Source organism: Prevotella sp. P3-92, from assembly GCF_002251205.1.
GTDB lineage: Bacteria > Bacteroidota > Bacteroidia > Bacteroidales > Bacteroidaceae > Prevotella.
Window position 1 is genome coordinate 1 of the sequence record NZ_NPJE01000065.1, and the last position, 57,671, is coordinate 57,671.

The window sequence follows — 57,671 nt, forward strand, 5'->3', positions numbered from 1 at the left end:
TAACTTTGTCCTCGGTGATCATAGCGATTATTGTTTGTAAACTTTTGATTTTTTAGCACCTTAAAGTTACAACAATTTTCGCTAATCACCAAATTTTTAGACACTTATATTTCGTCGAACTCACGTTATTATAGAAAATGTGATGCACAGACATTGCAGCAAGAATCGATAGTGGCTATAATCAATACAGAAGCAGTACACCCAGAATTGCTACATTATCTGCTTGATAACGACATGTTGCAAGATGCTGATTTAAGTAAAAATTTTCCAAGTGAGTTGGGCAAGAAGATCTTTAAACGCAATATCGATTTCATTGCACGCCAATATCGCAGACACCTTTATCATGATCATGACTTTTGATTAGTAATAACAAGCCTTAATAATTACTTGACTAATTCAAAATTTCATGTACCTTTGCAAGAAAGGACATTATCGGAATAAACGAGCCCGTCTTTAGACGTCCCAACGTTGGTATCCGACAATGTCTTTTCTTCGTTCACGGCTTGATTATAGTAAAACATTTCGTCATTATAATGTTGGATAAGCACATTTGATGATTACTGAGTCGAGCCATTATCTTTGGCACAACTTTATTCGTAGATATAATCTTTATCTGGATAAAGTGACTACGGTTTCTGTTGACTTTGAGAAAATCTCCATATGGTTTGATAGCAGAAACTCGTAAAAACATGGTTTTAGAGAAAAACCTAAGATATTTGGCAGGAAATGAAAATTTCTCATTATCTTTGTAGCATTAAACACAATTGTATGGAAGATGTAAACAGAATTAAATTGGTTCTCGTAGAGAAAAAACGTACCAGCAAATGGCTGGCAGAGCAGCTCGGTGTTAACCCCTCGCCTGTCAGCAAGTGGTGTACGAACTCTTCCCAACCAGACCTTGCGTGTATATTAAAGATTGCAGATCTACTGGAAGTTGACTTAAAAGAACTCTTTGTGAGAGAGTACAAACAATATCTCCTTTCTCAGAAGTAAAATATACTTCGGTAGAACTATCGTAGCAAAGGACAAATAAGGGCGTACACGTAGATGTAGGACAGGCCTTCGACATCCTTTTAGGAGAGGCTAAACCAAAGGCAAAAAGAGACCAATAACACCCAAGAAGAGAGTAAGATAAAAGTAAAACAATAAAAAAGTGAAGATATGATAGCATTCATTGATACGGAGGTGAATCCGCAGACGAAGAAGGTGGCGGATTACGGGGCAGTGAGGGAGGATGGTGCGGTGTTGCACTCTCACTCCAAGGCTGACTTCGATGCCTTTGTGTCAAGATGCGATACAATATGTGGACACAATATCATCAATCATGACCTGAAATATACCGCGTTAAGGGGAAATCCGACGATTGTGGATACGCTATTCCTGTCGCCGTTGCTGTTCCCTAAGCGACCTTATCACCACTTGGTAAAGGACGATAAGTTGCAGGTGGATGAACTGAACAATCCCGTGAATGATGCGAAAAAGGCTCGTAACTTGCTGAATGACGAAGTGGCGGCTTGGAATCAGTTATCACCCTATAGACAGAAAATCTACTATTACCTGTTGAATGAAACTAAAGAGTTCGGAGGTTTCTTTAAGCATATCGGATATTCGCCAAATGTAAGTTGGATATCATCAATATTTGCATCTAAACCGGATTGGATACAATTAATTCTGAAGGAATACGATGGGAAGATATGCAACCATGCAGACTTCTACACCTTGGTCAAGCAGTATCCCATAGAGTTGGCCTATTGTTTGGCTGTGATTGGCGCTGACGACATCTTTTCGATAACTCCAGCATGGGTGATACGCAACTATCCACAGGTGGTGAATGTGATGAACATACTGTGCAATACGTCTTGCGGAGATTGTGAGTATTGTCATCAACGGTTGAATGCGCACTACGGACTGAAAGAGTTCTTTGGTTATGGTGAGTTTCGTATTTTTGATGGCGTTCCTATGCAGCAACAAGCTGTGGAGGCGGCCATCCGTGGCGAGTCGTTACTGACGATTTTCCCAACGGGAGGCGGCAAGTCGCTGACTTTCCAGTTACCCGCTTTGATGGCTGGAAGGAATACACATGGGTTGACCGTAGTTATTTCACCATTACAGTCGCTGATGAAAGACCAAGTGGACAACCTCGCGGAACGTGGTATTAGCGACGCGGTGACCATCAACGGATTGTTAGACCCTATCGAACGGGCAACTGCTATCGAACAGGTGGCTGACGGAACAGCCAATCTGCTCTATATTGCTCCAGAAATGTTGCGTAGCAAGACCATTGAGCGTCTGTTGATGGGACGCCATGTTGTTCGCTTTGTGATAGATGAGGCCCACTGCTTCTCTGCATGGGGGCACGATTTCCGTGTGGACTACTTGTATATCGGTGATTTCATTCGCCAGTTGCAAGAAAAAAAACAATTGAAACGGCCTATTGCGGTATCGTGTTTTACAGCAACAGCCAAACAAAAGGTTATTAGCGACATTTGTGACTACTTCAGGGCAAAGTTGGGCTTGGAACTGAAAGTGTTTGCCGCTAATGCTGAGCGTAAAAACCTGCGCTATTCTGTGCTTCACGCTGATACGGCTGATGAGAAATATAACCTATTGCGCTCATTGATTCTTGATCATAACTGCCCCTCGATAGTGTATGTTTCTCGTACTCGACGAACCCGTGAATTGGCACAGCATTTGGTCAACGACGGCATACGTGCCTTGCCTTTCAACGGAAAGATGGAGGCTGCGGAGAAGATTAAGAACCAGAATGCTTTTATGAGTGGCGATGCACAGGTGATTATAGCCACGTCTGCCTTTGGAATGGGGGTTGACAAGAAAGACGTAGGGTTGGTGGTTCACTATAACATCAGCGACTCTTTGGAAAATTATGTGCAGGAAGCTGGACGTGCTGGACGAGACCCGCAGATGCAGGCTGAATGCTTTGTATTGTATGCAGACAGCGACCTCGACAAGCACTTTATTCTCCTTAACCAAACCAAACTTAGTATCAGCGAGATTCAGCAGGTTTGGAAAGCCATCAAGGATCTTACAGCAAAGCGAGATAAGGTAAGTTGTTCGCCATTGGACATTGCACGCCAGGCTGGATGGGGAGACGAAATAGATGACATAGAAACCCGAGTGAAAGCTGCCATTGCGGCCCTTGAAGATGCTGGATTCATACAACGTGGCAGTAATTCACCGCATGTGTTTGCTACGGGCATTGCTGTGAAGAATATGGATGAAGCCCGCCGCAAGCTAACCATCTCACCTCTCTTTGATGAGCAGTCACGCGAGGAAGCAGCTCGTATTATCAAGTCGTTAATAAGTGCTCGTGCAACAGCTGAAGGAAGAGGTGCTGAGGCTGAAAGTCGGGTTGACTATCTGGCAGACATCCTTGGTATGAACAAGGCGACTGTCATTCGCAATATCAATCTGATGCGGCAGAATGGTATTCTAGCTGACAGCCGCGATATGCAGGCATGGATTACCAAGAGTACGACGGTGAGGAACCTTGATACCATACTACGATTGGAGCAGTTTATGTTACAACAATTTTCAGAAGAATCACGTCGGTTTAGCTACAAGGAATTAAATGAGGAGGCTCAGAAGGCCGGAATGACTTACTCCAATGTCAAACGACTGAGGATGTTACTGCACTTCATGACGCTGAAAGGGTACATTTACAAACAGGAGCACAGCATTACTGGTTATGTCAACATAAGACTTCAGTCATCAATGGAGGTAAAAAAAGCTCGATTTGAACGACGGATGGATATTTGCAGGTTTGTCGTGGATCGTTTGAGTACACAAAAAGACAGCAACAAGGATATGATACTTATCAACTTTTCTGTTATAGAACTACTCCAGCAGTTCATTGCCAGTCGCCGGGAAACGATGTTTTCGGACAATGATAAGCCCACAATTGCAGATATCGAAGAAGCACTGCTATATCTTACCAAAACGGAACTGATGAAGATTGAAGGCGGATTTATCGTTCTCTATAATACCATGCAAATTGGACGTCTCGTAGCAACACGTACCAGATATGGCAAAGAGCAGTATCGTTTGTTGGATGAATTCTATAAACAACGCATTCGCCAGATTCATATCGTAGGCGAATATGCCAATCTGATGGTTCGTGACTACAATGCAGCGTTGCGTTTCGTCAACGACTACTTTACAATGGACTTCCGCAAGTTCATCAAACAGTATTTCAAAGAAGAACGCAGGGCGCAGATTGACCAGAACATCACTCCAGCCAAATACAACAAACTCTTTGGCGAACTCTCTAACCGCCAATGCGAGATTATCGACGACAAGGAGTCGAAATATATCGTTGTCGCAGCAGGTCCGGGAAGCGGAAAGACGAGGGTACTGGTGCACAAGTTGGCCTCGCTGTTGCTGCTGGAGGATGTGAAGCACGAGCAACTGTTGATGCTCACTTTCTCAAGAGCTGCGGCAACTGAATTCAAGAAACGACTCATAGAATTGGTGGGTAATGCCGCACATTATGTGGACATCAAGACCTTCCATTCCTATAGTTTCGACCTTGTTGGCAAGCAGGGCAGTCTGGATGAGGCGAAAGATGTGGTACGCCTTGCGGCAGAGATGATTGAAAATGGTGAGGTAGAAGCATCGAAGATTGCCAAGAGCGTGCTTGTCATTGACGAGGCGCAGGATATGGGACAGGATGACTTCCGATTGGTGCAGGCTCTGATGCGCCAGAACGAGGAGATGCGAGTCGTTGCTGTGGGTGATGACGACCAGAACATCTATGGTTTCCGCGGTTCCGACTCACGATACATGTTGTCGCTCGTCGAGCAAGAAGGTACTAAGACTACGATTGGGCGAACACAGAGTGAGCAGGCTCGGCCGAAGGTCAAGTTGTATGAGATGACAGACAATTATCGTTCTGCAAAAGCGGTAGTTGATTGTGCCAACCGCTATGTACTACGGATACCTGGCCGTTTGAAGCATACTTCCATACAATCAGCGACAGGGGAAGATGGCAAGGTGATGACTTTGAAGTCACTTTTAGATGCAGAAATAAAGGTAGAGGGAAGTACCGCGATACTAACCCGTACCAACGAGGAAACAATGCAGGTTGCCTACGAGTTGGGGCAGCGAGGATTGCATGCCACAATTGCGCAGTCGATGGGAGGTTTCCGTTTTGGAAATCTTGCAGAAGTGCGTTACTTCCTTAAACAGTTTGGCGGGAAAGGTGATGTGACTCTTTCAAAGGAGAGGTGGCAAGAAGCCAAACAGCGTACACTGGAAACCTATGCGGCAAGTTCTTGTCTCAGTATTATGCGGCATTTCTTTTCAGACTTCGAGATAACGCACAAATTCTATTATCGTAGTGATTTGCGTGAATACATCTTTGAGTCGAATATTGAAGATTTCATTGCAGCTGATGATAAGTCTGTATTTGTGAGCACTATCCACAAAGCAAAGGGTCGTGAGTTTGATACTGTGTATCTCTTGTCTCCAATACCTGATGGGAGGGATATCAATGATATGCGGACTTATTACGTGGGGCTCACTCGTGCAAAACGAAACCTGTATCTTGTTACGAATCCTCCCAAGGAGTATTCATCAATATCCATTGCATTGAATATGCATGATGTCTGGCTTGACTTCTTCAAGGAGCGCAAGAATGTTGTGCTTCGTCTCAGAAGCGGTGACAGTTTGCAATACAAGGATGGCTATTTATTAAATGAAGATGGCATCAATGTCGCGGCGCTCTCTGTCTCTGGCAAGGATAAATTGAAAGCCTGGACGGATAAAGGCTATGAGGTGACAAGTGCGAATGTGATTTATACGTTGGCTTGGAAGCCCCAAAACTATAATACGGAATATGCAGTTTGTTTGGCAAATGTGGTCTTATCTAAAAAATAAAAATTCCACTGAAGAAACACGCCTCATCTACTCTTCTTGGGATGGTTATTACAAGGATCCAGAGCAGGTGAAAGCCAACCCAAAGTACAAGGAGTTCCGTGGTATGTTCCACAATATAGTGGATATACACACCTCAGGTCATGCTGACCGCCAGACAATCGAGAAAGTAATCAAAACAGTTAATCCAAAAGAAGTTATCTGCATACACAAGGAAGCAAATGCAAAAATATAAGTAAGTGTACAGAATTAAATTGATATGGAAAGACAGTTGTTAAAAGACACGTGTGTTCGAGAAAATGGAGGAAGTCGCTATGCCGCATTATTTTGCAGCCTCTCTAAACTACACGAGGATGAACTTGATGATGGGAGTGGTAATGCATTAGAAGAATTCAAGTACATTGATTCCTCTACTGCATTGGGAGTCAACTTCTTTCTTCTGTATGAACAAATTCATCCTAAAGCCAATATAATTTTCGAGTGGGATAAAAGTTCTCCGTTGAAGGTCGGTGGCAAATCAAATATAGACATTAGAGTACAAGAAGACAAGATAATCACTTTTTACGAGTCAAAATTTCTTGAACCATATTATATGTGCAATTCACGGTTCACAGAATCTTACTCCCTAAAAGAGAACTACTATGACCACTGGAAGTTTACTGACGAAGAACTGGTAAGTATATTAAGGGATTTTCAGTCTTTCACTTATTATAATGCATCACAGTTATTCCGTCATCTGCTTGCAATAGTAAATCATATTGTACATAATAAGGATCTTTATAAGGACATTACATCAGTTGTCCTAAATAGCATCTCATGGAAAATGGAAGATGAATACCTTAACCTGCTTAATCTGTCACGCAGGTCAAGAAGTTATGCAATCAAACGGATGAACATCCTTAAACAAGAAGAAACGGATGTTAAAGATATGATTCAAAGATTTATAGATCATTATGTCACAGATATTATTCCAAAGGATATAACATTGTCATTTGAGACAAGCACGTACAATAACAATGTTAGTTTGATTAATAACCATAAAGAGTTCAAAAACCGTTATTTCATACGATGAAAATTCTTCAAATCTCAGACACCCACAACAGACATAATGAACTGACCAATCTTCCAGAAGCTGATGTTATCATCCATTGTGGCGACTTCACAGAACAAGGCACAGAGGAAGAGGTTCTTGACTTCTTGAACTGGTTTATAGAATTGCCTTACAAGCACAAGATATTCATCACCGGAAATCATGATTTGTGTCTATGGGACGCAGAAGGTATCGAAGACCTTCCTGAAAACGTTCACTTCCTCCAGGATCGAGGATGTGAAATAGAGGGGATTCAATTCTTCGGACTTGCATACAATCACCCAGAAAGGCACATTCCCAATGAAGAAATAGATGTCCTTGTGACCCATGAACCGCCCGTAATGATCCTTGATGAATCATCGGGAACCCATTGGGGCAATGCACCTCTAAGGAACAGAGTGTTTGAGATTAAGCCCAAGTATCACTTGTTTGGTCATGCACACGATGCTTTTGGCACAGAAAAGCAAGAAGGAATTGTCTTTTCTAATGCTGCCATGCTCGATGACAATTATAAATCTCGACGAAAAGGCAAACTTTTTATTTTATAACGAAGAAGCAGACATCTGGTAATACAATCAGCCAAATGTCTGCTTCCTTGCTTTAGTATAACAATCCAAAGCTCCACAAAGGTAGGAACTGTCCGCTTGCATATTCCGTATCATCACGGACGATGTAAGCGTTCTCCACGTCCTTTACCTGCTTCAGTCCTTTCTTCTTGCCACCCACCTCAAAGGTGTATTCACCAATCTGGAAGTCTGACACTTTGGAAGAGATCACTTCCTGGTTCAGTCTTGTCTGATTGAAGAAGAAGGTCTCGCGGACATTACCGATGCTGGCGTTCTCACCGGTCATGGTATATATCATATTGGTATTGTCAAGATATACCTTCTCGATCTTGCCCAATCCACGCATACCACCTGTGCAATCACGGAGCTGTCCGATCATTCCTGCTTTCTCCATATACAGCAGGTAATTCGGAATATCGTTGCGACTAACCTTTATCTCATTGGCAAGGGATGATGCCTCTGGCTTGTAAGGAACATTGCTTGCGATGATGCCAAGCATACGGCGAAGTTTTCTGCCTGTTGCAGGTGTCATGTTGGCATACTGCGGTATGTCAACCTCCATGGTCAGACGGATTACCTGCTGAAGGCGCTGCTGGAAGTAGCCTTCGAGTGAGAAAGGATAATATCCCTCGCGAAGATACTGCTCGAACAAAGGAAGAGGATGCTCTACTCCTTCTATCTGTACCTTGCCCTCCAGGACTTCCTTTAAGGAACGTACTGGAGTCTTTATGCCATGGAACAGTTCAAGGAACTCACGGAACGAAAGACCCTGCATGTCGTTGAGAAGAACACGACGGCTAAGGTCGGCTTCACCTTCCAGAATATCCAGAACGGAGGAACCTGTGAAGAACACATGAAGTTTTGGATGGGAGTCGTAGATCTGCTTCAGTTCTGTCGACCATCCCTCGTACTTGTGAACCTCGTCGATGTAAAGCCATTCTCCACCCTCACGGACAAACTGGGCTGCAGTGTCTATGAGCGTGTGGGTTGAGAAATAACTGTGGTCAGCCGAAACATACAGGCTTTTATCCTGGATGTCCTCGGCTTGCTCCTTAATGTGCTGGAGAACCATCGTGGACTTTCCTACACCACGAGGTCCCATCAGACCGACAAGTCTTGCCTCCCATGGCAGCTTGTCATACATATAACGCTTGAAGTCAGTTGAAACGAGGTTCAGCTGTTCCTTCATAAATTCAGTCAATGTCAAATCCATAGTAGAATGTATTTAGATGCACCTTGAAAAGTGCAAGTTTAACCTCAATATGCACGATGGGAAGTGCAGATTAAAACACAATATGCACTCTCCAAGGTGCAAATTTAGCACTTTTGAGTTAAATAACCAAGAAAAATCATGTCAAAACACTTTGTTTTATAGAAAATTAGCATAGAAACTGTCAATACAGATTGACAACAGGTACTACCCCCTATAAATGATACTTTATAAGGCTTGATGATACCCTAATTTTTGGATGTAAAATTGGGTGTAAAAAAGAAAACTCGCTGAAAATCAGCGAGTTTTGCGGAGAGAGAGGGATTCGAACCCCCGGTACCTCTCAGTACGCCGGTTTTCAAGACCGGTGCATTCGACCACTCTGCCATCTCTCCTTGGTCGAAAAGCGAGTGCAAAGGTACGGGTTATTTTTGAATTATGCAAATTTTTCAAGAACTTTTTTGCAAAATAGGGCAAAAATGAGTAATTTTGTGGCATGATTTACCCGAAGAACTTTGAAACCAAGATAGGTTTCGACGAAATACGCACACTGTTGAAAGGCCATTGTCTGAGTACTCTGGGCAAGGAGAAAGCCGATGAAATCGACTTCACTGATGATGCTGACACCATTAATGAATGGATGGAACAGGTGAGAGAATTCCGCCGATTGCAGCAGGAAACGGATTCGTTTCCCCTGAACTATTTCTTTGATGTCAGACAGTCGATAACCCGCATCCGATTGGAAAATACCCATCTGGAGGAGAACGAACTGTTTGATCTGCGCCGGTCATTGGAAACCATCTCGCTGATTGTGACATTCCTCAACAAGAATGAAGGAGATGAAGATAATCCGGAATATCCCTACCCTGCCCTTCATCGATTGGCGGAAGGCGTGCTGACTTTCCCCGCTATGATTCGTCGCATAGACTCTATCCTCGACAAATTCGGAAAAATCAAAGATTCTGCTTCTATGACATTGGCAGGAATACGCCATGAGTTGGCTCAGACCGAAGGTGGAATATCGCGTACCTTATATACTATATTACATGCGGCACAACGCGATGGCCTGGTAGATAAGGACGTGGCTCCTACCATGCGCGACGGACGATTGGTGATTCCCGTAGCACCGGGACTGAAGCGTCGCATCAAAGGCATCGTGCACGATGAGAGTGCTACTGGTAAGACGGTGTTTATAGAACCGACAGAGGTGGTGGAAGCCAATAACAAGGTGCGCGAACTGGAAGCAGCCGAACGACGTGAGATTATCCGCATCCTTACGGTATTTACTGCTGAGGTAAGACCTCACGTGCAGGAGATTCTCGACTCATACCAATTCCTGGCGCAGATAGACCTGATACGTGCGAAAGCCGAACTCGCCCAAGAGATGAATGCCTTTGAACCTCAGGTACAGTCGGAGCCTCATCTCGACTGGATCCGTGCCGTTCATCCGTTGTTACAACGCTCTTTAGCCCGACAAGACAAGAAGGTTATTCCGCTCGACATCATTCTGACACGCGACAAGCGACTGTTGATCATCTCCGGTCCTAATGCCGGTGGTAAGTCTGTATGTCTGAAAACTGTAGGACTGTTGCAGTATATGCTGCAATGCGGTCTGTCAGTTCCGTTGAGTGAACGTTCCACGGTGGGTGTATTCCAAGACATCATGATTGATATTGGTGACGAACAAAGCATTGCCGACGACCTCTCAACCTACTCCAGCCATTTGCTCAATATGAAGAATATGATGCGTCAATCAAACGAACGCACCCTACTGCTCATTGACGAGTTTGGCGGTGGAACCGAACCAGCCATCGGTGGAGCCATTGCCGAAGCCGTACTGAAACAGTTCTGGAAGAAGCAGGCATTCGGTGTAATTACCACTCACTATCAGAACTTGAAGCATTTTGATGAAGACCATGAAGGAGTAATCAATGGCGCCATGCTCTACGATCGCCATCAGATGCAGGCGCTGTTTCAGTTGTCAATCGGTCAGCCCGGTTCTTCGTTTGCCATCGAGATTGCTCGCAAAACGGGTATTCCTGAAGAAGTTATCAGCGATGCCAGCGATATCGTTGGTTCGGAATACATTCAGAGCGATAAATACCTACAGGATATTGTGCGCGACAAACGCTATTGGGAGGGCAAGCGCCAGACCATCCACCAGCATGAGAAATCGTTGGAAGGTCGCATTGCCAAATACGAAAGCCACATTGAAGAGATTGAACAAGAGCGCAAAGCCATTCTGCGTCGCGCCAAGGAGCAAGCCGAAGAACTATTGCGCGAAAGCAATAAGAAAATAGAGAATGCTATCCGAGAAATCAAGGAGGCACAAGCTGAAAAGGAGCGCACCAGACTGGTTCGTGAGGAGTTGAACGACTTCAAGCAACAGGTATTGGAGATTGACACTCGCGAGAAGGATGAGTTGATAGAGCGCAAAATGCGACAGATTCTGGAACGTCGCGAACGCAAGGCTAAGCGCAAACAGGAAAAGAAAGAACAGGCCGCCAATCCCACAGCAACGCCATCGCCTGTATTTACATCAGCAGGAAAACCGAAACAGGAAGCTCCCATCACCGTGGGAAGCAATGTCCGCATCAAAGGACTGAATACGGTAGGTAAGGTGGAGAGCCTGTCAGGCAAGAATGCCGTTGTCATCTTTGGCGACATGAAGACCAAGATGAAGCTGGAACAATTGGAACTTACTGGCAAACAGAAAGAAGCGCCCAAGGCCGAAACTCCCCACGCTGCCTTAGTTGTGCAAACCTCGAAGATGACTCGTAGCACCATAGAAGACCGCAAACACAATTTCCATCAAGATATTGACGTAAGAGGTATGCGTGGTGACGAAGCCGTTGATGCCGTAATGCACTTCATCGACGATGCCATACTGGTGGGAATGTCGCGTGTGAGAATCCTACATGGTACAGGAACGGGAGTTCTTCGCCAACTGATTCGTCAGTATCTAAATACCGTGCCCAACGTGAAGAGTGCGAAAGACGAGCATGTGCAGTTTGGCGGTTCAGGCATTACTGTTGTGGATATAGATTAGACAAGCTATTTTTCCGCTTTTCTCTTTAACGGTAATGACAATCGCGACAACTTAAACGGCAAAAATGTAGTTTTCAAAAAAAATCGACCACTCGACCACCACTATAGCATAATACACTATCATTCAATGTTTTAAGTGGTGGTCGATGACTTTTTCTTTACGTGTTTCGACCACACTTCGACCACCATCGACCACCAGAGAATATCTTGCCCATGTTTATCAGGACTATTGCCGATGCCTGATAAAATTTTTATCCAACGTTTGATAAAGGTATTATCCAACGTTTGATAAAGGTATTATCCAACGTTTGATAAAAGTATTATCCAACGTTGACAAGGGCGTTTTCAAACGTTTAGAAAGGGTGTTTTCAAACGTTTAGAAAGGATGTTTTCAAACGTTTGGCAATAAATCTTTGGAACATTGCAGAGAATTGCCGCAAAACGCCACGTACATTCTTAGCCAAATACACACGACAAAAGTCTCGTTGTTACTTGGATTTCCCACAGAGATTGCACCATGTGCAACGAGTATTTAACAGATGTTCGATGCACGTAAAGATATAGTCATCTAACACCACTTAAGGTCGTGACTGTATGTTTGTTACGACATCATGGCGTTCGATGTTAGCATTTGCAGACTCTCGCGTGTGCGCGTAAAAATATGGTAATCATAAAACGAGAACCCGTTGTGGCTTGAACACTTCAATATAAGAAAAGCAAAACGGACCTCCTTGCATGGAAGTCCGTTCATCATTTGAGCCTCTTGTCGGATTCGAACCAACGACCCCGAGATTACAAATCACGTGCTCTGGCCAACTGAGCTAAAGAGGCGGGTGGGCAAGCTGTCTGTATCGCGCCGCTACAACCAAGTACCTTTGCTACGTTCCCGTCCTGGAGGATTCCGAGGGAGCTGGCCGTACAGGACTTGCCCATTTTTATTGTTTGATTTTTACCCTAATGGGCGAAATCGGGTGTAAAGGTACTAAAAAGTTTCCAAATAACAGGCATTAGTCGTGATGTTTTTTCGTTTTTAACACTTTTCTAAGCGTTTTTCTAAGTTTCTCCCCCATTTATCTTCAACTTTCGACTCTATAGTTGCCCGTATAGCAGAAATAAACAGAGACCGGTTGCCCCTCCTGTATTTCGCATGATTCACCACGACCACAAACCTACAGTCTTAGACTAACGGCACCTAACCTAAAGGTTTTCTTCCTCCTTGAAAGGCAGAGTTCAAGAGAACTTGACTCTGCTATTTCTTCGTTCATCAGTTCGGAAATAAAAGAAAAACGAGGTTTTTCTTTGTATTTCGCTCGGTTTGCACTACTCTGGGCTTGACAGCCCCAAGGTAGGCGGCACCTCGGAAATAAAAGAAAAACGAGCTTTTTCTTTGTATTTCGCTCGGTTTGCACTACCTTTGCAAACGATATTCGAATATTGATGACACCACAGGAATACGTACAACTGAAAGCGTTTGCTCGCCAAGATGGCGCATTGCTTTCGCTCGTTATGATTGGGGCGTTCGCTTGCTATATAATAGGAATGACGCAACCGCTCCTCACGTTTGTCGCTTTGATGACCATTGCGGCTACACCTTTTTTCGTAGCCAGCCGTCTGCGCCACTATCGCGACTACGGCCGTCAAGGAAGGCTATCGTTTGGACTGGGCTACGCCTATAGCATCCTCACCTTTTTCTATGGCGGTTTGCTACTGACGGCTGCTACTTTCATATACTTTGCCTATCTTGACAATGGCTATCTGATAAGCCAGTTTACAGACATCCTGCAATCTCCTGAAAGCCAACAAGCCATGAAGCTCTACGGCGTTGACCAAGAAATGAACGACAGTTTGCGCATATTGAGCGAACTGCGACCTATCGACTATGCCCTCAACGTGCTGTCGTCGGTCATTCTCTCAGGTTTCTTCTGGGGACTGCCCATTGCTCTGTTTATGCGCAAAAAACAATAGAACACTATATACATACCAACATAAAAGAATAGAAAAAATGGATATTTCCGTAGTTATACCCTTATATAATGAAGACGAGTCGCTACCTGAACTCCACGCATGGATAGACCGCGTGATGGTGGCCAACAATTTCAGTTACGAGATTATCTTCGTCAACGACGGTTCTACAGACCGCAGTTGGGACGTAATCCGCGAACTGGCTTCTAAATCACAACACGTGAAAGGCATCAAATTCCGCCGCAACTACGGTAAGAGTCCCGCACTCTATTGCGGTTTCAAGGCTGCCCAAGGCGATGTTGTCATTACGATGGATGCTGACTTGCAAGACTCGCCCGACGAGATTCCAGGACTCTACCATATGATAATGGACGAGCACTATGACCTGGTGAGCGGTTACAAACAGAAGCGCCACGACCCACTTTCAAAAACTATCCCCACCAAACTCTTCAATGCCACGGCACGCAAGGTGAGCGGCATTAAGAACCTTCACGATTTCAACTGCGGGCTGAAAGCCTACCGCCGTGATGTGGTAAAGAACATAGAGGTGTTCGGCGAGATGCACCGTTTCATTCCCTATCTGGCAAAAAATGCCGGTTTCGACAAGATAGGTGAGAAAGTAGTACACCACCAGAAACGCCAGTACGGCAAATCGAAGTTTATGGGATGGAATCGTTTCGTCAACGGTTACCTTGACTTGATGACCCTTTGGTTTCTTGGAACATTCGGCAAAAAGCCGATGCACGTATTCGGTTTCTTGGGCACACTCGTCTTCATGATAGGATTCATATCAGCCTTCATTATCGGAGCCGAGAAACTCTGGGCACTCTATTGCCACATTCCCATGCGATTGGTTACCGACTCACCATTCTTCTACATCGCTCTGACGATGATGATGATTGGTACACAACTGTTCTTGGCTGGATTCCTGGGCGACCTCATCAGCCGTAACAGTGCTGGAAGAAACGACTATCAGATAGAAGAAGAAATAAAAATTGAGCAAGCGTAAAACCATGCAACAGAAGCAACACAATATTCTGAAATACTGTAAGCAAGGCAGCCTCTACTGGCTACCCTGTCTGTTGGTCGCTACTCTACTGGCTATCGCAGGTTGCTCGTCTATCGACTGTCCGGTACAGAACCGTGTATATACGGTCTATAGTCTGAAGAAAGCCAACGGAACAGCCGACACTCTGAAGGTAGATACCCTATCCATCTGCAGCCGACGCGCCGACGGACGCGACACAATACTACAGAACCGCATCACCGGAGTAACTACGTTCGACCTCGACATCAGTTACATCAACCCCGTCGATACACTCCACATGACACTCCTCGACACGATGGGCAATACCTATCGCGACACGATCTGGGTGGAAAAGAGCAACCAACCACATTTCGAATCGGTAGATTGCCAGATTTCCTACTTTCATACTATCCTGTCGGTGAAGTCAACACACCACATCATCGACTCGTTATCCATCAACAATTCCCAAGTCAACTATGACGCATCGAAAGAACATTTCCACTTATATCTCAAGGATCGCTATTAGTCTTCTGCTGATTGTGGCAGCCACCGGCAACGGTAGGGCTCAACAGAAAAACATCATCATACCGGAAGACTCGATACCGATGTTCAGGGGATTTGCCGTTTCCTTCGACCTCGTTGGCCCTGCCATGTTGACACTCAGTGACCATGGCGAATACGAAGGAGCATTCCGACTGAATCTCCACGACCAATGGTTTCCCATCGTAGAGGTGGGTTACGGTAAAGCCAACCACGAGAACGATGAGGTGACGGGCATTACCTACAAGACCGGAGCACCCTACTTCCGCATCGGTATGGACTGGAATCTGCTGAAGAAGAAACATGGCCCCAATCGTCTGTATGGCGGTTTCCGCTATGCTTTCACCTCTTATAAAGTAGATATTATGCGTGGCGAAATGGACGACCCCGTATGGCAAGGAAGTAATATCGTTGACATCCAAGACATGCAATGTTCGCAACATTGGCTGGAAGCAGTATTCGGCATTGATGCTAAAATCAGCGGTCCCATCCATCTGGGATGGAATGTGCGCTACAAACGACGCATAGCCCACAACGACGGAACAGCAGGACAAACCTGGTATATTCCTGGTTTCGGTACCTATGGCGACACTCGTATTGCCGCTAATTTCAACGTGATTATCGACATTTAAAACAACACAAGCTATCCCTAAAACCATGTCTGCAAAAAACAAGAAACGCCTGATTTGGCAAATACCATTCCTCGCCGTACTCATCATCGGCACCGTGCTGATTATTCGGCAACAGCAAAACATGTCCTACCTCACCAACAAAGGTTTTATATTCGGCACTACTTACAGCATCACCTACCAGTCGGATCAAGACTACGAAAAGGAAATACTTGCAGAACTCAACAAGGTTGACGCAGCCCTGTCGATGTTCAACAAGAGCTCCATCATTTCCAATGTCAACAACAACAAGGACATGAAGGTCAACAACATGTTTCTTGAAGTATTCAATCTGGCACAAACCATATCAGAAAACACCGAAGGAGCATTCGACATCACCGTAGCACCACTGGTCAACGCATGGGGGTTCGGCTTCAAAAATGGAAACATGCCCACCCGCCATCAAGTAGATTCCATCCTGCAGTTCATAGGCTACAGAAAGGTTTCTATCGACCACATGAAAGTGAAAAAAGCCGACCCTCGACTGATGCTCGACTGCTCTGCCATTGCCAAAGGCTACGGAGTGGATGCCGTGGCAAGACTGTTGAAGAAAAAAGGCGTGAACAACTTCACGGTAGAGATAGGTGGCGAGATTGCCACACGTGGTGTCAGCGCACGAAGAGCACCATGGCGCATCGGTGTGGTAAAACCAACGGAAGACTCTTTGCTCTACAACAACGAATACCAAACAATCCTCAACTTGAGCGATATTGCCATGGCCACCAGCGGCAACTACCGCAACTTCTATTACAAAGGCGGCAGAAAATATGCACACACCATCGACCCAAAGACGGGATATCCCGTACAGCATAGTCTGTTGTCGGCTACCGTCCTTGCCAACACCTGTGCTGAAGCGGATGCCTATGCCACAGCATTTATGGTGATGGGGATGGAAGGGGCTAAGCAGATACTGGAAAAGGAAAAACAGCTGAAGGCCTACTTCATCTATACAGACGAAAAGGGAAAAATTGCTGTATGGTACTCACCTGAGATGAAAAACAAAATAGAGCAACTACCCTAAGCAACATGCCCGCCATACACCTCTACGATAAACTGTTACAATTTTCCCTGTTCCAAGGCATGAGCCATTCGGAACTCATGGAGGTTGTGGCACACACACGTATCGGATTCCATAAATATCCCGCAGAGAAAACACTATGGACTGCTGGAAGCCGATGCGAACAATTGGTGTTTCTCATCAACGGGCAATTGCAGTCAGAACACTTTTCCGGTCCACGACCCTGTCGGGTTGTCGAACAATTATCTGCACCCTATGTGCTTGAACCCGAACGACTCTATGGTGTGGAACAACACTACCAACACACCTACTCCACGCTGACCGACACCAATATCCTTACCATCGACAAAGCAGAAGTGCGTCTGCTGATGGAAACACAACTGGTGTTCCGCCTCAACTATGTCAATCTGCTTGCCACCACCTGCCAGCGGTACGACAACCGAACACGTCAATCGGCGCCAAAAAATCTTCGCGAACGACTCATTCGCTATTTCTTCTCACAATGTCAATACCCCGCAGGCCCCAAAACGTTCCATATCCTCATGCGACAGTTGGCAGAAATGATTGACGCCAGAGTGCGCGACATCTCACAAACGCTCAACCAAATGCAAACGGAAAACCTACTCTCCCTTCATCGAGGCCGCATCGTCATTCCCTTGATAGAAAGACTTCTGATGTGGAACACGACCGCTACAGAAGGGAATGACCTTTGAAACAAAAATACATCATCACAACGACAGTTTACAACTGAAGGTTGGTAAGAAGCCTAACGGCATCATGATAACATAAAAACGTTATATCAAGGAAATGTCTCCCAACAATCTCCCATAATCAAGCAAAATATTGGGACTTACATGGGACTCACATGGGACTCACATGGGAAATACTATATAGGCAGAAAGCTGATTATAAACAGAAAGCATCCCGAACACATCCCGAACACATCCCGAAGGAAAAATACTGTATTTGATATTGGAAAAACGCCAATAGATTTCTACATGGATAAGTCTTGTGAAGGGCATTTTGAAGCGTATGATACTCCCGCTTATCAACCACAAAAAATTGTCAAGACAGCCAGACACGATAATTTGTAGTATATTTTAATTTCAATTAACGCGTTTTCTTTCGTTGTATGCTACATATTTCGTATCTTTGCACCTTGATAAATTAACGTTAGTATGAGTGAACATCAGAATCCATTTTTAGTACCCTACAATACTCCACACGATACTGTGCCCTTCGATAAAATCAGACTTGAAGACTACGAAGAGGCATTCATGGAAGGAATACGCCGTGACAACGAGCAGATTGACAAAATCATCAATAATCCAGAGAAGCCCACTTTCGACAACACCATCGTCACCAGCGATGAAGACAAAGAGGGCTACTACGACCTGTTGGGACGTGTCTCTGCTGTATTTTTCAATCTGATGTCGGCTGAAACCAACGACGAGATGGATGCGTTGGCACAAAAGTTGCAACCTATTCTGACACAACACTCCAACGACGTGCGACTCAACCCACGCCTCTTTGAGCGCATCCGTCAAGTGCATCTGCACCACAGACGTCTCACCGATGAGGAGCAGCGTTTGCTTGACGACTGTTATGACGGGTTTGTACGGAGTGGTGCACTACTCGACGAACAAGGCAAGGAACGTCTGCGCAAACTCACAGAAGAGGCTTCTATGCTCTCTTTGCAGTTTTCACAAAACCTGCTGAAAGAGAATAAAGCCTTCACACTCCATATCACCGATGAGCAACAGCTCGACGGACTACCCGATACCGCACGGGAGGCTGCCGCACAAACGGCCAAGGAAATGGGAAAAGAGGGATGGGTATTTACCCTCGACTTTCCATCCTACTCACCGTTCATGACCTATTCCACACAACGCGACCTGCGCAAACAGATGTATATGGAGCGTAACACCGTGTGCACCCACAACAACAGCGAAAACAATATAGACATTTGCAAACGCCTTGTTAACCTGCGTCGCGAAATAGCCCAACTGCTGGGATTCAAAACCTATGCAGACTATGTATTGAAACATCGCATGGCATCCAACGTGAGAAACGTATATCGACTGCTTGACGACTTGATTGACGCTTACCGCCCAACAGCCATCAAAGAGCGCGACGAACTCATCAAAATGGCACATAAGGATGTAGAAAAAATGATGCCATGGGATTCCGGATTCTATTCACATAAGTTGCAAATGAAGCGCTACAACCTCGATGCCGAGATGTTGCGCCCCTATTTTGAACTCTCAAAGGTGATAGAAGGTGTATTCGGACTCGCCAATAAACTCTACGGCATCACTTTCCGCGAAAACAAAGACATTCCCGTCTATCATCCAGACGTAAAAGCCTACGAGGTGTTTGATAACGACGGAAGCTATCTCGCCGTATTCTATGCAGATTTCCATCCCCGCAAAGGCAAGCAGGGTGGCGCATGGATGACCGAATACCAAGGACAATGGATCACACGAAAGGGCGAGAACGTACGTCCACATGTCAGTGTGGTGATGAACCTCACCAAGCCCACAGATGATAAACCAGCCTTGCTCACACTGGGCGAGGTAGAAACCTTCCTCCACGAATTTGGACATTCACTCCACGGCATGTTTGCCAACACTCGCTTCGAAAGCCTGTCTGGTACCAATGTGTGGTGGGACTTTGTAGAACTGCCTTCACAGTTCATGGAGAATTATGCAGTAGAGAAAGACTTCCTCAGCACCTTCGCATTCCACTACAAGACCGGCGAACCAATGCCCGACGAACTCATCCGACGCATCAAGAAAAGCCGGAACTTCATGGCAGCATCGGGATGTCTGCGACAAGTATCGTTCGGATTGCTCGACATGGCATACTACACACAGCGCAAGCCCTTTGACGACGATATTCTGACGTTCGAGAAAAAAGCATGGAAGAAAGCCATTATCGGCACCCAACTGCCAGACACCTGCATGACAGTACAGTTCTCACACATCATGGCAGGAGGTTATGCCGCCGGATACTATAGTTATAAATGGGCAGAAGTACTCGATGCAGACGCCTTCGCCGTATTCAAAAAGCATGGCATTTTCGATAAGCAGACCGCACAAAGCTTCCGAGATAATATTCTGTCAAAAGGTGGAACAGAACACCCCATGACACTCTATAAACGCTTCCGTAAGGGAGAACCCACCATCGACGCATTACTGAAAAGAAATGGAATCAAACGAGAAACAAAGAAAGCTTGACCTCCGCTATCTGAGGATGGCAGGCATCTGGGCCGAGAACTCCTACTGCCAACGCAGGCAGGTAGGCGCACTCGTGGTGAAAGAAGGTATGATCATCAGCGACGGCTATAATGGAACACCAAGCGGATTTGAGAATATCTGCGAAGATGACAACAACGTCACCAAGCCTTATGTGCTCCATGCCGAAGCCAATGCCATTACCAAACTGGCACGGTCGTCAAACAATTCCGACGGTGCCACCATCTATATCACAGCCTCACCATGTATCGAGTGTGCTAAACTCATCATCCAGGCAGGCATACGCCGCGTGGTCTATGGTGAAAAATACCGCCTGACAGACGGTATAGACCTATTGGAACGCGCCGGAATAGAAACAACATACCTCAATCCCAACGAATAAGATGAAAGAGAAAAAGACTAACCGATTCCTACCGCTTCTCATGGCGCTCAGCGTCATTGTCGGTATTCTCATAGGCACATTCTATGCCAACCATTTCTCAGGCAACCGTCTGAGCATCATCAACTCCAGCAGCAACAAGCTCAACAACCTGTTGCGAATCATCGACGCACAATATGTAGATTCCGTTGACGTCAACGATTTGGTGGAGAAAGCCTTGCCTCAGATTCTGGCAGAACTCGACCCCCACTCCATCTATATCTCGGCAAAAGACATGCAGATAACCAACGATGACCTAAAAGGCTCATTCTCTGGTATCGGTGTAGAGTTCACCATCCGACAGGACACCCTGCATGTTCAACAAGTCATTGGCAACGGACCGGCAGAAAGAGCTGGCGTCATTGCAGGCGACAAGATTGTGATGGTAGATGGCAAACCCTTCACAGGGAAAACCCTGACCAACGAAGAAGCCATGCACAGACTGAAAGGACCAAAAGATACGAAAGTAAAACTCGGTATCCTGCGCTATGGCGAAAAGAAGATACGCAACATCGTTGTCACACGAGGAGAGATTCCTACCAAGAGCGTGACTGCCACCTATATGCTCAACGATAAGACAGGCTACATACGTATCAAGAACTTCGGCGAGAACACCTATGCAGAACTGCTCATCGCACTGGCACAGCTCTCCCAACAGGGATTTGAGAACCTGACCATTGACCTGCGTGGAAATACTGGCGGCTATCTGGAATCTGCCGTACAGATTGCCAACGAATTTATGCCCAAGGGCCGACTCATCACCTATATGGAAGGACGCAAATCACCACGCAAGGAGTTCAGAAGCGATGGCCGCGGTAGTTATCAGCACATTCCACTCGTAATACTCATTGACGAAGGATCGGCCTCTGCCAGCGAGATTCTTGCCGGTGCCATACAAGATAATGACCGTGGTACAATCATAGGCAGACGCTCATTCGGTAAGGGACTGGTACAACAACCTATCCCATTCTCAGACGGTTCCATGGTCCGACTTACCATTGCTCGCTATTACACCCCGTCAGGTCGTTGCATCCAGAAGCCATACGTGGCAGGCGACAATAGCGACTACGAAGATGACATGCTGGCAAGATACAAACACGGTGAGTTCTTCTCACAAGACAGCATCAAACATTCAGGACGTGCCTATACTACACGCATCGGTCGAGTGGTTTACGGTGGTGGTGGAATCACCCCCGACATCTTTATTGCAGAAGATACTACCGCATACACCTCTTATTATAAGGCAGCATCCATGACAGGACTCATCCTGCAGTTTGCCTATAACTACACAGACAACAACCGCCAAAAGCTCAACGAGTTTACCACATCAGAAGAATTGGCAAAATATCTCGTCAAGCAGAATACCGTAGAACAGTTTGCTGCCTTTGCCGACAAGAGCGGACTGAAACGTCGCAACCTGATGATTAAACGCTCTCACAAACTTCTGGAACGCTATATCAATAGCCGCATCATCTATAACATGATGAACGAAGAAGCATGGCTGAAATATCTCAATGCAGACGACCCTGCCATCATCGAGACGCTACGGGTGTTCCATGCCAACAAGGCTTTCCCCAAAGCTCCCGCAAAGGCTGCCAAGAAGAAGACAGCAGTACTGCTGGGTAGAGGATATGGCTTAGCACGAGGAAAACGTCTATTGGCATAGTACTTATGATGACCAAACAAGACATACGGAAAATGCTTCGTCGCGGTGGACAACAAGGTTCACCCGACGAAGCATTTGCTTTACTGCAAGCATTAGACGGTAATAAACTTCTCCGCAATGCACAAATTGTAATGGCCTATTGTGCGCTCCCCGACGAAGTGCCCTTAGAACCACTCTTCCAGAAATGGATTAACGAAGGAAAAAGTATCCTATTGCCTCGTGTAGTCAGCGACACTACAATGCAGATACACCACTACACAGCCCCCAATCAACTGGAAGTCGGGGCTTTCGGCATTATGGAACCAACTGGTGAAATTTTCACGGACTATGCTAAAATTGACGTCGTAATAGTACCAGGAATGGCATTCGACAAACAAGGACATCGGTTAGGACGCGGTAAAGGCTACTACGACCGATTCCTTTCACTTTGTCCACAAACTTATAAAATAGGAATCTGCTATCCACATCGACTTCTTGACCAAGTGCCAGTGGATGCCCACGACATCTTGATGGATGCAATTATGACAATATAGTCAACTAAAACGAATATCAATTATCACACGCTCGCCTACTGCATCATTCAATCGTTGCACCAACACCTGCCGTTGCATCGACAAATCTGCACGCAAGGCAGGATTTGACAAACGAACAAACAACGTCTGGTTGTATATATATGTTTCAGTAGTATAACGCGCAATAACAGGTCCTGCCACCGTAGGCCAAGCCTCTACCAAGCGTTTCTGAAGGATGGGAGTCTCTAATCCTTGTTTGTGCAACACCTTCAGCAATACATCATGCAAAGTTTCTGTCTGTCTTCTAAACATGGGCTGTCAATAGTTTGATATTACCATTATCCACTTCAAACATACGGTAGTCACTTGCTGTTGATCCAACGATGGCATCCAAATGTGTGCGGTTTGTATCTGTTACAAATATCTGACCGAAAGCATCCCCAGAGACCAATCGCACAATCTGTTCCACACGTCCTGCATCTAATTTATCAAAGATATCATCAAGCAAGAGTAAGGGTGTTGTATGAGATGCTGTACGCTTGAGCAGTTCAAACTGAGCCAGCTTTAGGGCAATGACATACGTTTTGTGTTGCCCTTGCGACCCCTCACGTTTCATGGGTCTGCCTCCAAGCGTAAAGATCAAATCATCACGATGCACACCATGCAAAGAATAGCCCACGGCAAGATCTTTTGCACGATCACGAGAGATGACATCCAACAAGGGACCACGCTGTCCATGTGAGAGATATTCCAATCCAACATTTTCACAACCTGAGGAAATCTGTGTATAAAACTGTTGAAACAGCGGTTGTATCTCTGTCACAAAAGCCGACCTTCGGCGATAAATCTCTTCTCCTGCTTCAGCCATCTGTTCCTCCCAGATTTGCAATAACGTCGCATCCGGCCCTGGATTTTCCTGTTTCAACAATATGTTGCGTTGCTGTAATGCATTATTGTAGTTTGTCAATAGTGTCATATACTGCCGGTCATACTGCGAAATAACAAGATCCATCAACTTACGTCGTTCCTCCCCTCCTCCATCAATCAACAAGGTATCGGAAGGCGAAACGACAACAATGGGAATCAATCCAATATGTTCAGAGAGTCTCTTATATTCCTTTTTATTGCGTTTGAAATGTTTCTTCACACCACGTTTCAAACCGCAGTAAATATGTTCTTCGTTTTCATGTTCATCATCATACGTACCCTCAACAACACAAAAAGGTTCGTCGTGACAGATGACCTGCGAGTCAATAGGGTTATTAAGTGAACGGCAAAAAGAAAGATAATATACCGCATCGAGCACATTCGTCTTACCAGCGCCATTGTGTCCGATGAAGCAATTCATCTTCGGAGAGAGATCAATAGAAGTCTCCCGAATGTTCTTATAATTGATGATGGAAAGTTTTCTGAGTATCATTTATGGTGCAAAGTTACACCTTTTATCAGTCAAAAACGAAAAAAGTCTATAAGAAATTTCAGTATCTGCAATAAAATGAGTAATTTTGCCACGCAAAACTTGGCTCTATGGAGCTATAAAGAAACGCAAATAAAAAACTAACAACAATAATGGCAAACAAAAACCAAACAGTTGCTGTCGAGACCGAGCAGCAGTTAAACAAGACAGAGGCATTCTTTGATAAGTACAAGAAAGCCATCATCATCGGTGTAGTAGCAGTTGTCGTTCTCATCGTAGGCGGCATCCTCATCAACAACTATTATCTTGCTCCACGTGAAGACGCTGCCAGCACAGAATTGGCAAAGAGTCAGGAGCTCTTCAACAACGAACAATTCGAACAGGCTCTGACTGGTTTCAAAAAAGTAGCCAGCGACTATTCTTCGACAAAGGCAGGTAATTTGGCTCAGCTGTACATCGGTCTCTGCCAAGCTAACCTCGGTAAATGGCAGGAAGCTGCCGATGCCCTCGAAAATTTCAGCACCAAGGGTGACCAAATGATCAGTCCCGCTGCTGAAGGCGCTCTAGGCAATGCTTATGCAAACCTCAAGCAGTATGACAAGGCCGTTGACCACTTGAAGAAGGCTGCCAAGATGGCTGACAACAACTCACTCTCTCCCACCTTCCTCATTCAGGCCGGTGAGATTCTGGAGAGCCAGGGCAAGAAAGACGAGGCTTTGAAACTCTACCAAGAGATTAAGAAGAAGTATTTCCAGTCAATGCAGTACCAGAACATCGACGCTTATATCGAACGTGCTTCTGCTAAATAAATAAAGATGGCAACAGCACTTCATAACCTGAGCGACTACGATTTTGATGCAGTCCCTGACGCATCGAACATGATATTCGGCATTGTTGTAGCCGAGTGGAATCCAGAAATAACAGGAGCACTGTTGCAGGGATGTGTTAGCACACTGGAGAAACACGGAGCATTGCCCGAAAACATCCATGTAAAAACCGTTCCCGGTTCGTTCGAACTCATCTACGGTGCACACCAGATGACTCTCAACGACGGCTATGATGCCATCATCATCCTCGGTAGTGTAATACGTGGTGAGACACCACATTTTGATTATATCTGCCAAGGTGTGACCCAAGGCATTGCACGCCTTAACGCCACCAACAACATTCCCGTCATTTACGGACTGCTCACCACCAATGACCTACAGCAGGCCAAGGATCGAGCAGGCGGACGATTGGGCAACAAAGGTGACGAATGTGCAGTAGTAGCCATCAAGATGGCAAAATTCTAACCGATAGACTCACCTATATCAAATAACTACATGGCGGACTTCTCACAACGAGAAGTCCGTCTTGTTTACAAAGCGCTTATGAAACTTATTTCATGGAATGTCAATGGTCTGAGGGCTTGCGAGGGCAAGGGCTTCAGCGATGTTTTCAAACAGTTGGATGCAGATTTCTTCTGTCTACAAGAGACAAAAATGCAAGCAGGCCAACTCGATTTGCAGTATGACGGATACCAGTCATACTGGAACTATGCCGACAAGAAGGGATATTCTGGTACTGCCATCTTCACTCGCCATCAACCCATTGTCGTAAGTTATGGTATCGGAATTGATGAACACGATCATGAAGGACGTGTTATCACCTTGGAGATGGACCGCTATTTTGTAGTGACATGCTACACTCCAAATTCACAAGACGGACTCCGCCGATTGGACTACCGCATGAGATGGGAGGATGACTTTCGGCAGTATCTATTAGAACTGGATAGTCGGAAGCCCGTCATCCTCTGCGGTGACCTTAATGTGGCACACGAAGAGATTGACCTCAAAAATCCCAAGACTAACCGTCGCAATGCTGGTTTTACCGATGAGGAACGCGAGAAGATGACAACGCTCCTTGAATCAGGCTTTACAGATACATTCCGTACACTACATCCCGACGATTCCACCTATTCATGGTGGTCGTATCGTTTCCAAGCTCGCCAAAAGAACGCAGGATGGCGTATTGATTATTTCCTTGTCAGCAAACGACTGATGGAAGATGTGAAAGGCGCTGCCATCCACACCGAAATATATGGTTCAGACCATTGTCCAGTAGAACTTACTTTGAAATGACATAACTATGAAAAGACTTTTCCTTATTATTATAGGTATGATCTGCCTTGTGTCTGCACAAGCCCAACTGGCCGATCCTGTACACGTTTCCACACAATTGAAAGAAACCGGCAACCAAGAAGCCGATATCATCTTTACCCTCAAGATTGACAATGGATGGCATGTGTATTCCACTAATCTCGGCAATGGAGGTCCTATCTCCGCTACTTTCAATACTGTAAAAATTCAGGGAGCCACACTTGTAGGAAAACTTAAGGCCAAGGGTAAGGAACTTAGCAAGTTTGATCACCTCTTTGACCAACAGGTTCGCTATTTCGAACATACCGCCACCTTTGTGCAGAAGATTCGCTTCACCCAAGCCAACTACAGCATCGACTGTTATCTTGAATACGGAGCATGCAACGATGAAATGTGTATGCCGCCGTCAAGTGCAAACTTCAAGACAAGTGGTAAAGCCACAATCGTTGACAACGCGAATAAAGAAGAACAGACACAAAAGTCCATTGACAATGCCAGTACGCTGAGCGATCAAAGCACAGCTAAGGACGACAGTATAGCCATTGACAGTACTGCTAATACATCCGCAGCAACAGACACTGCAGCAGTAGCAGGCAATGCCCTTTGGACTCCTATCACCCAAGAATTACAATCGTTCGACAATACCACTCCCGATGATTCACTGCTATACATCTTCCTGGCAGGACTGCTTGGAGGGTTCCTCGCACTACTTACACCTTGTGTATGGCCCATCATCCCAATGACAGTGTCCTTCTTCCTCAAACGCAATAAAGAACGTACGAAAGCCATCCGCGAAGCATTGACTTATGCACTGAGCATCATCATCATCTATGTAGCATTGGGACTGCTCGTCACCGCCCTCTTCGGTGCTAATGCCCTCAATGCCTTAAGCACCAATGCATGGTTCAATATCTTCTTCGCCCTATTGCTCATCGTCTTTGCAGCATCTTTCTTTGGCGCTTTCGAATTGACCTTGCCCTCGTCATGGTCCACCAAGATTGACGAAAAAGCCGACCAACTTTCCATGCGCAAATCATTCTTCACAGCGCATCTCTCCATCTTCCTGATGGCATTCACCCTGGTACTGGTATCATTTTCTTGCACTGGTCCTATCATAGGTTTCCTATTGGTAGCTGTTTCTACCCAAGGCAATATACTTGGTCCCACGCTCGGTATGTTGGGATTTAGCATCGGACTCGCCATTCCCTTTGGTGTGTTCGCCCTATTCCCCTCATTGCTTAAATCAGTACCTAAGTCAGGCGGATGGATGACCACCATTAAGGTTGTATTGGGATTCATCGAATTGGCATTTGCTATGAAGTTTCTCAGTGTAGCCGATCTGGCATACGGTTGGCGCTTGCTTGACCGTGAGGTATTCCTATCAATATGGATTGCCCTCTTCGCTCTGCTTGGTGCTTATCTTATAGGATGGCTCCATTTTTCCGGTCATGGCCCTGCCGACAAGTCAGAAGGAACTCCCATCCCACAATTCTTCCTTGGTCTGATCAGTTTTGCCTTCACCATCTATATGATACCTGGATTGTGGGGAGCTCCACTGAAAGCCATTAGCGCCTTTGCGCCACCCATGTTCACACAAGACTTCAATATGCAATCAGGCAAAACCGTTGAAGCTGTTTATAAGGACTACGAACAAGGAATGGAAGCAGCACGGGCACAAGGTAAGCCTGTCATTATCGACTTCACAGGTTTCGGTTGTGTCAACTGCCGTAAGATGGAAGCGGCAGTATGGAGCGATGCCAATGTAGCAAAACGATTAACAGACGACTACATTCTCATCTCGCTGTATGTTGACGACAAGACACCATTGGCACGACCCATTGAAGTGAACGACGGCAAACGCATGCGTACATTACGTACTGTAGGCGACAAATGGAGTTTCCTACAAGCAAGCAAGTTCGGCGCCAATACCCAGCCGTTCTATGTTTTGCTGACCCCCGACGGTCATGCACTTGCTCCAAGTCGCTCCTATAACGAAGATGTGAAACAATACACCGATTGGCTCGACAACGGATTGTCACGCTTTCGTGCGAAATAATTGTCCTCTTTAGGATATATTAGGAAAATACCTAAGCTTTTTAGGACTTTCCCCCTCCGTAATCCAATAAATATATGTATCTTTGCATCACATAACAGACAAAAACAACAACGACTATGAGAAAATTTATCCTAATATTGTTGGCTACCGTCATGGCTATGCCGACATTTGCACAGTACCAATCCAATCGCAGCCGCAGCCGCTACAACCACAACGACACCGAGAGTTACTACGGTATTCGTTTGGGACTGAACTCAGCCAGCACGAGTTGTGACGATGCACCCTTTGACCTTGACGCTCGCACCGGTTTAAACATTGGTGCCGTCTATGGTTTGCAGCTCGCCAACAATACTCCAATATGGCTCGAAGCCGGCGCTTACTATGCAGAAAAGGGTGGTAAGAGTCTGTCAGATGGAATCAAAAAAACCTATCGTCTGCGTTATATAGAAATTCCCTGTGTAGTAAAATACAACATCAATGCTGACGATGACTTCTTCCTCCAACCTTTCTTAGGTGGTTATATCGCACTCGGTGTGGGCGGAAAGATAAAAAACTATGCAGACCGCACAACATCAAGTGCATTCGACAGCGACCGTTTCCAACGTTTCGATGGTGGTCTCCGCTTAGGTTGCGGTGCCGAATACAACATGATCTATGCTGAAATCGGTTTCGATTTGGGTATTGCCAATGTGCGCCACGATGATTTTGAAGCAGCTCACACCCGTAGCCTCTTTGTCAACTTTGGAGTAAACTTCTAATTTTCACGGTGATGACATACCGATATAGCAGTGTTACCATCAGCTTTTTTATATATTACAAACAATTAAAATGACACTATATCCCCAAATGATTATGGATGCACTGCAGACTGTGACGTATGCAGGCACCAAGAAAAACCTTATTGAAAGCGGTATGGTGGCCGATCAACCTGCCGTTGCCGCACCGTCTGCAGACAATGAACCCTGGCGCGTTCATGTAGTGCTTGAATTTCCACGTGACACCGACCCATTTCTTAAATCAACTGTCAAGGCAGCCGAGGCAGCCATTAAATACCATTGTGGCAAAGACGTTGTGGTAGAGATTACCACCGAATTCAAATCAAAGCCACGTCCTGAGGTTGGCAAACTATTACCACAAGTTAAGAATGTGGTAGCAGTAAGTAGCGGTAAAGGCGGTGTGGGTAAAAGTACTGTTTCAGCAAACCTCGCTATCGCCTTGGCACGTCTGGGCTATAAGGTAGGTCTGCTCGATGCAGATATTTTCGGACCTTCTATGCCAAAGATGTTTAATGTAGAGGATGCACGTCCATATGCAGTAAATGTGGATGGTCGCGACCTCATTGAACCTATTGAAGCCTACGGTGTAAAACTTCTGTCTATCGGATTCTTTGTTTCACCCGAAACAGCCACATTGTGGCGTGGTGGCATGGCAAGCAATGCCCTGAAGCAACTTATTGCCGATGCCGATTGGGGAGAGCTCGACTATCTCATTCTCGATACCCCACCGGGTACAAGCGATATCCATCTTACTCTATTGCAGACACTCGCTATCACTGGTGCTGTAATCGTTTCGACCCCCCAGCAGGTAGCTTTAGCAGATGCTCGTAAGGGAATCGACATGTATCGCAACGAGAAAGTCAATGTCCCCATTCTTGGTCTGGTAGAGAACATGGCATGGTTTACTCCTGCAGAATTGCCCACTAACCGATATTATATTTTCGGTAAAGAAGGTTGCAAACAGTTGGCAGAAGAGATGCAGGTTCCGCTCTTGGCACAGATACCCCTTGTACAAGGCATCTGCGACAGTGGCGACCAAGGCACTCCGGCAGCTCTCAATAGTGACAGCGCAACAGGCATTGCATTCATCAATCTAGCACAGGCTGTTGTAACTGTAGTGAACCGCCGCAACAAGGAACTACCCAAAACCGAAATCGTTGGTGTCAAAAAATCATAATCTACACACTTATACCGACGTAATCTATCATTAGATACAGCTAAATCTATAACAATCTCCCCATCATACCCCACATTAACGTGGAAGATGATGGGGATTTTGCATAATAATTATAAAAATATGTACGATTTACTTGTTTTCAATCTTCTTTCGGGTCACCAGTAAAAGTGTGTGGATTAGGCATAGATCTTCATTAGTCTGAAGAGAAAGAACTAACGGTCAATGCATGCGGGCTGGCAACAGGCATTCCGCTAAGAGTCTATACTGTTCCATTTTGTTCTAACGTTTACTCTATAAACGCACACCTGCTTGCTTTTATTGTGCTATGCTATCCACACGCTTTTGAAAGTGACCCATAATATATGGAAATACTGCATCCGTTGATCAACGAATGCAGTATTTGGTAGATCATATATGCAGGACATTTGATTCGTAAATCTGCTACCACACTATGATTATCCTTTTATCTCAAATCAGCTATTTTCCATTTTTCTCTTCCTCATATCTTGTAGTCTGTCAAAGATATGGCGACGCATCAAGAGTATCTGATAGCGATAGACAAGGCATGCCAACACAAAATATACCAGTACTTGCAGCCACAGCACACGGTATTCGGTCAATACATCGCTGAGGGTAGCCCCCATTGAGTTCATGCGAACATAGGCACGGATACCAAAGGTAGAGGGGAATATCCATGAAATACCCTGCAAAAAGCCAGGAATATTAGACTGAGGCCACGAAACTCCACTGAGGAACAGAAGGGGAACACTGGCAAATACCACCAAGAGCATAACATTCTCACGATAACGCACTATGCATGATATGGTGATGCCAAAGAAAATACAAGCTAAAATATAGGGTATCAGCATGGCAAGAAGATCCTGCCAATGGGCCAGACATGGGAAATCAAATATTCTCGGCACTACAACGGTGAGGTATGTGCCCATAATGGCATAAATCATGAAATAAGCCAATCCTTTGCCCATAACAATACGGAAAATGCCATGATAGTGTTTCTGTATAGGTACTAAGTCTTCAAAACGGTTTGTTTCGCGTGCAGAACCGGCAGACAAGCCAATACCCAATGCTAATGTCTGCTGTAGTATGAGAATCAGCACTGCTGGTAATATAAAGGATCCGTAACCTCCCGATGGATTATAAATCGGTTGGGCATCATAGTCAAGCGGTTGGGTCAGTATTTCTTCTTCCCGTTGGGTATATTTACCCGACAATCTGACTTGAATTTCACCATTCATCTGTTGGGTCACACTGATAGCTGTCATATATGCAGCCTTATAGGTCAACATTGTACTCATATCGCAGAATACAGCCACGGCTGTCTGTTCCATGCGATTCAAACGCGACTGGAAATCTGCAGGTATATGATAGATGGCACGTGCAACTTGTCGCCCCACAAGATTCTTGGCCTCATCCATATTTGAGGCATAGCACACCACCTTTACATCCGGTGTAGCATTGCAGGAACGTATAAATTGACGGCTGGCAGAAGAATGTGAATCATCTACAACTACAACAGGCACTTCACGTACTACCTCATTGTTATAGATCCAAGAATAGAGCAGCGGATAGCCTAAGGGCACAAGGATAAAGAAAATGAGCACACCCTCGTCTTTAAAGGTCTGGCGCATCTCATCCTTCCATATGAGACAAGCGTCGTATATACCACTGATTATGGTTTTGAATAGTTTTTTCATCATAGCGCGTCAGGGAATATAGACATAGTTCAACATGGCATTGCGAATCTTTGGCGCCACCAATATGGGCAACAAGGCGAAAGCAACGAGAACTGCAATATGCGACCATGCATCTGCCAACGGATAGTCGTTGAAGATACATGTCTGATAAATCATAAAATAATGGCGCAATGGAAAGAGCCATGCCAGCGACTGCAAAGCACCATCCATAGCCATGGCAGGAAATGCAGATCCTACCATTGAGAAACTTAGCACTGCCCACAGCGAACAGGTACTCATCGACATACGCAGAGATGGCACAAGGCCGAACATAAAGATACCGAAACCTAAAGAAGAAAATACTTGCAACAGTGTGAGCATGATAATGCGCAGTGTTCCACCCGGATGTGGGAAACCAAGTATGCCATAGACATAGTAGGCATAAGTCATGGTGAGTATCAGAAATACAAGGGCATGTGGTGTGAATTTACCAATGAGAGCCACCCATGCCTTATTGTCAGCCATCTCCATCCATTGTTTAGAGCGTCCAAACTTGAGTTCCGTGCCAATAGAATATGGAGTGATAAGAAACATGAAGAGCATCATCAATCCTGGCACAAGCATAGTGGAGAGATAGACATTATAGTCTGTTGTCGGATTGTTGAGCGGATGCAAATCGACCTTTATGGGTTGCAGAAAGGTTTGTGCTTGTTCGTCAGTAAATCCCTTGGCAAGCAGTGTGGCCTGACCGACAGCAGCCGATGCCAATGTAGAAATAGTTTTAAGATCACTGAACAACAGCGAGCCTGCCACCAAAGAAGTTTGCGTATAATAGAACGACATCTTCGGCTGCCGGCTTGCCATCAGATCATCTGTTGTGCCTTCGGGTATATAAAGAAAGGCATAGATTTGATTTTCCTGTATTGCTTTTCGTGCCTCAGCCACACTGGGATAACGCGCCACAACATGTGATGTCTGGAAGGCATCGAGCCGACGAATAATGCTACGCGTAGTAGAAGAATTATCGAGATCTACCACTCCAACAGGCATTTTGAGCGGTTTCCCCTCATACAGCATTGCTGTGAAAAAAAACATCACCAACAGAGGAAATACCACCATACAGAGCCAATAGATGTGGTTGTGGCAGATAATGCCACACTCACGCACCGCAATTCCGTATATTTGTCGAAGCTGTTTCAAAATATCATTTAAAAAGTATGTTATTTTCCGTTAGTCCTGAATGACAAGCGACATGCCCGGACGTAATCCTTCAAGTGGCTGTGTGGGACGTGCCTTTACCTCAAAGGTTTTCAAGTCATACTGACCGTTGGCTTTAGTTGCCTTCCATACAGCATAGGACCCCTGGTCTTTCATATAATAAACCTTCATGGGAATAGTTTTGTTGAAAGCTGGTACATAGGCATTGAAGGTCTTGCCAACAGCAAGTCCACCCAACTGGTCCTCACGCACGTTGAAGGTGCCCCATAGATCGCTCATAATAGAAATGGTCATGATGGGGGATCCTGTGCCAACGAGTTCGCCGACTTTTGGATAAATATTGCTGACCTCACCCTCCATTTGGGCAATCTGAACAGTTTCATTAATATAAGAGGTAACTTCCTGAACAGCACCCTTGGCTCTGCCAACAAGTGCTTGTGCTGCCTGTTTTTCTTCACGACGTGCACCATTTCGAGCCATATTATACTGACTCTCTGCAGCTTTAGCCTGAGCCTCCATGGCTTTATAGTTGGCAAATGCTTCATCGCGCTTTTGGGCGCTCATCACACCTTCATCAAAAAGGCGTTGCACACGTTGATATGACTTCTGTGCAATATCAAGTCCTGCCTTGGCCTGTTGCCATACTTGGTAGGCACCTTGTATCTGTTCCTGTCGCGCCCCGTTACGTGCCATTTCCTCTTGGGCGGCGGCAGCATTCTCTGCACTCTGAGCCTGTTCCATCTTGGCACGTACTTCTGGGGCATCTAAAATAGCGAGTGTATCACCCACTTTGACATAATCCCCCTCTTTGACACGAATTTCAAGAATACGTCCAGGAACCTTGCTTGACACTCGGTATTCACTAACTTCCACCTGTCCTTGGATGTTTTCCTTTTCATGGCTGAAAGCGAAGAAGCCGATAATTCCCACAACCACCACAACTGTAGTGAATCCCAGGATGGCTAATAGTACGTTGTTATGTTGTGATTTTGCTGACATAATATCTTTCTCCTATTTTCTATCTTTATTGTATCGTTTATTCTCTCTTAATTTTCCAATGTACCAAGTGCTTTCTGCATATTGGTTTGACTGAGGCGCACATCAATCTCTGCATCAATCTTCTGAGACTGCGCCTGAAGCCAAGCAGTCTGTGCCTCCATCACTGTAGTGGATTGGATGACACCTTCACGAAATCCGAGATTTGCAGTACGAAGGTTTTCTTCCGCCTTGCGCGTACTTGCCATAGCCAGTTGAAGTTTCTTGCTTGCCTCATTGAGTCGGAATGAACTTTGGCTAACCTGCAGTTCGATTTTCTCTTTCACTTCTTCGAGTTCGAGCGAGGCAATAGCAGATGCGCCCTTAGCAGCACGCACCTTATAGGTCACATCTCCCCAATTCCATACAGGAACTCGTACCAACACACCAACATTCCACACTCCCCCAAATTTGCGTTCGAAACCATTGAAGAGATTAGGGTTGCTAACAGCATATCCACCAACTATAGCCACCTGAGGCAGGTTGCCAGCCTTTAGGAGTTTGACAGATTGTTGTGTCATATCAAGGGTATTGCGCAACATGCGAATTTCCGGACGCTGTTCAAAAGCGACAGCAACATCGGCTTTTGCACAAGAGGTGTTCTGAGCAATATTCTCACTTTCCTCATCAGCGAGTGTAACACTTCCATTCATCGGCAGTCCACACAACTGGGAAAGATACATCTTTGCCAGTGTCAATCCGTCATTGACTTTCGAAAGGGTCATCTCTGCTTCATTGACTTTCACACTAACGCTAAGTCCTTCGGAGCGAGTAGCCACACCTTCTTCTATCATCTTCTGTACATCACCATCAAGCTTTTTGACGAGGTCGAGATAGCTCTGGGCCAATTTCTGCTTATGGCGGAGCGAAACAACCTGCCAGTAGGCTTGATCAATGCTATAGAGTGTGAGTTGTCGTTGAGCATGCGCACTATTGGCAGCCAACTGCTCACCAATATCAGCCATACGGTTCATAGCGGTAATAGCACCACCCATATAAACAGGTTGTGTCACCATGATGGCTCCAGCCCACATGCTCCGAGTATCGGTATGGAAAGCATCTACAATACCAGCGCCCACTTGGTTGAGCGATCCTGCCAAACTTCCTATACCTGCAGTAAGTTGTTGTTGGATTCCCTCAGGAGTGAATCCCAACTGTCCAAGTTGTTGCCATACACCTTGTGGTACAGCCTGCAACAACTCGTTAGCCTTTCCGCCAATTCCTGCTGTCGCATTGGTACCCATATTACCAAGAGTTTTCTTCTGATCATCACTGAGAAGTGATATTTCGCGGCTTGTGTATTCATAACCTGCCAAGGCACTGACACGTGGCAGATATTTCGTACGGGCAGACTTGCGCATATTGGCAGCTATGTCTTGTTTGACATGTGCCACAGCCAACTGTTTATTGTTGCTGAGTGCCAAAGCTCTGCAACTGTCTAAGGTGAGCGTCGTTTGTGCTCCGACAGGCAAAGCCACGCAAGTAGCTAATAGATATCCTGTAATACGTTTCATAAATAATATAAAAAGGTCTATCTGCTATTATTTCTCAAGTTCGATGGTACGTGTACCAATCTCATGTCCATCAGCAATAACCTGCACACGATAAGAACCGGGTGTGAGTGTAGTTTTCGGAGCATATACTTCTATAAGCTTTTCTTCACCAGTATATTCCACATCTTTTCTTGCAGTGCATGCAATCTGCTGTCCTTCAAAGTTGCAGCGTTCACCAGCTCCCAATACATTACCCGCAGGTGTCAGTACTCTAACATAAATAGTACGCATACCATTCTGAGCGGTCACATTGCGTGTCAAGACAAAACGCACCTTCATTTGGGTAGATCCACCAATTTTATGAGGATGTTTAACACGATCCCGAGAACTTGATGAAAAAGCTTTCTTATAAAGCATCACAATATCTATATTAGCTGCATTCAGTTGGGCAGCAACGGCAACCTTTTCAGAGAGCGACATATTATCAGAAGCCAATGCCATATTCTGCTGATTAGACTGTGCAAGTTCTCCACGCACGCGATTATTTTCATTCATCAGCTCTGCATTGAGTTGGTTGAGTGAGTCAATCTGTAGCACATAGCTACGCAAAATGTTACGCACCTGCGCGAGTTCCTTTTTCAAGCGTGTAATCTCTGCGGCATCATCAGATTTTGTCTTCTTCAGTTCAGCAAGAAGTTGTTGGGTGCGTTCCTGTTCGCGAGTCAATTGTTCTACGATAGAGTCATTATTGATACGCGTTTTCATTTCATTATATTGGTCGGCGAACTGCTGATATTCGTTTTCCATTTCCTTTTTGTCGAGAGCCGCCAATTCCTGCATATCCTTGTTGGCTTGTTTCTCTTGATTCAAACTGATGGCGAGATATGCCACGCCACCGATAAGCAATAAGATGACGATGACCACCACAGTATTTACAACTTTCTTGTTCATGTTATGCTATTTAAATGATAAAATTCTTCTGTATGACATGCAAAATTAAGGATTTTCTACGAAACGACAAAGGAAAATCGGCCTATCCACAATGCAATCCGTTTATTTTTAATAATATTACGGAAAAAAAGAACAATTTTAGCATTTCTTTGAACTCTGTATCGTCAATCTATTAAATTCAAGTATATAGTCAGAAGAAAAATCGGGATTTCTTTTGTTTTCCGACTAGTTAATTGTAACTTTGTCGCCGAAAAAGAGAAACAAGAAAGATGTATCAACGTAACATAAGACGTAAATGGACGATAGTTCTGGCTGTATTTGCCTTCACTTTCGTCATGCAACAGGCATTTGCCCAGCATACTACCCACAACGATTCTGTTGCCGCTACCGTGAGCGACACCATCGATAACGATTCTGCAATGGCTGTCATCGATGCCGACTTAAACGCTATGGACCCTACCGCTCAAGGAGGTGGTGGTCTCCACAAGATGCTAAAACAGAAATTTATTGAGGGCTCAGCAGGTTTCATGTCACTCGTAGCATTAGCGCTCATTGCAGGACTGGCTTTCTGCATCGAGCGCATACTCTACCTCACCCTATCAGAAATCAATGCGAAAAAGCTATTGAAAGACATTGATGAGCGGTTAACAGCCAATGATGTAGAAGGTGCCAAGACTCTCTGTCGCGAGACACGTGGTCCTGTGGCAAGCATCTGCTATCAAGGATTACTCCATCAGAAAGAACCACTCGACCAGATAGACCGTCAGCTCACCAATTACGGTTCTGTACAGATTAGCAATATGGAAAAGGGGTGTTCGTGGATTAAGTTCTTTATCGCCGCCGCACCGTCTTTGGGATTTCTCGGAACCGTAATAGGCATGGTAATAGCATTCGACCGCATCCAAACGGCAGGCGACATCAGTCCAACCATTGTTGCAGAAGGCATGAAAGTGGCACTTATCACCACCATCTTCGGTATTATAGTAGCACTCATTCTGCAATTCTTCTACAACTATATACTCTCCAAGATAGAACATCTCACTTCGCAGATGGAGGAAAGTGCCATCAGCTTGATAGATGCTTTATCTAAATACAAGCAGCAGCATGACTAATATTGGTGATTACCTACTGGCAGAAGTCATATTGTGGTTCATTTATGCCACAATAATCATCGTGGCAATAGTCATGGTATGGTCAGTAGTGCGCTCGTTGCGCAACCGCACAGATAGCATTGCTGAAAGCAACCGAGTACCCAGCCGAAAAATTGCTTATGGAGTTGCTATCACCACCCTGCTCTTTCTGACCATTGCCTGTCTTGCTGGATCTTCTACTCCCATAATCATCAACGGCATTAGCTACACAGACCGTTTTTGGCTAAAGACCACCGATGGTCTCATCACAGTATCCTTGATCATGATGGTTGTGGCAGCATGTTTCGTTGCCTATGGTCTGTCTGGCATAAACCGTCGTATCCATCAGAAAAAATAATTTGCCGTCTATGTTCATCCGTCGTCATCACCATGAAGTTCCACCACTGAACACCACGTCCACCGCCGATATTTCTTTCATGTTGCTGGTGTTCTTTCTCATGACATCATCGATGAACAGCGACAAAGGTCTCTCGCGCCAACTGCCACCAACTAAGTCAGAGCAATCAGCCACCACCGACATCAATCGCAGTAATGTACTCCAAATTCATCTTGATGCAAACGATGCACTGTGGATTGACGGACAAACAGTAGCTGACGAACAACTGCAACACGAAGTAGAATCCTTTTTGGCAAGCAGACAGAGCCAACGTTTCATGATAGAGGTAACCACAGATCGTCGCACATCATACGATGCCTATTTCAACATGCAGAACACCATTGTGGCAGCATTCCATACCTTACGTGAAACAATGGCACAAAAGCAATTCGGCATACATTTCACTCAGTGCAACGACCAACAGCGTAATATCATCACCCAGCGTTATCCCCTGCGCATCAGTGAAGCAGTAACCGATAATATCACGATACCTACTTCACCAAAAGCAACGTCAGCAACAGAGAAAGGAGGTCGCCCATGAGTCGTTTCCGCCGTCATAAACGCGAGATGCCAGGTCTCAACCTTGCATCCATGCCCGATTTGGTTTTCACCGTATTGTTCTTTTTCATGATAGTCACCCACATGCGTGAGGACAATATCAGAGTTCGCTTCACTGTGCCTCAAGGCACCGAACTGGAAAAAACTGAGCATCGAGGCAGTGTCATCCACGTATATATCGGCCATCCCACCGATAGTCAAGGAAACAGCAACAATAATGAGACCCGCATACAGGTTAATAGCAAGAGTGTAACCATAGATCAACTGCCGAAAGCCATTGCCACAGAGCGCGACCACATGTCGTCAGAGGACCGCCAACACATGGTGGTCAGTATTCTTGCAGATAGCCAAACCGACATGGGACTTATCAGCGATGTTAAGCAAGCATTGCGCCAAGCTGGTGCACTCAGAATCAACTATGCAGCCACAAATCGCACCGACGAAACAGGCAATGAGTAATAATCTAAAGGAAAAACGCACAAAAATACTATAAATTATTGCAACTGTCGCTATTTTTTCATAACTTTGCATACAAATAGTAAAAAGTAGAAAAATGGCAATACAAAAACTCGACAATTTGGATAAACAGATATTGCGAATGATCGCAGAAGACGCACGTGTACCATTCCTTGAAGTGGCCCGAGCCTGTGATGTGAGTGGCGCTGCCATTCACCAGCGCATTCAGAAGCTCACCAGCATGGGGGTACTCAAAGGTTCACAGTTTATCATCAATCCAGAAAAGATAGGATATGAAACTTGCGCCTATATCGGACTCAACCTGAGAAATCCTGAGAAATTTGACGATGTAATGGTCGAACTTCAGAAGATTCCAGAAGTAACAGAATGTCACTACACCACGGGTAATTTTGATATGTTCATCAAGATTTACGCCAAGAACAACCATCATCTGCTCAACATCATCCATGACAAACTGCAGCCGTTGGGATTGGCCTCATCAGAAACTCTGATTTCTTTCAACACAGTCTTTGACAGACAACTTCCTGTAGTTGATTTCACCGAGGAGCAAGATTAAAAACAAATCATTCCGATAGTAGCCGATACATTCGGTCTATCGGAACGATATATCAATAAACTCGGATTACGACCGAACATAATCCACAAAAGCGTACGCAAAGGCATGTTTATCATCCTTTGCGTGCGCTTCTTTCTTTTCTACTTTCCAATCACTATAGTCAGGAAAGAAGGCATCGGCTTGTTGTGGCGTGTCATCAATCTCTGTCAGACACAACCGGTCAGCTTTGTCAAGTGCCTGCTCATAAACACTTGCACCACCAAGAATATAAACCTGTTCATCTGGTTGACAACTGGCCAGTGCCTCATCAAGCGTTGCATAAACATCACAACCAGGAATCTCCTTAACCGTACGACTCAACACAACATTGCGGCGATTAGGCAGTGCCCCTTTCGGCAAACTAAGGAATGTGTTACGTCCCATGATAATGGTATGTCCTGTTGTCAATGCCTTAAAACGTTTCAAGTCATTGGGCAACCAATAGAGCAATTTGTTTTCAAGACCTATGGCCCGATTACGCGCCACAGCAGCTATAATATTCAATGTCATACGCTAACCTCCGCTTTAATATGTGGATATGGATCGTAGCCTTCCAGTTGAAAATCCTCATACTGGAAATCGAATATACTCTTCACATCAGGGTTTATCTTCATCACAGGCAATGGGCGCGGTGTACGTGTCAGTTGCAAACGCGCCTGATCCAAATGATTAAGATATAGATGTGTATCACCTGTGGTATGGATGAAATCACCAGGTTTGAGTCCTGTCACCTGTGCCATCATCTGCAACAGCAGGGCATACGATGCGATATTGAAAGGTACACCGAGGAAAGTATCTGCCGAACGCTGATATAATTGAAGTGACAAACGACCATCTGCCACATAAAATTGGAATATCGTATGACAAGGAGGCAATGCCATCTCATTAACTTCCGCCACATTCCATGCCGATACTATCATTCTACGAGAATCCGGATTGTGTTTGAGTTGATCTACCACTTGACTGATTTGGTCAATCACTCCACCATTATAATCGGGCCATGAGCGCCACTGATGTCCATAAACAGGTCCGAGTTCACCGTTTTCGTCAGCCCACTCGTTCCAAATGCGCACACCATTATCTTGTAGATATTTCACATTGGTGTCCCCTTTAAGAAACCAAAGCAGTTCGTAGATGATACTCTTCAGATGTAGTTTTTTTGTTGTCAGCAGTGGGAATCCATCCTCCAGATTATAGCGCGATTGTGTTCCAAAGATGCTGATAGTACCCGTTCCTGTGCGGTCTCCTTTTTGGGTTCCTTCGCGCAGTATGCGGTCAAGTATGTCTAAGTATTGTTTCATATTCGTTAGGTATGTAGGTTGTTCTTATTTTCCATTCTTTAGGATATAGATTGTTGGCACGATTACCTATATTTTTGGCGAGTCCGAGCAGATGTCCCTCAAAGCAGATACCAACCATACCGCGTGGTACATCTGCACCGAGGGTAATGGCCTCGTGGCGCAGATAAGCCATAGCCTGTTGATAGTTCACCTCCACCTTTACCATATCAGGTTGTGCTTTGGGGCAATAGATGATATTGAGATTCTGTTGCGACTTGCGCAAAGACTTCAACGAGTGTCCTTGTTGCCATGCCCCGCCCTTACGCAACACACAAAGGAACAGTCCTTCGCCTTTGCTGATTCCGGGAATGAAGCGATATACAGGCTGTGAGAATCCATCAAGTAGCGAACCGGTGATATTCCATGCAGCATCCACCTTTACGGGTAGCACCTCAGCTCCCAGTTCATCCATCATCCATTGTATATTCTCCTCATCTTCATGAGTATTAAATGTACAGGTACTATATATAAACAATCCACCATCTGCCAGACAACTCCAAGCATCTGCAACTATTTCACGTTGCAAACGGGCACACTTCTCAACATTCTGCATACTCCATTCGCGTATGGTGGCCTCATCCTTACGAAACATGCCTTCGCCAGAACAGGGCACATCACACAATACCACATCTGCTATCATCTTCGCCCGACGGTAGTCGCGTGGAAAATTGTTGGTCACGAAATGGTCAGCATATCCCCATTTCTCCACATTCTCAGCTAAGATATTGGCGCGATTGCGCATCGGTTCATTGGAAAACATCACACTGCCTGCAGCCAATGCAGTACGTGCCAACAACGACTTTCCACCAGGAGCAGCACAGAAATCTATCATCACTACGGGTGCGTCAGGCACCCATTGCTGCATGACAGTATCGAGAAACATCGATCCTGCCTCCTGCACATAGTAGCACCCTGCATGCAGCAAAGGATCGTAAGTAAAGTTGGGGCGTTGTGGCAAATAATAGGCATTGCGACACCACGGCACCCGTTCACCATCTGCGGTAAGTTCTTTTGCCTTTTCCGGATTCAGTCTGATACTCACAGGAGCATCCGTTTCAAAAGCCTTAAGATAGCTATCGAAGCGTTCTTCGCCCATCGTACGACGGGCCATATCGGTAAAATCTATGGGTAACTGTGTCATTTGCTTGCAAAATTAAAAAAAATATTGCACCTTTGCAACTTATTGCGTAGCTATCACGTCAAACAATCGAAAATAAAACAAAAACAATAGAAAATAAACAAAAACAAAAGGAATACAGCTATGAGAAAGTTACTATTCACCCTGGCATTTATCGCCACACTCACCACATCAGTGCCAACTATGGCGCAGAAGCATCGCCACACGCCCCGTACGCAAGAGTTGGTAGATACCACATCTTCCGCTGCAACAGCTATTGAAGCCTACTCCGACACTACGGCAACAGCGACAGATACCATCACCAGTTACAACAACAATAGTAGCAATGCCCCCTTTGCCAGTTTCGACTACGATGGAGGCGATGAAGGATTCGGTGCAAAATTTGTCATTACCGTCTGTTTCATACTCTTTGTCTTAGCCCCCATATCAATCATCGGCCTCATCTTCTATTTCATCCGTCAAAGCCGAAAAGACAAAATACGCTTGGCAGAACTGGCTGCGCAAAACGGACAACCCATTCCCACCGACCTGTTGCGTTCTGCCAAAAACAGCAATGCCAACTATGCTCCCGGTGTACGCCAATGCTGTCTGGGCATCGGACTGTCCATATTCCTCGGCATCATCATGGACGAATTAGGATTCGGCATCGGTGCCCTCGTATTCTTCATCGGACTCGGCAAGATTATCAGTGTGTATCTCACCAAAGACAAATCGTTGCCCAATGCGCCCGAAACAAACGCCAGTGCACTTGACCCTGCACAAGATAACAATCATGCGCAGCACTAAGATCTATAGGATTAGGCATACGAAACAATACATCCAAGTAGAGAAACCATATATCCAAGTGGAACAAGAAAGCAGATAAAGCAATGCAGTCACTCACCGATTTTGCACTCGTCACACAGGTCACTATGATGGGCAACCGCCGGGCATTCGACCAGCTCGTGGTGCGCTATCAGTCACCTGTGCGGCGATTCTTCCTCCATCAGACGCTTGGCGACGAACCGTTGAGCGATGATTTGGCACAAGACACCTTTATCAAGGCGTGGCGCAACATCGGTTCGTTTCGCGCCATGTCGTCCTTTCAAACTTGGCTGATACGCATTGCTTATAATGTATTCTACGATTATGTGCGCAGCAGAAAAACCACTTCCGACATTGACAACGTGGCAGAGCCAATGACCAACGGCAACAGCAATCCATCGCTACAGATGGATCTCTATCATGCCCTATCACTGCTCAAGCCCGACGAACGCACCTGCATTACCCTCCAATTGGTCGATGGCTACAAGATAGACCAAATAGCCAAGATCACCGACATGAAGGAGGGAACTGTAAAATCCATCCTCTTCCGAGGAAAAGAAAAACTAACCAAATATCTGAAACAAAATGGCTATGGATAGAAAAGACGAACAACTCTTGCAACAATTTTTCATAGAAGCTTCACAACAGACTATTGCAGACAATGGCTTTAGCGAACGTGTCATGCGCCGGTTGCCCAATCGTGCCAACTGGTTCAATCGTGTGTGGACATTGGGTTGTATCCTTATAGCTATAGCATTGCTTCTCATGAGCGATGCCATCACTATCGCCAAGACCAACATAGAAGTATTCACGCAGTCACTACTGAACGGAGGTCTAATAGAAATGTTGCCCACCATCAGCATGTTGATATTTGGACTCGCCATCGCTGGCGCCTACGAACTGTATGTTTGCGTGAAAGAGAATCTATAATCCTTGAAGCTCTCCTTAAATATCTCGCGCATACGCATGTGCGCGAGTCACTCATTTTGTTACCACCGACCACCTACTACCGCAACCTACTATCTTTCAGCATTTTGTGTAATGCTAACAACTTTTCCATCGACCACCGACCGACCACCAATTTCCCCATTTCCCCCCACTTCATTCGTATAAATCACTTCCGAATGAGTTGTCCATTGGCATCAAACATGCCATAGGTGGTATTGGTCACACGAAATTCCGTGCGGCGATTCAATTGGTTGCATATCTCCTGTTGTTCAGGAGTAAGTGTCTTAATGAAGTCTTCCGTCAATACAGTATTCTCTTGTAAGAAGGGATAACACACCGCCAAACGGTGCTTAATAGTCTTTGGTTGTTCCTTTCCATAACCCACAGCCGTCAGTCTGTCGGCACTGATTCCGTGTGCTGTCAAATAGTGCGCCACAGCTTCAGCCCGCCTTTGCGACAGTCGTTTGTTATAATCGCCCTTGCCTTTATAGTCGCAATGGGCACTCAGTTCGATAGCCACATGCGGGTTGGTATTCAGCAGCGTTACCAGCGAGTCGAGTGCAGCCATTGACTCTGGTCGCAGTGTGGCACGATCGAAATCATAATGTATATTGTCAATCAGCACCGGAGCCGTGATACTTGCCAACGGAAACTGCAAGACATGTTCTTGCGACTCATCGGTTTCCACCACATGCAGTTCGGTCTGATGATTGAGATATCCTGGACATGATGCCATCAATACATAATCCACTCCAGGACGCACCGTTTGTGTAAACGAGCCGTTGTTCATCACGCTAAGTCGGAGGTTAGTGCCATCGTTTCCCACCATATAGACCACAGCTTGGGGAAGTTCATAACCTTCTCGCTCATAGACCCATCCCCTGACCGTCTGTATGATTTCAGGATTTTCAAAACTGTAGATATGATCCCATCCATGGGCATCACCACGGTTAGAAGAGAAGAATCCACGGTTTTTATTGCCTTCAAAAGTCATTCCAAAATCGTCGCCCATGGAGTTTAGCGGGTAGCCCGGATGTACTATAGTCCATCCTGATGCTGTCGGATGAGCTATATAGATATCGAGTCCTCCCATTCCCTTATGTCCATCGCTTGAGAAATAGAGGTCGCCATTGGGTCGAAACGTAGGAAACATCTCGTCGCCAGAGGTATTGACAGGTGTTCCAAGATTCTCTACCCCACCCAGTCCAGCTTCGGTCAGACGCACTCTCCACAAGTCTTTACCGCCCATTCCGCCCGGCATGTCACTCACAAAATAGAGCCATTGTCCATCGGGACTGACTGCCGGATGGGCATAGAGCGACAGTGTATCGCGAGTGATAGGAAGCGGTTGCGGTTTGTTCCATGTGGCATCGCTACGGCGTGAGGTGACAATAGTAGCGAAACGCGGATAGCGCTCATCGCTCTGACAACTGGTGAGATACATGGTGAGTCCGTCTGGCGATAGGCAACAAGCCCCTTCGTCAGCATTGGAATTGAGTTCGGTATCTATCACTTGCGGCCTCAACCATCGTCCCTGCTCGTCTTTCTGAGCCATGAAGATGTCGGCATTCTTAGTGCCAGTGATGCCACTGATATCATCGCCAGTAGCTTCGTTGCGAGTAGAAGTAAGATAAAGACGATCGTGTTCTGCTCCAGCCAATACCGGCGAATAGTCAGAACGTCGCGAATTGAACACATCTTCGCGTTTCACTTTATAGCGCGATCCCTCCTTTTTCCATTGCGGAGCCTTACGGGCAGACGCCAGGAGCGTTTGCGCCATACTGTTTTGCGGAAACGAATCGAGCATTTCAGTCATCACCTTGGCAGCCTCTTTGTATTGTCCTACTTTGAGCAACTGTTGTCCCAAAGCCATACGTGTGGCAGAATCGCCCTGTTTATAACGCAGTGCATTGCGGTATGCGGTAATGGCTCTTGCGGTATAGTTGATGCGCCGGTAACATTCCGCCTGTCGCAAGGCAATCTGTCCACGTTGCGTGCGCTCTTTGGGCGATGTCTGCGAATAAGCCTTGCGGTACTGTGCTGCAGCATCGAAATAGTCACCTGTGGCATACAGCTGGTCTCCTTGTTTGAGCGCCCGATCGGCACCACATGCCATGAGAAGCATGCAGAGCATCAACAGGGGTAGGTAGCGCGCAGTTGTATTCATCGCTTTGTTTTATGCTTTGAAGGGCAGTCGCCACTGGCAATGCTGATAGTCAGAACATCCGTATGCGGTCTTACCTTTGACGATATGACCTTTTCCACAAAGCGGACACGGCTGTCCGATGATGCTATCATCGGGAGTTAGCGCCTGTTGCTTCGCTTTGGCCTTGGTGGTTTTGGCTTTGGCAGCCTTGGGTTTTGATGCTGTTTCAGCCTTTGGCGACTTCACGTTTTTCAGTTCAGCATCTGTCAATACGGTCACACGGCGGTTGGTAGTGTCGTGCATCACCTCATTGACAATGTCAGTCACCTGCTGTTTCAGTTCGTCTATAAACTGAGTGGCATCATATTTCTGATGTTCTATATCGCGCAGTTTCTTCTCCCAAATGCCCGTAAGTTCCGGACTTTTCAGCAGTTCTTCGTGTATCAGGTCTATCAGTTCGATACCCGTAGGCGTAGCCACGAGGCGCTTTCTGTCGCGTTTGATATAGTGTCGCTTGAAGAGTGTCTCGATGATACTGGCACGACTCGACGGTCTGCCAATGCCATTCTCCTTCATGGCAGCACGGAGTGTTTCGTCTTCCACAAATTTTCCGGCAGTTTCCATGGCACGCAAGAGCGATGCCTCGTTATACCAGTTGGGTGGTGTAGTCCATTTCTCTGTGAGTGTTGGCTGATGTTCGCCCGTTTCACCTTTGACAAAAGTAGGCAGTGTGCGCTCTTCGTCGTCGGGCTTTTTCTCTTCATCATCCACCACTTCCTTCTTCGTATCCCTTACCACACGCCATCCCGGATCGAGTATTTCCTTTCCCGTAGCCTTGAAGTCGATGTCATCTACCTGTCCGGTAACTGTTGTAGTAGAGAATTTACAGTCGGGCAGGAACACCCCGATGAAGCGTCTGGCTATAAGGTCAAACACCTTTCGTTCTGCGTCAGAGAGGTTTTGTGGCACCACTCCTGTTGGTATGATGGCATGGTGGTCGGTCACTTTGGAGCTGTCGAACACCCTTTTCGACTTTTTCAACGTCTTTCCGCCAATGGGTTTGATAAAATCGGTGTATGGTGCCACACCGGCGAACTGTGTCTGATAGAGTCCGTTGAGCGTAGCAGGACACTTGGGATAGATATCGTCTGACAGATACTGCGTATCTACACGCGGGTAAGTGGTGTATTTCCGCTCGTAGAGTGCCTGTATGAGATTGAGCGTCATCTCGGCAGAGAATCCGAATTTTCTATTGCAATCCACCTGCAACGAAGTGAGGTCGTAGAGTTGGGGTGGCTGTTCGGTACCGTTTTTCTTCTGCACACTGGTCACCGTGAAGGTTTTTCCTTCGATGGTAGAGAATGCCTGTTTGCCCTCTTCCTCATTGGTAAACTTTCCCTTGGTAGCCGTGAAAGTGGTGTCGCGATAGATGGTGGCGAGCACCCAATAGGGTTCTGGTTTGAAGTTTTCTATTTCCTTTTGTCGGTTCACAATGAGTGCCAGCGTCGGAGTCTGTACGCGTCCGATGGAGAGCACCTGTCTGTTTTGACCGTATTTCAAGGTGTAGAGTCTCGTGGCATTCATTCCCAACAGCCAGTCGCCTATAGCTCTCGACAGTCCAGCCATATAGAGAGGCTGATAGTCTGCTTGGTCTTTCAGATTGGCAAATCCCTCTCTGATGGCATCATCGGTCATCGACGATATCCACAATCTGCTGACCGGACAGGTAGCACCGGCCTTCTGCATCACCCATCGCTGTATCAGTTCTCCCTCTTGTCCGGCGTCACCGCAGTTGACGATGCGTTCGGCTTGCTTCATCAGTTTCTCGATAACGGCAAATTGGCGCTTGATACTGTCCTGTTCTATCAGTTTGATACCGAAGCGTGGCGGTATCATGGGCAGTGATGAGAGATTCCATGACTTCCACATGGACGTATAGTCGTTGGGTTCTTTCAACGTACAGAGGTGACCATAGGTCCATGTCACCTGGTATCCGTTGCCTTCTATATATCCGTCATGGGGTGTGTTGGCACCTATGATGCGTGCGATGTCGCGTGCAACACTGGGTTTCTCTGCTATACAGACTATCATGCTGTCGTTGTTGTTTTCTACATTAATAATAATATGGGCGATGGCCTGTTTCGAGCGATACCTGTATCCATGTCGATGGATTGAAGTGGTAGCGAACGGCAGCCCCTATTCTATCGCCGAGTTCATGGTCATAGACGGGCACAGGAATCTTATTGCCCATCAAGGTTTTCTGTCCGTAGAGGAATCCTTCCCAACGTTGTGAGAAACGGTAATCGAGCACGGCATTGAATCCTGCCTGACGGAGATTATAGCCTGCCCAATCGGCATTATGGAAGTAGCCACCTACGGCGAGCGACAGTTTTTCGGTCACTGGCAGTGCATACATGCCGCTGACCTGCTGGCTGAAGCCTGCACCTTTCCATCCTTTGCCAAACGAAGTGAAGACGCTTGCACCGAGCATGAGGTTCATGCCCTTATGCAGTTTCCAGTTGTCCATCCCGACATAGCCCACAGGCCAATGACTCACAGCGGGCTGCATCTGTCCGTAAGCGTTGAGTTCAGGCAGATGTAGCGTAGAATCGGGCAATGCTCTTTGGTCCTCTTGCGCCATGATGGGCGGTGTAACAGCCAGCATCAGCAGCATCACCGTCATAGCCATCATGTGCCACATCTGATGTATTGGGCGATTGTATTTTGTTGATTGAATCTTCATCAGGTTTTTGTTTTATCTCTACGAAACACTATTGTTTCAAAGTGCGAAGTTACGATTTCTTATGGAGACTACCAAACATTCCTCTCTTTCTTTATGCTTTTTTCAGAAACGCCCTATCCTGATCTTTCGATAAGACATGGGTTCCACTGCAGATAATTGCCTGCCTGTCAGTCTGTCTTTGTCCATGATCGTCCGGCTGTGTTTGCCATTGTCCGCTTGTGGCCATTAAGGTCTGTCTTTGTCCGGCTCTGTCAGCTCTAAAACCGCTATTATCTGTGATTTATTTCGTTTTGCAAACTCTACCCATCAAAACGACTATTTTCTTTATTAAAAAATGCTATTTTTTTCATCTGTAAAATACAAGTTATTCGATTTTTTCATAAATTTACGGCGTAAAAAATATGTTTAACTTAAAACCCTACTATTATGAAAATCGGTATTCCTAAAGAAATCAAGAACAACGAGAGCAGAGTTGGCATGACACCCGCCGGAGTAGCAGAACTTATTCGCCATGGGCACCAAGTGTTTGTACAACACACAGCAGGCATCAACAGCGGGTTCAGTGATGAAAAATACGAAACTGTGGGGGCTAAAATTCTCCCCGACATAGCGTCTGTCTATAACGAGGCAGAGATGATTATCAAGGTGAAAGAACCTATAGAACAGGAATACAAGTTGATTAAACAGGACCAACTCGTTTTCACATACTTCCATTTTGCATGCGACAGACAACTTACCGAGGCTATGATAAAAACCGGAGCGGTCTGTCTGGCTTACGAAACAGTGGAAACTGACGACCATAAACTGCCGTTGCTTATCCCTATGAGCGAAGTGGCTGGTCGTATGGCTACACTCAACGGTGCCTATTATCTGCAAAAAACCAAAGGCGGAAAGGGTAAACTCATCAGTGGTGTGCCCGGTGTTGACCGCGTCAAGGTGCTGATATTAGGTGGTGGAACCGTTGGTGAAGCTGCAGCACGAATGGCTTGCGGACTCGGAGCTGACGTATGGATTACAGATATCTCGCTGCCACGCCTTCGCCAACTCGAAATGGAACTGCCGGTAAATGCGCACACCCTATACTCTACTGCACACAATATCAAGATGATGCTGCCCGACATTGATATCGTTGTTGGCAGCGTATTGATTCCGGGCGACAAAGCGCCCCACCTCATCACCAGAGAAATGCTGAAGATGATGCAGCCGGGTACCGTACTTGTAGATGTTGCTATTGATCAGGGCGGTTGCTTCGAAACGTCGCATCCCACTACCCACTCCGATCCTGTATATATTGTGGATGATATTGTTCACTATGCCGTTGCCAACATTCCAGGTTCTGTGCCCAATACTTCTACAATGGCGCTTACCAATGCCACACTGAGTTATGCCCTTGCCCTGGCAGACAAAGGATGGCGGAAGGCTTGCAAAGACGACCATGCACTCTACAAAGGGCTCAATGTGGTTAATGGCAAAGTGACCTACCATGCTGTGGCAGAGGTATTCGATTTGCCATACGAGCCTATTTCACTTTAAATCAACGAATAGTTGATGACTGAGCAAATTCAATGTATTTGCTGAGGAAATTCAATGAAATTGGTCAGCAAAACAATTTGATTTGCCTACAAATAGATATTTCACACCATGCTTACTGGCGTCTGTTTTCACACCTATCACAGTTGTACTGAATGGCTTCAAACGTCATTTGCTCCTTTTCCTATCTACTTGACAACAGTATAGGAGTCAGCTTATAACAAACAAAAGACATGCCGCACGGCTTCTGAAAACCATACGGCATGTCATAACTATGTTTGTGTGTTATCCTAAAAGTTCTTGGGGTATTTCCGGCATAGCACCTTGTTGGGTGCAGACATAAGCACTCACTTCAACAGCACGCTTATGGGCTTCGGGCACACTCATGCCCTTGAGAATACATGCACAGAACGTGCCTGTAAACGAGTCGCCAGCACCAACAGTATCAGCAACCTCCACCTTTGGAGTTTCTTGGAAAGACAGATTGCCAGGAGTAAACACATAACTGCCGTTCACGCCACACGTCAATACCAACATATCGAGATCGTATTTGCCGAGTATCAACCAGCATTTGTTTTCGATATCAAGACCGGGATAACCAAACATGCGGCCTATTGTGACAAGTTCTTCATCGTTGATCTTCAAAACATTGCAACGCTTCAAACTCTCACAAATCACCTCTTTCGAATAGAAATTCTGACGGAGATTGATATCAAAAATCTTCAGACAATCCATTGGAGTATAGTCAAGAAAGCGGTAAATGGTATCGCGACTGACCGTATTGCGCTGTGCCAACGATCCCCAACAAACGGCACCACAACCTATTGCCACCTCACGAATGTCGTGGGTAAAGGGAATATTGTCCCATGCCACATTTTGCTTGATGTCATAAGTGGGGACGCCGTCCTTGTCAAGTTCCACCTGTACCGTACCTGTGGGATAATCTACCACAGGCAATACATGTTTGAGCTGTTTCTCATCCAACAAGCGGAGAGCCTGAGTGCCTAAAACATCGTTGCCAATAGCACTAACGGCTACCGATGGCAAGCCATGCTGACCAGCATGATAAGCAAAGTTGGCAGGAGCACCGCCCAATTGTGATCCGGTAGGAAGCACATCGAAAAGGATTTCACCCAATCCTACACAGTATTTTTTCTTCAAAGTAGTATTCATAATTTATGTTCTATTGTTTAAAGTTCAACAAAGCTATTACATTTCCACCTTATTGATATAAGAGAACAGATAGATAACACCCACTGCCATGACAGCAACGGCACCCACCTGACCTACGGCATCGCTGGCAAAACCCATGATGAGTGGGAAAACAGTACCGCCGAAAAGGCCCATAATCATCAAACCGCTCACTTCGTTTTTCTTCTCTGGAACTGACAAAAGGGCCTGGGAGAATACGATGGAGAAGACATTGGAGTTGCCATAACCTACCAAAGCGATAGCGATATAAAGGATGATTTTGCTCTCGCCGACGAACAAGCCTATCATGCTCAGCGCCATCATCACGATGCTAATGGCGAAAAACAAACGTGGTTTCAATATGCGAAGGAAGAATGAACCGGTGAAACAACCAATGGTGCGGAAAATGAAATAAAGGCTGGTGGCAATGGCTGCTTCATTCAATGTCCATTGCAGACGCTCTATCAGAATCTTTGGTGCGGTGGTATTGGTGCCCACATCGATGCCCACATGACACATGATGGCGATGAACGACAGCAGAACAATGGGTTTGCCCAACAATCGAAAACATTCACCAAAACCAGAAACTCCACCATCCATCTCTTCTTCCTCAATAGGTGTTCCTGCCAAAAATACCGTGGCAGCAATGCCGATGACGAGATAAATGGGGAAGAGCACACGCCAACCTAAACCGAATGTGGGGATGGTGGCAATGGCACCCCACATGGCAATGTATGGGGCAAGGAATGACGCAATGGCTTTGACAAACTGGCCAAAAGTCAGAGTGGATGCCAGATGTTTGCCGGTGGCAACCACCGAAACCAATGGGTTGAGCGATGTTTGCATCAGTGCATTACCAATGCCCAACAGCGAAAACGATACCAACATCAGTTCGAACGATTCGCCAAGGATAGGCAACAGTAGCGACACAGCAGTCACGATGAGCGACAACAGCACAGTGCGCTTGCGTCCAATCTTATTCATCAACATGCCTGTAGGCACGGAGAATATTAGAAACCAGAAGAATACCAGCGATGGGAACAGATTGGCTGTTGCATCATTGAGGTTAAGATCTTCCTTTACGTAGTTGGAGGCAATACCTACCAAATCTACAAATCCCATGGCGAAGAAACAGAGCATCACCGGGATAAGGGTCAACTTAGATGATTTATTCATTGTTTATTTTTCTATAGCAATGGTCTGCCAGTTAGGGAAGACCATTGCTTTTTGATGTTTATAGTGCTACAATCATTATAATGCAATCTTGTGGAGCTTTACATTCTTGTATTCTGCCTTACCGCCTTTGCTATAGAGTTTCACATTCTCGTATGGTTCAACAGGGAACACAAGGTTGGTCATGGCAATGCGACCGCCATCTACAAAAAGTTCGATAGATGACTTATCTACGAAGATATCAACATGATAAGTGGTCTTGCCATCCTCGCATAGCGTCAGTGGTGCCCATGTGGCAAGGGAGAAATCGTTCTTATAGTTGATAGAATTGGTGATGCGGGCTGGTTGTTTGCCTTCTGCAACAAGTTGCTTGTCCCATGCTAATTCGATATCATGGGGACTTGCCTGCTTGCCAAAGTCGGTCAAGCCACTCTCGGTTCGATCCATCACTACCTTGCCCTGCTTCATATCGAAATAGATCAGGGTACGCTCACGTTTGTTATTTGAGATCTCAATACCTGCAATACCGTTGGCATCAGGAGTAACATCAGCCTCAATCTCGAAGGCGCCTTCCATATTGGCAACAGCACTCTTCAATTCTTTGGCATCTGCCACAGTAGCATCAGCGATATCCTTAGTATCCTTTCTCAAGGCATAAACCTCAGGGGCAACATCTTCTGAAACATAGTATTTGCCGTTCTTCTCATAGAGTTTCAACTCTCTTGGCAAACCGTTGGCACCACGATTCTGCTTGAACGGAGTGAGATTGGCATACTGCCAGTTGCTCATCCAGGTCATCGCCAATACTCTATCACCCGTGTTTGAGAAGGTAACAGTTGCATAATGATCCTTACCCCAATCGAGCCATTTTACATCGTTAGCATCGGGACAAATAAAGTTTTTACCATCGAAATCGCCAACAAAATACTCAGTAGCACTACCGCCAAACCAGCAACCGGGGTTGATATTCATAATCATCACCCATTTCTTGTTCTTCTTATCGCCATTGACAGGCAACTGGAAGAAGTCGGGACACTCATACTGACAAGGTTGCTGACCCATACTTTTGCCGAAGGCACTGACGTAATCCCACTTCTTGAGATTCTTTGATTTATAGAAACGCGTCTCTTTATCGGCAGAAACGATCATGTACCAACACTTTCCTTTCTCATACCAGAACACTTTCGGATCACGGAAATCCTTCAAGCCATCGAATGGTGTCAACACAGGATTGCCTTCATACTTGGTGAAAGTACGACCGTTGTCGGTGCTGTATGCCATGCACTGAATCTGACCGTTTTTATCACTTGCTGAAGTATAAAGCGCTATGATGGCATCCTTGCCATAGCCTGCGGTATTGCGCTTGTCAACGACAGAACTTCCTGAGAAAATATGGCCCATATTATCGCGGGCGATAGCTGGGGCGAGATGTTCCCAATGTACGAGATCTTTGCTGACTGCGTGTCCCCAGTGCATATTGCCCCACTTGCTTCCATAGGGGTTATACTGGAAGTAGAGATGATACTCACCGTCTTTATAGACCATGCCGTTGGGGTCGTTCATCCAGCCATAGAGCGGAGTGAAATGATAAGAAGGACGATAGTAATCGGTGTTGGTGGTATCGAATGTATCGTTGAGTTTCATCAGATTGACAGCCAAAGCATCTTTCTTCAAACCAAGAATCTTAACCGTTGCAGTTTTTCCCTTACCCAAGGCGAATGGCACGTAATAGTCAGCACCGTTCTGTGCCAGGCGCACATCCATCCAAGTATCATCCTTGCTACCTGTATCGAGTAACACTTGTGCTTCATCCTTTTCTTCCTGGACGGGGAGCAGCAGATACTTAGTGGGGTTTTCAACCTTGATGACAGTGGTGTCACCTTTATGTTCGATACTCATTTTCTGTGCGAAAGCAGAAGAAGCAGATGCCATCAGTAGCAGGCAAGATGCTTTGATGAAATTATTTGTTCTCATTGTGTTAGTATTTTAGGATTGTACTATATAAACGTTGGATTTCTGTTTTTCTTGTGTTATCAACAGTTCTGTATATGTAACATCCCGAATCAGTCACCCGTATGAAAGGTGTATTATATATGAATATTCTTTTATTTGTGTTTATGCATTACAACCATATCCTGTTTAACGTAATTGATATCAATATCTGTGTTATCCTGAATCTGTGTTATCCTAATTAGGGCCTGACAACTAATGGGGTGATACTATACAGAGGCTGTCGATAATGTTATAAAGATTGAAGCGATTAGAATTTCAGCGATGCTGAGAATTCTACAGTAAATGGACGGAGATAACTACCTGTCATGATTTGATTCTTAATACCCTTGGCTTCATCCTTGGTAATAAGTTCGGCACCGGCAATACTGCCTTTAGCACCAGTCTGATTGAGGAAGTTTACTACTGTACAGCCAAGTGCGAGGCGCTTGGTGGCCTGCCAGTTGATACCGCCAAAGGTTTCCCAGTGACCGTTGAAGTAATATGCCTCATTGATATTGGCATAGGTCTTGCTAAAGTAACGGAAACTGGTCCAGAGCTTGATATTCTTGGTTATCATATAGCTAGGATCCAATTCTATAAGTACCTGAGGAATCTCAGCAACAATATTGCCTGTGGCATTGATTGTACCAATATAGCCATCGTTGAAAGTTACAGAGGTTTCAAACTTCTTGTAGGTAGGTTTCTGATAAGTGAAGAGGAAGTGGAAATCAAATCCTTTGAAAGGATGAGCCACTGCATCAGTTGTCCAGCCCCAAGTCTGGATATCGTATGCCAAAGGTGCTGCCTTGATTTCACTGCCATGTTGCAAATTGAGCGTTGAGTTATTGTTCGTCTTTGAAATGTATGAGAACAACGAGGTCAGACTCAACCATGAATTGTTATAATAGATTCCTGCACGTCCCAGTGGCACTGAGATCTTATCGGTATTAGGCAATGTTGCTGGTGCGAATGCCTCAAACTTAGGATGCTGCACGATATAAGTAAAATCGCCAGTGAATCCAAACTTATTGGTCAACTTATAAGTTGCTGCCAGCGAGAAATCGTAGTTCACCCAGTTGTAGCTCAAATCTACAGGAGCTATCTTGGTTCCATCAGCGGCTGTAGCACCGAGATGATAGTCAGCAAAACGACCGACAAACTCACCCTGAGCATTCTTCACTGCTGCATTCTCACCCTTCAGTTTCTGCCATTCCAAGCGAGCACCATAGTAGAGATTCAATTTCTTGGTCACATTCCAATCGTGGGTAAAATAGAGTGCCAATTTATTTTCACTTCCCTTATAATATTCTGAAGCGTTCTTGTTGAAGTCATAGAAATAACTGTTGCGCTGGTTGGCATCCCATACACGAACGGCATAACTGCCATCTGCTGGCACGCTCTGATCGTACATGGTTGTGTTTGAGCAATAGTCGATATGATAGAACCACTCGTTGATGCCCAATCGAAGGGTTGAATTGCGGAACTTCTTAGAAAGTTCAGAAGTAAAGAGAGCCTCGTCGATGGTTCCGGCATTGAGACATGACATGCGGGTCTGGACATACTGTCCGTCGTAGGCCTGAGTCTTATCGTCAATATCGCGATACATATATTGATATCTGCCTTGGTTGTCATCGCTCTTCAAGTCGATAATAGCCATAGGAGTCTGAAACACCATGGCACCACGAGAGTGGTCATATTTCAAAGTAGCCTTCCAATTCAAGCCATTGTCAAACCGATAAGCATTCATCAGTGTCACCTCACTGGCTTTATTCAAGCAAGCATCGTAGAGTGTGGTCTGTTCCAACTCTCCTGTACGCATATTGCGATAGGTCATATTGTTATCTGTGGGAAGATAAGAAGTAGTACCGAGTTTGAATTTGCCATACTCTTTCACGCTGCCATCACCCACATAGACAAAGGGAGCACTCTGAGTGGCATAGTTATATACATTATGGCTGTTGGCATATTTGTACATAGCGGTAAATTCACCACGGTTGCCGTTATAGCGTTTAGTAAGGAGTGCCTTATAGATTTGAGTGCGGTCTTGATAAGGAGTGGATTTGATTTTGAAGGTTCCTGGATCGAAATCCTGATACATATTCATACTATAGTACCAGTCTTTACCCAAGTCGCCATTCATATTCAAAGAGAATTCTTGCAGTCCGAAATGGTTGCTCTTATAGTTCAGCGTACCATTGAATCCCTTTTGTCCCTTCTGGGTAAATGAATTGACTGCATAACCGATATTACCGGTGGTGATGGCTGTTTCGGCTATTTTGAGCAATCCTTGGTGACTCAAACTGGCATCACCGCGCCAAATAGTGTTAACTGAATGGGGATTGGTGGCATAGGTGACAGGCAAACCATTCTCCAACACATTGACATCGGCAGAGGGAAGTCCGATTTGAATCTCACGTGGACCATTAGCACTGGCAGCATTGAGCATTACATTGCGGTTGCCTTCCTCTTTGGCATTGTCGTCTTGCGCAAAAACTGCCGTTACATTTAATAATGAAATTGCGAGCACTGTGACGGTTGCAAATTTACCATTGAATAAGGTGTTCATAATCGTTACGTTTTTTATTGTTAGCATTGTTGTTTGATTTCTGCAGCAAATTTACGATACGAATAGAACACCGTACATAAAAATCATTTCATCGGATACAAAAAATCGTTCATG

The 57,671-nt window shown here is 45.6% G+C and carries 50 protein-coding genes and 2 tRNA genes; 32 read left to right on the forward strand and 20 right to left on the reverse strand.

Features of this window, described 5'->3' with window-relative positions:
* The first annotated feature begins 84 nt into the window (after positions 1 to 84).
* The 6 genes from CIK93_RS14105 to CIK93_RS11690 all read left to right on the forward strand — a co-directional run bounded on the left by CIK93_RS14105 (position 85) and on the right by CIK93_RS11690 (position 7,530).
* Positions 85 to 360, forward strand: a complete 276-nt coding sequence (locus CIK93_RS14105) for a DUF3843 family protein (RefSeq protein WP_371327160.1) — start codon at positions 85 to 87, stop codon at positions 358 to 360.
* A gap of 408 nt (positions 361 to 768) precedes the next feature.
* Entirely contained in the window at positions 769 to 993 is a 225-nt protein-coding gene (locus CIK93_RS11670) for a helix-turn-helix transcriptional regulator (RefSeq protein ID WP_094447456.1), read from the forward strand.
* Between the two features lie 168 nt (positions 994 to 1,161).
* Positions 1,162 to 5,895: a RecQ family ATP-dependent DNA helicase gene (locus CIK93_RS11675; protein WP_094447457.1), complete on the forward strand. Its 4,734-nt coding sequence runs from the start codon at positions 1,162 to 1,164 to the stop codon at positions 5,893 to 5,895.
* A 103-nt stretch (positions 5,896 to 5,998) separates the two neighbouring features.
* Entirely contained in the window at positions 5,999 to 6,127 is a 129-nt protein-coding gene (locus tag CIK93_RS13955; RefSeq protein ID WP_254046803.1) for an MBL fold metallo-hydrolase RNA specificity domain-containing protein, read from the forward strand.
* A gap of 24 nt (positions 6,128 to 6,151) precedes the next feature.
* A complete protein-coding gene (locus CIK93_RS11685; protein ID WP_094447459.1) occupies positions 6,152 to 6,964 on the forward strand; it encodes a hypothetical protein in 813 nt (270 codons plus the stop codon).
* A complete protein-coding gene (locus CIK93_RS11690; protein ID WP_094447460.1) occupies positions 6,961 to 7,530 on the forward strand; it encodes a metallophosphatase domain-containing protein in 570 nt (189 codons plus the stop codon). Before CIK93_RS11685 ends, CIK93_RS11690 begins: the two co-directional genes overlap by 4 nt.
* Before the next feature lie 52 nt (positions 7,531 to 7,582).
* Here CIK93_RS11690 and CIK93_RS11695 read toward each other — a convergent pair whose 3' ends face one another.
* Positions 7,583 to 8,761, reverse strand: coding sequence for an ATP-binding protein (locus CIK93_RS11695; RefSeq protein ID WP_094447461.1), 1,179 nt, complete (start codon positions 8,759 to 8,761; stop codon positions 7,583 to 7,585).
* A 307-nt stretch (positions 8,762 to 9,068) separates the two neighbouring features.
* Positions 9,069 to 9,153, reverse strand: a tRNA-Ser gene (locus CIK93_RS11700).
* 101 nt (positions 9,154 to 9,254) lie between these two features.
* Here CIK93_RS11700 and CIK93_RS11705 point away from each other — a divergent pair.
* A complete protein-coding gene (locus CIK93_RS11705; RefSeq protein ID WP_094447462.1) occupies positions 9,255 to 11,807 on the forward strand; it encodes an endonuclease MutS2 in 2,553 nt (850 codons plus the stop codon).
* Positions 11,808 to 12,563: 756 nt separating this feature from the next.
* Here the strand turns inward: CIK93_RS11705 and CIK93_RS11710 are convergent.
* A tRNA-Thr gene (locus CIK93_RS11710) sits at positions 12,564 to 12,637 on the reverse strand.
* A 606-nt stretch (positions 12,638 to 13,243) separates the two neighbouring features.
* Between CIK93_RS11710 and CIK93_RS11715 the strand changes: the two genes are divergently transcribed.
* The 10 genes from CIK93_RS11715 (at position 13,244) to CIK93_RS11760 (ending at position 22,895) form a co-directional block, all read left to right on the forward strand.
* Positions 13,244 to 13,771 (forward strand): DUF4199 domain-containing protein, encoded by a 528-nt coding sequence (locus CIK93_RS11715; RefSeq protein ID WP_094440385.1) that lies wholly within the window; start codon positions 13,244 to 13,246, stop codon positions 13,769 to 13,771.
* A 37-nt stretch (positions 13,772 to 13,808) separates the two neighbouring features.
* Entirely contained in the window at positions 13,809 to 14,777 is a 969-nt protein-coding gene (locus tag CIK93_RS11720; RefSeq protein ID WP_094447463.1) for a glycosyltransferase family 2 protein, read from the forward strand.
* Between the two features lie 4 nt (positions 14,778 to 14,781).
* A complete protein-coding gene (locus CIK93_RS11725; protein ID WP_254046793.1) occupies positions 14,782 to 15,321 on the forward strand; it encodes a DUF6452 family protein in 540 nt (179 codons plus the stop codon).
* Positions 15,272 to 15,967, forward strand: a complete 696-nt coding sequence (locus CIK93_RS11730; RefSeq protein WP_094447464.1) for a DUF6048 family protein — start codon at positions 15,272 to 15,274, stop codon at positions 15,965 to 15,967. The genes CIK93_RS11725 and CIK93_RS11730 overlap by 50 nt, the downstream gene beginning before the upstream one ends.
* 25 nt (positions 15,968 to 15,992) lie before the next feature.
* A complete protein-coding gene (locus CIK93_RS11735) occupies positions 15,993 to 17,024 on the forward strand; it encodes an FAD:protein FMN transferase (protein ID WP_094447465.1) in 1,032 nt (343 codons plus the stop codon).
* A gap of 5 nt (positions 17,025 to 17,029) precedes the next feature.
* The gene (locus CIK93_RS11740) at positions 17,030 to 17,734 is read left to right on the forward strand and encodes a Crp/Fnr family transcriptional regulator (protein WP_094447466.1); all 705 of its coding nucleotides are present in this window, start codon (positions 17,030 to 17,032) and stop codon (positions 17,732 to 17,734) included.
* 465 nt (positions 17,735 to 18,199) lie between these two features.
* Positions 18,200 to 20,260: a M3 family metallopeptidase gene (locus CIK93_RS11745; RefSeq protein WP_094447467.1), complete on the forward strand. Its 2,061-nt coding sequence runs from the start codon at positions 18,200 to 18,202 to the stop codon at positions 20,258 to 20,260.
* On the forward strand, positions 20,229 to 20,660 hold the full coding sequence (locus CIK93_RS11750; protein WP_094447468.1) for a dCMP deaminase family protein: 432 nt from the start codon (positions 20,229 to 20,231) through the stop codon (positions 20,658 to 20,660). Before CIK93_RS11745 ends, CIK93_RS11750 begins: the two co-directional genes overlap by 32 nt.
* A gap of 1 nt (position 20,661) precedes the next feature.
* Complete coding sequence (locus CIK93_RS11755) at positions 20,662 to 22,362, forward strand: S41 family peptidase (RefSeq protein WP_094390629.1); 1,701 nt, start codon at positions 20,662 to 20,664, stop codon at positions 22,360 to 22,362.
* 5 nt (positions 22,363 to 22,367) lie between these two features.
* Positions 22,368 to 22,895 carry a 5-formyltetrahydrofolate cyclo-ligase gene (locus CIK93_RS11760; protein WP_254046794.1) on the forward strand — a complete coding sequence of 176 codons (528 nt, stop codon included), beginning with the start codon at positions 22,368 to 22,370 and terminating at the stop codon, positions 22,893 to 22,895.
* Here CIK93_RS11760 and CIK93_RS11765 read toward each other — a convergent pair whose 3' ends face one another.
* Both CIK93_RS11765 and CIK93_RS11770 read right to left on the reverse strand, forming a co-directional pair.
* Positions 22,896 to 23,186, reverse strand: coding sequence for a DciA family protein (locus CIK93_RS11765; protein WP_094390631.1), 291 nt, complete (start codon positions 23,184 to 23,186; stop codon positions 22,896 to 22,898).
* Positions 23,179 to 24,294 carry a DNA replication/repair protein RecF gene (locus tag CIK93_RS11770; RefSeq protein WP_094435685.1) on the reverse strand — a complete coding sequence of 372 codons (1,116 nt, stop codon included), beginning with the start codon at positions 24,292 to 24,294 and terminating at the stop codon, positions 23,179 to 23,181. Before CIK93_RS11770 ends, CIK93_RS11765 begins: the two co-directional genes overlap by 8 nt.
* A 149-nt stretch (positions 24,295 to 24,443) precedes the next feature.
* On the opposite strand from CIK93_RS11770, the gene CIK93_RS11775 reads away from it, so the two are divergent.
* The 6 genes from CIK93_RS11775 (at position 24,444) to CIK93_RS11800 (ending at position 30,438) form a co-directional block, all read left to right on the forward strand.
* Entirely contained in the window at positions 24,444 to 25,100 is a 657-nt protein-coding gene (locus CIK93_RS11775) for a tol-pal system YbgF family protein (RefSeq protein ID WP_094390633.1), read from the forward strand.
* 6 nt (positions 25,101 to 25,106) lie between these two features.
* A complete protein-coding gene (ribH, locus tag CIK93_RS11780) occupies positions 25,107 to 25,583 on the forward strand; it encodes a 6,7-dimethyl-8-ribityllumazine synthase (RefSeq protein WP_094390634.1) in 477 nt (158 codons plus the stop codon).
* Between the two features lie 78 nt (positions 25,584 to 25,661).
* Entirely contained in the window at positions 25,662 to 26,411 is a 750-nt protein-coding gene (locus tag CIK93_RS11785; RefSeq protein WP_094390635.1) for an exodeoxyribonuclease III, read from the forward strand.
* 7 nt (positions 26,412 to 26,418) lie between these two features.
* Positions 26,419 to 28,485 carry a protein-disulfide reductase DsbD gene (locus CIK93_RS11790; protein ID WP_094447469.1) on the forward strand — a complete coding sequence of 689 codons (2,067 nt, stop codon included), beginning with the start codon at positions 26,419 to 26,421 and terminating at the stop codon, positions 28,483 to 28,485.
* A 116-nt stretch (positions 28,486 to 28,601) separates the two neighbouring features.
* Positions 28,602 to 29,243, forward strand: coding sequence for an outer membrane beta-barrel protein (locus CIK93_RS11795; protein WP_094435689.1), 642 nt, complete (start codon positions 28,602 to 28,604; stop codon positions 29,241 to 29,243).
* 70 nt (positions 29,244 to 29,313) lie between these two features.
* Complete coding sequence (locus CIK93_RS11800) at positions 29,314 to 30,438, forward strand: Mrp/NBP35 family ATP-binding protein (RefSeq protein ID WP_094390638.1); 1,125 nt, start codon at positions 29,314 to 29,316, stop codon at positions 30,436 to 30,438.
* 473 nt (positions 30,439 to 30,911) lie between these two features.
* On the opposite strand, the gene CIK93_RS11805 is transcribed toward CIK93_RS11800, so the two are convergent.
* Genes CIK93_RS11805 through CIK93_RS11825 form a run of 5 tightly spaced genes read right to left on the reverse strand, consistent with a single transcriptional unit; the run spans position 30,912 to position 36,829 of the window.
* Positions 30,912 to 32,153 carry an ABC transporter permease gene (locus CIK93_RS11805; protein ID WP_371327159.1) on the reverse strand — a complete coding sequence of 414 codons (1,242 nt, stop codon included), beginning with the start codon at positions 32,151 to 32,153 and terminating at the stop codon, positions 30,912 to 30,914.
* Between the two features lie 9 nt (positions 32,154 to 32,162).
* Positions 32,163 to 33,332 (reverse strand): ABC transporter permease, encoded by a 1,170-nt coding sequence (locus CIK93_RS11810; RefSeq protein ID WP_094447470.1) that lies wholly within the window; start codon positions 33,330 to 33,332, stop codon positions 32,163 to 32,165.
* Between the two features lie 30 nt (positions 33,333 to 33,362).
* Positions 33,363 to 34,349 (reverse strand): HlyD family secretion protein, encoded by a 987-nt coding sequence (locus CIK93_RS11815; RefSeq protein WP_094390640.1) that lies wholly within the window; start codon positions 34,347 to 34,349, stop codon positions 33,363 to 33,365.
* A 47-nt stretch (positions 34,350 to 34,396) separates the two neighbouring features.
* Positions 34,397 to 35,899: a TolC family protein gene (locus tag CIK93_RS11820; protein WP_094390641.1), complete on the reverse strand. Its 1,503-nt coding sequence runs from the start codon at positions 35,897 to 35,899 to the stop codon at positions 34,397 to 34,399.
* Positions 35,900 to 35,926: 27 nt separating this feature from the next.
* Positions 35,927 to 36,829 (reverse strand): hypothetical protein, encoded by a 903-nt coding sequence (locus CIK93_RS11825; RefSeq protein WP_094390642.1) that lies wholly within the window; start codon positions 36,827 to 36,829, stop codon positions 35,927 to 35,929.
* A gap of 335 nt (positions 36,830 to 37,164) precedes the next feature.
* Between CIK93_RS11825 and CIK93_RS11830 the strand changes: the two genes are divergently transcribed.
* From CIK93_RS11830 to CIK93_RS11850, 5 genes are all read left to right on the forward strand, one after another.
* On the forward strand, positions 37,165 to 37,941 hold the full coding sequence (locus tag CIK93_RS11830; RefSeq protein WP_094447539.1) for a MotA/TolQ/ExbB proton channel family protein: 777 nt from the start codon (positions 37,165 to 37,167) through the stop codon (positions 37,939 to 37,941).
* Positions 37,934 to 38,317 (forward strand): hypothetical protein, encoded by a 384-nt coding sequence (locus CIK93_RS11835; protein WP_094447471.1) that lies wholly within the window; start codon positions 37,934 to 37,936, stop codon positions 38,315 to 38,317. The genes CIK93_RS11830 and CIK93_RS11835 overlap by 8 nt, the downstream gene beginning before the upstream one ends.
* Before the next feature lie 10 nt (positions 38,318 to 38,327).
* Positions 38,328 to 38,897 carry a biopolymer transporter ExbD gene (locus tag CIK93_RS11840; protein WP_094440396.1) on the forward strand — a complete coding sequence of 190 codons (570 nt, stop codon included), beginning with the start codon at positions 38,328 to 38,330 and terminating at the stop codon, positions 38,895 to 38,897.
* Entirely contained in the window at positions 38,894 to 39,373 is a 480-nt protein-coding gene (locus CIK93_RS11845; RefSeq protein WP_094390645.1) for a biopolymer transporter ExbD, read from the forward strand. Before CIK93_RS11840 ends, CIK93_RS11845 begins: the two co-directional genes overlap by 4 nt.
* A 94-nt stretch (positions 39,374 to 39,467) precedes the next feature.
* Complete coding sequence (locus CIK93_RS11850; protein WP_094390646.1) at positions 39,468 to 39,947, forward strand: Lrp/AsnC family transcriptional regulator; 480 nt, start codon at positions 39,468 to 39,470, stop codon at positions 39,945 to 39,947.
* A 66-nt stretch (positions 39,948 to 40,013) separates the two neighbouring features.
* Here the strand turns inward: CIK93_RS11850 and CIK93_RS11855 are convergent, their stop codons facing one another.
* Genes CIK93_RS11855 through CIK93_RS11865 form a run of 3 tightly spaced genes read right to left on the reverse strand, consistent with a single transcriptional unit; the run spans position 40,014 to position 42,467 of the window.
* Positions 40,014 to 40,496: a dihydrofolate reductase gene (locus CIK93_RS11855; protein ID WP_094447472.1), complete on the reverse strand. Its 483-nt coding sequence runs from the start codon at positions 40,494 to 40,496 to the stop codon at positions 40,014 to 40,016.
* Positions 40,493 to 41,287, reverse strand: coding sequence for a thymidylate synthase (locus tag CIK93_RS11860; protein ID WP_094390648.1), 795 nt, complete (start codon positions 41,285 to 41,287; stop codon positions 40,493 to 40,495). Before CIK93_RS11860 ends, CIK93_RS11855 begins: the two co-directional genes overlap by 4 nt.
* Positions 41,262 to 42,467 (reverse strand): hypothetical protein, encoded by a 1,206-nt coding sequence (locus tag CIK93_RS11865; RefSeq protein WP_094447473.1) that lies wholly within the window; start codon positions 42,465 to 42,467, stop codon positions 41,262 to 41,264. The genes CIK93_RS11860 and CIK93_RS11865 overlap by 26 nt, the downstream gene beginning before the upstream one ends.
* Before the next feature lie 120 nt (positions 42,468 to 42,587).
* On the opposite strand from CIK93_RS11865, the gene CIK93_RS11870 reads away from it, so the two are divergent.
* The 3 genes from CIK93_RS11870 to CIK93_RS11880 all read left to right on the forward strand — a co-directional run bounded on the left by CIK93_RS11870 (position 42,588) and on the right by CIK93_RS11880 (position 44,198).
* Positions 42,588 to 43,250: a DUF6249 domain-containing protein gene (locus CIK93_RS11870; RefSeq protein WP_094447474.1), complete on the forward strand. Its 663-nt coding sequence runs from the start codon at positions 42,588 to 42,590 to the stop codon at positions 43,248 to 43,250.
* 83 nt (positions 43,251 to 43,333) lie between these two features.
* Complete coding sequence (locus tag CIK93_RS11875) at positions 43,334 to 43,867, forward strand: RNA polymerase sigma factor (RefSeq protein ID WP_094447475.1); 534 nt, start codon at positions 43,334 to 43,336, stop codon at positions 43,865 to 43,867.
* Positions 43,854 to 44,198 (forward strand): DUF5056 domain-containing protein, encoded by a 345-nt coding sequence (locus tag CIK93_RS11880; protein WP_094390652.1) that lies wholly within the window; start codon positions 43,854 to 43,856, stop codon positions 44,196 to 44,198. The genes CIK93_RS11875 and CIK93_RS11880 overlap by 14 nt, the downstream gene beginning before the upstream one ends.
* A 184-nt stretch (positions 44,199 to 44,382) precedes the next feature.
* Here the strand turns inward: CIK93_RS11880 and CIK93_RS11885 are convergent, their stop codons facing one another.
* From CIK93_RS11885 to CIK93_RS11895, 3 genes are read right to left on the reverse strand one after another with little or no spacing between them, the layout of a single operon-like run.
* Positions 44,383 to 46,383 (reverse strand): OmpA family protein, encoded by a 2,001-nt coding sequence (locus tag CIK93_RS11885; protein WP_094447476.1) that lies wholly within the window; start codon positions 46,381 to 46,383, stop codon positions 44,383 to 44,385.
* 9 nt (positions 46,384 to 46,392) lie between these two features.
* Positions 46,393 to 48,453: a DNA topoisomerase 3 gene (locus CIK93_RS11890; protein WP_094447477.1), complete on the reverse strand. Its 2,061-nt coding sequence runs from the start codon at positions 48,451 to 48,453 to the stop codon at positions 46,393 to 46,395.
* 22 nt (positions 48,454 to 48,475) lie between these two features.
* Positions 48,476 to 49,105 (reverse strand): hypothetical protein, encoded by a 630-nt coding sequence (locus CIK93_RS11895; protein WP_254046636.1) that lies wholly within the window; start codon positions 49,103 to 49,105, stop codon positions 48,476 to 48,478.
* 426 nt (positions 49,106 to 49,531) lie between these two features.
* On the opposite strand from CIK93_RS11895, the gene ald reads away from it, so the two are divergent.
* Positions 49,532 to 50,638 (forward strand): alanine dehydrogenase, encoded by a 1,107-nt coding sequence (gene ald / locus CIK93_RS11900; protein WP_094447478.1) that lies wholly within the window; start codon positions 49,532 to 49,534, stop codon positions 50,636 to 50,638.
* 282 nt (positions 50,639 to 50,920) lie between these two features.
* Here the strand turns inward: ald and CIK93_RS11905 are convergent, their stop codons facing one another.
* From CIK93_RS11905 to CIK93_RS11920, 4 genes are all read right to left on the reverse strand, one after another.
* The gene (locus CIK93_RS11905) at positions 50,921 to 51,808 is read right to left on the reverse strand and encodes a carbohydrate kinase (RefSeq protein ID WP_094390656.1); all 888 of its coding nucleotides are present in this window, start codon (positions 51,806 to 51,808) and stop codon (positions 50,921 to 50,923) included.
* A 36-nt stretch (positions 51,809 to 51,844) separates the two neighbouring features.
* Positions 51,845 to 53,002, reverse strand: coding sequence for an MFS transporter (locus CIK93_RS11910; protein WP_094447479.1), 1,158 nt, complete (start codon positions 53,000 to 53,002; stop codon positions 51,845 to 51,847).
* Between the two features lie 75 nt (positions 53,003 to 53,077).
* A complete protein-coding gene (locus tag CIK93_RS11915) occupies positions 53,078 to 54,973 on the reverse strand; it encodes a GH32 C-terminal domain-containing protein (protein ID WP_094447480.1) in 1,896 nt (631 codons plus the stop codon).
* A 286-nt stretch (positions 54,974 to 55,259) separates the two neighbouring features.
* Positions 55,260 to 57,557, reverse strand: coding sequence for a TonB-dependent receptor (locus tag CIK93_RS11920; RefSeq protein ID WP_094447481.1), 2,298 nt, complete (start codon positions 57,555 to 57,557; stop codon positions 55,260 to 55,262).
* Between the last annotated feature and the right edge of the window lie 114 nt (positions 57,558 to 57,671).

What these genes read in the sequence shown, in the direction of transcription:
- CIK93_RS11750 (WP_094447468.1), top strand. Translation starts at nt 20,229, where the DNA reads ATGGAATCAAACGAGAAACAAAGAAAGCTTGACCTCCGCTATCTGAGG.
- CIK93_RS11685 (WP_094447459.1), top strand. Translation starts at nt 6,152, where the DNA reads ATGGAAAGACAGTTGTTAAAAGACACGTGTGTTCGAGAAAATGGAGGA.
- CIK93_RS11855 (WP_094447472.1), bottom strand. Translation starts at nt 40,496, where the DNA reads ATGACATTGAATATTATAGCTGCTGTGGCGCGTAATCGGGCCATAGGT.
- CIK93_RS11775 (WP_094390633.1), top strand. Translation starts at nt 24,444, where the DNA reads ATGGCAAACAAAAACCAAACAGTTGCTGTCGAGACCGAGCAGCAGTTA.
- CIK93_RS11805 (WP_371327159.1), bottom strand. Translation starts at nt 32,153, where the DNA reads ATGAAAAAACTATTCAAAACCATAATCAGTGGTATATACGACGCTTGT.
- CIK93_RS11800 (WP_094390638.1), top strand. Translation starts at nt 29,314, where the DNA reads ATGACACTATATCCCCAAATGATTATGGATGCACTGCAGACTGTGACG.
- CIK93_RS11825 (WP_094390642.1), bottom strand. Translation starts at nt 36,829, where the DNA reads ATGAACAAGAAAGTTGTAAATACTGTGGTGGTCATCGTCATCTTATTG.
- CIK93_RS11835 (WP_094447471.1), top strand. Translation starts at nt 37,934, where the DNA reads ATGACTAATATTGGTGATTACCTACTGGCAGAAGTCATATTGTGGTTC.
- CIK93_RS11870 (WP_094447474.1), top strand. Translation starts at nt 42,588, where the DNA reads ATGAGAAAGTTACTATTCACCCTGGCATTTATCGCCACACTCACCACA.
- CIK93_RS11740 (WP_094447466.1), top strand. Translation starts at nt 17,030, where the DNA reads ATGCCCGCCATACACCTCTACGATAAACTGTTACAATTTTCCCTGTTC.
- CIK93_RS11920 (WP_094447481.1), bottom strand. Translation starts at nt 57,557, where the DNA reads ATGAACACCTTATTCAATGGTAAATTTGCAACCGTCACAGTGCTCGCA.
- CIK93_RS11790 (WP_094447469.1), top strand. Translation starts at nt 26,419, where the DNA reads ATGAAAAGACTTTTCCTTATTATTATAGGTATGATCTGCCTTGTGTCT.
- CIK93_RS11890 (WP_094447477.1), bottom strand. Translation starts at nt 48,453, where the DNA reads ATGATAGTCTGTATAGCAGAGAAACCCAGTGTTGCACGCGACATCGCA.
- ribH (WP_094390634.1), top strand. Translation starts at nt 25,107, where the DNA reads ATGGCAACAGCACTTCATAACCTGAGCGACTACGATTTTGATGCAGTC.
- CIK93_RS11785 (WP_094390635.1), top strand. Translation starts at nt 25,662, where the DNA reads ATGAAACTTATTTCATGGAATGTCAATGGTCTGAGGGCTTGCGAGGGC.
- ald (WP_094447478.1), top strand. Translation starts at nt 49,532, where the DNA reads ATGAAAATCGGTATTCCTAAAGAAATCAAGAACAACGAGAGCAGAGTT.
- CIK93_RS11915 (WP_094447480.1), bottom strand. Translation starts at nt 54,973, where the DNA reads ATGAGAACAAATAATTTCATCAAAGCATCTTGCCTGCTACTGATGGCA.
- CIK93_RS13955 (WP_254046803.1), top strand. Translation starts at nt 5,999, where the DNA reads ATGTTCCACAATATAGTGGATATACACACCTCAGGTCATGCTGACCGC.
- CIK93_RS11725 (WP_254046793.1), top strand. Translation starts at nt 14,782, where the DNA reads ATGCAACAGAAGCAACACAATATTCTGAAATACTGTAAGCAAGGCAGC.
- CIK93_RS11705 (WP_094447462.1), top strand. Translation starts at nt 9,255, where the DNA reads ATGATTTACCCGAAGAACTTTGAAACCAAGATAGGTTTCGACGAAATA.
- CIK93_RS11765 (WP_094390631.1), bottom strand. Translation starts at nt 23,186, where the DNA reads ATGTTTAGAAGACAGACAGAAACTTTGCATGATGTATTGCTGAAGGTG.
- CIK93_RS11760 (WP_254046794.1), top strand. Translation starts at nt 22,368, where the DNA reads ATGATGACCAAACAAGACATACGGAAAATGCTTCGTCGCGGTGGACAA.
- CIK93_RS11905 (WP_094390656.1), bottom strand. Translation starts at nt 51,808, where the DNA reads ATGAATACTACTTTGAAGAAAAAATACTGTGTAGGATTGGGTGAAATC.
- CIK93_RS11875 (WP_094447475.1), top strand. Translation starts at nt 43,334, where the DNA reads ATGCAGTCACTCACCGATTTTGCACTCGTCACACAGGTCACTATGATG.
- CIK93_RS11675 (WP_094447457.1), top strand. Translation starts at nt 1,162, where the DNA reads ATGATAGCATTCATTGATACGGAGGTGAATCCGCAGACGAAGAAGGTG.
- CIK93_RS11670 (WP_094447456.1), top strand. Translation starts at nt 769, where the DNA reads ATGGAAGATGTAAACAGAATTAAATTGGTTCTCGTAGAGAAAAAACGT.
- CIK93_RS11830 (WP_094447539.1), top strand. Translation starts at nt 37,165, where the DNA reads ATGCAACAGGCATTTGCCCAGCATACTACCCACAACGATTCTGTTGCC.
- CIK93_RS11880 (WP_094390652.1), top strand. Translation starts at nt 43,854, where the DNA reads ATGGCTATGGATAGAAAAGACGAACAACTCTTGCAACAATTTTTCATA.
- CIK93_RS11770 (WP_094435685.1), bottom strand. Translation starts at nt 24,294, where the DNA reads ATGATACTCAGAAAACTTTCCATCATCAATTATAAGAACATTCGGGAG.
- CIK93_RS11895 (WP_254046636.1), bottom strand. Translation starts at nt 49,105, where the DNA reads ATGAAGATTCAATCAACAAAATACAATCGCCCAATACATCAGATGTGG.
- CIK93_RS11755 (WP_094390629.1), top strand. Translation starts at nt 20,662, where the DNA reads ATGAAAGAGAAAAAGACTAACCGATTCCTACCGCTTCTCATGGCGCTC.
- CIK93_RS11690 (WP_094447460.1), top strand. Translation starts at nt 6,961, where the DNA reads ATGAAAATTCTTCAAATCTCAGACACCCACAACAGACATAATGAACTG.
- CIK93_RS11730 (WP_094447464.1), top strand. Translation starts at nt 15,272, where the DNA reads ATGACGCATCGAAAGAACATTTCCACTTATATCTCAAGGATCGCTATT.
- CIK93_RS11795 (WP_094435689.1), top strand. Translation starts at nt 28,602, where the DNA reads ATGAGAAAATTTATCCTAATATTGTTGGCTACCGTCATGGCTATGCCG.
- CIK93_RS11715 (WP_094440385.1), top strand. Translation starts at nt 13,244, where the DNA reads ATGACACCACAGGAATACGTACAACTGAAAGCGTTTGCTCGCCAAGAT.
- CIK93_RS11845 (WP_094390645.1), top strand. Translation starts at nt 38,894, where the DNA reads ATGAGTCGTTTCCGCCGTCATAAACGCGAGATGCCAGGTCTCAACCTT.
- CIK93_RS11820 (WP_094390641.1), bottom strand. Translation starts at nt 35,899, where the DNA reads ATGAAACGTATTACAGGATATCTATTAGCTACTTGCGTGGCTTTGCCT.
- CIK93_RS11720 (WP_094447463.1), top strand. Translation starts at nt 13,809, where the DNA reads ATGGATATTTCCGTAGTTATACCCTTATATAATGAAGACGAGTCGCTA.
- CIK93_RS11885 (WP_094447476.1), bottom strand. Translation starts at nt 46,383, where the DNA reads ATGAATACAACTGCGCGCTACCTACCCCTGTTGATGCTCTGCATGCTT.
- CIK93_RS11840 (WP_094440396.1), top strand. Translation starts at nt 38,328, where the DNA reads ATGTTCATCCGTCGTCATCACCATGAAGTTCCACCACTGAACACCACG.
- CIK93_RS11745 (WP_094447467.1), top strand. Translation starts at nt 18,200, where the DNA reads ATGAGTGAACATCAGAATCCATTTTTAGTACCCTACAATACTCCACAC.
- CIK93_RS11850 (WP_094390646.1), top strand. Translation starts at nt 39,468, where the DNA reads ATGGCAATACAAAAACTCGACAATTTGGATAAACAGATATTGCGAATG.
- CIK93_RS11815 (WP_094390640.1), bottom strand. Translation starts at nt 34,349, where the DNA reads ATGTCAGCAAAATCACAACATAACAACGTACTATTAGCCATCCTGGGA.
- CIK93_RS11865 (WP_094447473.1), bottom strand. Translation starts at nt 42,467, where the DNA reads ATGACACAGTTACCCATAGATTTTACCGATATGGCCCGTCGTACGATG.
- CIK93_RS11860 (WP_094390648.1), bottom strand. Translation starts at nt 41,287, where the DNA reads ATGAAACAATACTTAGACATACTTGACCGCATACTGCGCGAAGGAACC.
- CIK93_RS11910 (WP_094447479.1), bottom strand. Translation starts at nt 53,002, where the DNA reads ATGAATAAATCATCTAAGTTGACCCTTATCCCGGTGATGCTCTGTTTC.
- CIK93_RS11695 (WP_094447461.1), bottom strand. Translation starts at nt 8,761, where the DNA reads ATGGATTTGACATTGACTGAATTTATGAAGGAACAGCTGAACCTCGTT.
- CIK93_RS11735 (WP_094447465.1), top strand. Translation starts at nt 15,993, where the DNA reads ATGTCTGCAAAAAACAAGAAACGCCTGATTTGGCAAATACCATTCCTC.